Consider the following 55,647-nt stretch of genomic DNA (forward strand, 5'->3'; position numbering starts at 1 on the left):
CTCGATCACGGTGCCGCTCTGGCCGCGCAGGGCCAACCGGGTCGCTGTCGTCTCGACCGGCTGGACCAGCGTGGTTCCGTGTTGACGGAGTGATTTCGCCGCCACCGCCGGTGGGGTGCCGGCATCGATGACGTCGCGTTCGAACTTCTCCGGATTCTCCAGGAACAGTCGTGAATCGGACCGCATCAAACCGTCGGGACCGACCACGAACGTCTCGCCGGTCGCACCCATCCCGGCGGTTTCCCATTGTTTGTCGGCCGTCATGAGCCGGTTGATCTTGGAGATCGGGAACTGCAGGGCGAGTACGCCCTCAACCCGGCCGGGTGGGCCGACTGGCGCCATCATCCAGGCCGTGGGCTCATCGGCCGGTTGATAGTCACCGAAGTCGGTGATCCCGACATAGTCGACCGCGTTCGACGCCAGGGTCTTCTCATACGCGTCCGACAGCAGGCTCTGGCGGTACGGCCCGGTGACGACGTTGGTGCCGAGGTCGATGCCTTTGTACGCGGTGTAGACGACGTTGCCTGCGGTGTCGAGCAGGAGGGCATCCTCGAACTGGAATCGTTCGACGATCTCCCGGAAGTAGTCGTTGAACCGGGCGTTCGCGGCCGACCATGCGCTGCCGTCACGGGCGTCGTCGACCCTGATCGCCTTCTCCGGGTCGGCTACCGGCGCCGTGTAGTACGCCTGCAGGTACTTCTGCGCGTTGGTCGTGGGCAGCAGCCGGGACACGTCCACGGCGTCGCCGGTCTGCTTCTGTTCCTCCGGCTCGAACTCGGTGTTGTAGTAGTTGACGATCGACTGCCACTGCTGCGGGTTGATCGTCGAGTTGTTGAGCTGACCGAACGCACCGGAGAACGCCTCGACGGCCTCGATGGTCGTCGTCCCCCGGGTGTAGACGATCAGGGAATCCTCGAGGTCGGCGAACTTCGATTCCAACTGCCGGGTCTGCGATTCCCGAACTTCGGTCAGCCGGTCGAAGACCGACTGACGAAGCGACGACCTGCCGGACTGGTATCCGATCGCGCCGACGATGGCCGCCGACAGAATGCTGGTCATCAACAGCATCACCAGCAGCTTCGACTGAATGCTGATCCGCGACAGGACGCGCCGACGCGGACTTCTGGTACGAGCGACGTGCTCGACGTCGGCAGTTGTAGTCATTGAATCCCGAAGATTAGCTTGTCGCGATGTATTGCGTGAGGTTGCGCGACAAACTTGAGGTATGAGCGACCCATTCGACTTGCAGAGGTTCGTCGATGCCCAGGCCGGCGTCTACGCCGACGTTTGCGGCGAGTTGCGGGACGGGCGCAAGCGCGGTCACTGGATCTGGTTCGTCTTCCCGCAGTTGCGGGGGCTCGGCCGTAGCCCGACCGCGGCCCACTACGGCATCGCCTCAGCCCAGGAGGCGCGGGCCTACCTGGCCCACCCGACGCTGGGGCCGAGGCTGCGGGAATGCGCCCGGCTGGTTGCGCAGATCGACGGGCGGACAGCCGAGCAGATCTTCGGCTGGCCGGACTGGCTGAAGGTGCGCTCCAGCATGACGCTGTTCGCCGAGGCCGCCGCGAACCCGGCCGAGCGAGCCGACTTTCAGGTCGTGCTGGACAAGTTCTATGACGGGCTCGAAGATCGGATGACGCTCGAAAAGCTCAGTGCGGCTGGATGATCAGCCATCCGTGCGGAGGAACCTCCGTTTGGCCGATGTCCTCCTGCGGTGGTGCGCCCGAACCTGCGATCACCCGTCCCGATCCCACCGCGAGATCGGACAGCGACAGCCGCAGTGGTGCGTCATCGATGTTGAGTGCCACGATCAGGGATTCGGAACCCGCGCTGGTCCGGTAGACATACCCGGTGTTGGTCAGCAGCAACGGCGACGTCGTCGCGGTGTGCAGCCACGGATGCCTGCGGCGCAGCCCGATCAGATATTGGTGCAGCCTCATGGCATCGGAATCATCTGGGGGAGTGGAGAATTCCGGCCGTACGGCATCGTCGCCGCCACGGCGTTCCTCCTTGACGCCCCGGTAGGCCGACTCGTCGCCTGAGTAGATGCTCGGTGTCCCGCCGGTGGTCAGTAACAGCACCAGCGCGTGCTCGAGGTGCGCGGAATTCTGCAACTGGCTGGCGATCCGGGTCACGTCATGGTTACCCACGAAGGTCAGCGGTACGAACGTGGCGAGGAAGTCGTTGTGCCGCTTCAGTGCCCAGTCCAGCTCGTGGAAGTTGCCGTCGTTGAGGCTGCTCCAGATGGCCTTCCACAGCTCGTACTGGGTCACAGAGTCGAAGGTGGCGGCGCGGACGGTCGCGGAGTAGTCGCCGTGGATGACCTCGCCGACGAACCAGGCGTCGGGGAAATCGCGACGCACCGACGGCAACACCTGGGCCCAGAACCGGTCGGGCACCGCATACGCGGCATCGAGGCGCCATCCGTCGGCGCCCCGGTTCAACCAGTGTCGTAGCACCGTGGCGGTATGGTCGACCACCGCGGGCTCGTCGTGGTTGAGCGCGATCAGCTCGCCGTGACCTTCGAACGTGTCGAATCGAGATGCGTTGCCGCCGCGCCGAAACCAGCTCGATGCGGGATGATCGGGTCCGCCGTCGAGTGCCTCCCGATACCGGGCGAAGTCGGTGCCCACGTGGTTGAACACGCCGTCGAGCAGGACCCGGAGTCCGCGCCGCCGGGCTTCGGTCACCAGGTGATCGAAGTCGTCCTCGTCACCCAGACGCGGGTCGACGCGGAAGTGGTCGGTCGTGTCGTAACCGTGGGTTCGTGATGCGAAGATCGGGCCGAGCGCGACGCCGGACGCGCCCAGCCGCACGGCGTGATCGAACCAGTCAACGATGCGCCGCAACCGGTGTTCGTCGGCCGACGGCGGCCGGTCGGCGGGAAACGCGCCGACGAAACCCAGTGGATAGATCTGCCACCAGATGGCGTGCGCGACCCAGGCGGGCTCAGCCACGGAACTTCGCCGCGTACAGATCCTTCATGGTCTCGGCCAGTTCCCGCGCCGGGCCGTCCACCTCGATGTCGGGGGCCACGGCGGTGATCGGCAGCGGTGCCACCGGACCGCCCGGAGCACCCCAATCGGACAGCCAGTCGCTCAGCTGTGCCGAGGAGGTGGCGTAGACGATCCGGCCGAGGCCGACCCAGGCGTGCGCGGCAGAGCACATCGGGCAGTGTTCGCCTGAGGTGTACACGGTGGCGCGGGCCCGGTCTTCGGGGCTCAGGTGCTCGACGGCCCAGCGGGCGATGGCGAATTCGGGATGCTGGGTGGCGTCCCCGTCCTTGACCCTGTTGCGGTCGGCGAACACCGTCGTCCCGGTGTGGTCGACCAGTATCGATCCGAAGGGTTCGTCACCGTCGTCGAGTGCTTCGCGGGCCAACTCGACACATTTGCGCAGCTGACCGAGGTCGTTCTCGCTGATGGCCACGGAGGCGAGTTTACGCCCGCGCCGAAGCAGGAACCCTCACTCGCCGCCGCAACACGGGTCCGCCACCTCGAGGCGGCAGGCGCACGACGCGTTGACCGCGACGTCCGCGCGGGCCCGCGCCAACTCGAGTTGCTGCCCGATGATGACGGCCTCGGCGTCGCGGCCCAGCCGGCGAAGGCATTCGTGGTAGCCGTGCAGGCTCCATACGTTGTTCGGATGGTGGCTGGACCGGCTCAGTGTGGGGTCCAGGCCCAGGTCGGCGGCGTAGACGCGGGCGGCCTCCTCGACATGTCCCTGTTCGAGCAGCAGCGCGCCGTAGGCATGCCGGGTGGGCTGCATCCATCCCCAGGGCTCGTCGTAGGGCAGGGCGTCGTCGAGCTCGATGGCCCGGCGCAGGTACGTGAAGGCCGTATCGTAATCGCCTTCCCGATAGGCGATTTCACCGTTGAGCATCTGCTCGGCGATGGCCAGGATGTCCAGACTGGTGTTGTTGAACAGGTAGCGCGTGTCGGGTATGCGCCGGTACGCGGCGAGGAACCTGTCGCACTCGGAACGGGCCTGCTCCACCCGGCCGGTGGCCGCGTAGGCGACGCCGCGGCCGTAGTGGATGGTCGCGGTCGTGGTGCAGTAGAGCTCGGGATCGGCGGGTAGCGGTTCGGCGATCAGCTCGTCCCAGCGGCCGAACCGCACCAGCACGTGCACCCGCAGGGGAACGAAGGCCTCCAGCCAGTCGGCCATCGGCGGTGAGGCGACCGAGAGCACCTCGGGGGTGAGCTGCGCGGCCAGCTCCTCGGCGGCGTCAAGAGCGATCTGCGAACTGCCCTCGAACATGGCCGAATACACCACGAAATGAAGGTCGTGCGCCCGGTACAGCGAATAGAAGTTCAGCGCCCCCTCGCGGGCGACGAATTCTCTGTCCGCTTGTACCGCAGCGAGATTGGCCGTCACCGAGTTGCGGTAGTCCCCGCACAGCACGTCGATGTGGCTGGCCATGTGTTGCAGATGACCGGCGTCGGGCACCAGCCCGCGCAACAGATCGGCGGCGGGCAGCGCCGCCTGGGGCGTCGTCGACATCTCCATCGCGTGGATGTACAGATGCAGGACCCCGGGGTGTTGCCGTCCCGCGGCGGTGGCCAGCGCCACGTCGAGAATCCGTTTCGCCTCCACCACACGAGATCCCGGGGCGGGCTCACCGGTGCGGCCGTCCCACAACGCCCACGCGGTCACATTGAGCAGGGCGTCGGCGGCCAGCGTCTGCACGTCGATGTCCTCGGGATGGGCGGCGGCCAGCGCCGTCATCGCATCGGCGTAGTCGGCGTGCCCCGCCGTGAGGGCCTCGGCGTCCTCGGGGTCGGCGGTCGGAAATCGCTTGTGCAGAGCGGTGATCAGGTCGCGTTCCAGTGCCGAGGCGCGGCCGGTGGCGGCGCGCTCGAGTTCGGTACGGGCCCGGGCCAGCGATGCGGTCAGGTCGACCGGGTCGAACGCGTCCCAGGCCTTGTTGTAGTTGGGGCCGACCGCGTAGGCGATACCCCAGCGGGCGAGTGCGAAATCCGGGTCGAGCCGCAGTGCCCGCTCGAAGCACCGGATCGCCTCCTCGTGGTTGAAGGCGTACGACCAGACCATGCCGCGGTCGAACCACACCTGTGCCGGTTGCGAGGGGGTGTCCGTCGGCCGGTGATAGGTACCGAGCCGGTAGTACGGTTCGGTCTGGGCGGGATCCGTCACGACGCTGAGGTTAGTTCAGCAACCATGCCGCTGCGTACCGTTGGACGAACCACTGAGTCGAATGCGGCTGGCTCGACACCGGCGCGCCGCACATGTTCTAGTTCACCAATGCCGGGTTACACCCATGTCGAGGGTCTCAGTTCCGCGGATGTTCAGCGTCTGCGGTCGGTGTGGGCGCCGCTGGCCGATTCGGTGCGCGCACTGATCGACGCCAGTATCCGTTCGCAGGTCGACGCCGGCGAGGTCGCCGCCGTGCGGGCCCAGATCGACGACGCGACCGCGCGGTTGCGGGCCGAGCAGATCGACGGGCCGTTCGGTGTCCAGTTCACGTCGGACGGGGACCGGATGCCGTGGGGCAACCCGGCGATCGGGATCCGCAATCCGATCGCCCCGCCACTGGTGATGGTGAAGGACCCCGACGGTGGCGTCCACACCGATTTCCATCTCGGGGCCCCCTACGAAGGGCCGCCGGGCCACGTGCACGGTGGCATGGTGGCCATGGTCCTCGACCACGTGCTGGGGGAGGTGGCTGCCAGCGACTCGGATCGCCCGCGGTTCACCGGCACCCTGACCATCCGCTATCTGCGGGCGACTCCGCTGGGCGAACTCCATGCCGAGGGACGGATCACCCGCACCGACGGGATCAAAGCCTTTGCCTCCGGACATGTTTCAGATGCCGAGGGGATCACCGCCGAGGCCGAGGGGGTTTTCATCCTGCCGAAATGGGCGCGCGGGTGAGCTAGCGCGAGTCTCCTGCGGGCTCGACGCGATCGATCGCGATGTCCTCCAGGCTGCGGGTGATCGTGGTCAGTTCGCCGATCAGTATGCGGGCCGCGCCGTTGTCGGCGGACAGTGTCGAGGCCACGTTGTGCACGCGCCGCAGTGCGGTCGACAGCTCGGCGGTATCCAGGCTCCATGGCACGGCGGGGCTCGGTGGTGCGCCGCGCAGCGCCTCCACGTAATCGTCCACCGCGGCGACGAACTCGCTGTGCAGGGCTGAGGACGGATGCGTCGGCAGGCTGTTCTCCAGCGTGGTGCAGGCACTGGTCACCGAATTCAGCGCGGTGCGGTAGGACCGCAGCCACCGGCGCAGGATCGGCGGCTCGAGGCTGGTGGCGCCCCATGCGGCCTCGAATGCGGCCCGCGCCCGGAACGCCCGCTGCCAGGCTGCCGACAGGATCTCGGCAGGATGGTCGACCTCATGGACGAACGCCTTGATCACCAGTGCGGCGTAATCGATCTCGGTCATCAGCAGTTCTCCGGCCCGCTGGCGCAACCGGATCAACGCATGGTCGGGCAGCGCCACGTGGGCCATCACCGCCAGGGCGCCGCCGATCAATACGGCGACCAATCGGTCGGCATTGCCCGACCAGGGTGCGGACGCGCTCACCCCGACGGCGAACATCACGATCGCCCCCACGGCCGCGCCGACCGCGAGATAGCCGAACTGTGCGACACCGTAGGCCAGTCCGACGAACAGCAGCGCGCACACCGCCGAGCCGATCGGTCCGGGTTGCCAGACGAACGTGAGGATCGATGCGGCGATGATGCCGACGCAGAGGCCGGCGATGCGCCCGGCGCACCGGGTGTAGGTGTGTGCCGTTTCCGGCCGAAGCACCACCACGACGGTCAACGGCATCCAGTAGCCGTGCTCGAGCCCGCCGTAGCGGGCGGCGGCCACCGCGAGCGCTGTCGTCACCGCCAGCCGGATGGCGTGGCGCAGGATGGGTGAGGTCCAGGTCAGGTGTGAGCGGACCACGGCGGGTGCCGAGGCCAGCGAGCCGATCAGGTCGGGCCGGTGCAACTGGCCGAACCGCAGGACTGCGGCCTCGCGCAGCTGTTCGCAGAAGCGTTGGGCCAGCGCCGTTTCGGGACCTGTCACGGCGGCCCCGGCAGTCTGGACGCGCACCAGGGCATGCTCGGCGTCCCGTCGTGCGGTGTGCCCGTGATCGGCGATCGCGTCGAGGAGCACCGCCGCGGCGGTCAACAGTTGCGGTAGCCCGGTGTCCGCCACGGACTCGTCGTCGCCATTGGTGTCACGGTCGGCGGTGGAACGCAGCGAGGCCAAGGTGCCGGCGAGGCGTTCCGGCAGCCGGTATCCGCCGTGGTAGGCCCTCGGCCGCTGGCTCACCTGGCTGTCGGCGAACACCTCACGCAGCCAGGTGAGCGGCGCGTCGTCGACGGCGGCTGCGCTGTTCGCCGCGACGTTGCGGGAATCGCTGGCCAGTGACCGGTAGGCGCGGGTGAGACCGTCGCGCTGGGCTCGCCAGCGCCGCGGCGGCCAGACCGCGATGAGTACGGCCTGCACCACACCGGCGACCACCACCAGGGTGGGCGCGAGCAGGGACTGGCCCAGTGTCGGTGCGACCGGTGGTGCCAACACCAGCAGTGCGCTCGCCGCCGAGGCCACCAGGCCGGCGTTGGCCCCGAGGGACCATTGCATACCCGCGGCGAAACACCACAGCACCACCGCTGCGATGAACACCGGGCTGTGCCCGCCGGTGAGGGTGCCGAGCAGCACCGCGATGGCCAGTTCCAAGGAGCCGGTGACGACCAGGGGAACCCGGCCGCCGGGGCTGCGTTGCAGGGCGATCGCACCGGCGATCACGCCGCCGCTCAGCGTCCACATCGCCGTCGCGCCGGAACCCAACGCGAGGGCGGCCGCAGTCACCGCCAGGACGCCGATCAGGCTTCGGGCCACCGCACCGGCGTCGGGGGTACTCAGCCGGAGTGCGTCGGCTGCCTGTCCACCCGTGTGCACCCCACCATTCTCACTCGCCGTGGCCCGCCGGTGGCACAACTGCCCACGCGTGGCGCGGATCGGTGCGCCGGTAGGTTCTCCCTCTGTGGAGAAAGTCATCGTTTTGTTGCGCGCCGCACATTCGGATGAGCAGTGGTGCCAGGGACTGCGCACCCGCGTGGCCGACGAACTGCTGGCGCTCGGGTTGCCGGGCCTGACGATCAATGTCCGTGACGACGCCGTGCGGGATTCGTTGATGACGTTGACGACCTTGGATCCGCCGGTGGTCGCGGTGGTCAGCCTGTGGGTCCGGCAGTACTACGGTGAACTGACCGGCAGGGCATTGGAAATACTTGCCGCCGAATGTGATTCGCTCGCGGCGTATCTGGTGACCGAATCGGTCCCGATGCCGGCGCCGCCGACCGCCGCGGGTGAGCGGACCGACGGCCTGGCCAACATCGCGCTGCTGCGCCGGCCTTCGGACCTGGATCGCGCCACCTGGCTGCACCGCTGGCACATCGACCACACCTCGGTGGCCATCGAAACCCAGGACACTTTCGGCTACACGCAGAACACCGTGGTCCGTGCCCTGACGGAGGATGCCCCGGCGATCGACGGCATCGTGGAGGAACTGTTCCGCCAGGCGGCGGTATCGGATCTGCACGCGTTCTTCGGCGCTGCCGACGACGACGATCTGGCCGATCGCATGGGCAAGATGGTGGCCAGCACGGATGCCTTCGGAGCCAGCAGCAACATCGACACCGTTCCGACCAGTCGATATGTCTACTCCAGCCCTTTCGCCGCCGGGGTTCCCGCACCCGGCCGGCAATAGTGAAACGTGTTCTAGTTAGGCTGCAGCGGTCACGGCGCGAACGCGAGGAGTGAGAGATGACCCTGCTGATCGAGGACAACAATCGGGTTCGCACCCTGACCCTCAACCGTCCGGACGCGCTCAACGCGTTCAACGAGGCGCTGTATGACGAGACGACGGTTGCCCTGCGCGACGCGGCCGAGGATCCCGACGTGGCGGTGGTGCTGCTGACCGGGGCCGGCCGGGCGTTCAGCGCGGGCAACGATCTCGTCGAGATGCAGACCCGCATCACCAACCCGGAATTCACCCCGGGCGAGCACGGGTTCTACGGGCTGATCGAGGTGATCGCCGATTTCCCGAAGCCGTTGATCTGTGCGGTCAACGGGGTAGGCGTGGGTATCGGCGCCACCATTCTCGGGTTCGCCGACCTCGCGTTCATGTCGTCCTCGGCGCGGTTGAAGTGTCCGTTCACCAGCCTGGGGGTGGCGCCCGAGGCGGCCTCCTCGTATCTGATGCCGCGACTGGTGGGCAGGCAGAACGCTGCCTGGCTGCTGATGTCCTCGGAGTGGGTGGATGCGACCGAGGCCCGTGAGATGGGTCTGGTGTGGAAGGTGTGTGAGCCCGATGATCTGTTGCCCGAGGCCCGTCGGTACGCCGAAACCCTGGCAGCCAAGCCGATTTCGAGTCTGATTGCCGTCAAACAGGCCATGGTGGCGCCGATCCGCGATGCGATCTCGGCCGCCGTCGAGCGGGAGAAGGCGTTGTTCGTCGAACTGGTGGGTGCCGCGGCCAACGTCGACGCGCTGGCTCAGTTCGCCGATCGCAAGCGTTAGCGGGTGGCCCGCGACGGGCAACCGTTGAACGCCTGCGGGCTCCCGTCGGCCGCCAGATGGGCGGCGATGATGGCGCGGATCGTGCGCCGGCATCGTCCGCAATCGGCGCCGGCGCCGCAGGCCTCGGCCACCTCTTTGGATGTGGTGGCCCCGGACTCCACGATCTCGTTGACGACCTGACTGGTCGCCCCGGTACAGAGGCAGACGAACATCAGTCGTCCTGCTCGTCGACGCTCATGATGTATGCCAACTTGCCGACGAACAGGCTCGGGTACGCACCGAATCCGGCGGTGGTCATCCACTCGGCGGCCGCGTCGGGGTGGTCGATCCACTGCCGGGCGGCGATCTCGTCGGAGACCTCCTGCAGGATCATCACTTCCTGGCCGTCGTCGAGCGCCTGGTAGACCCAGATCTTGCGGATGCCGCCCTGTTCGAAGCGGTCGAGACCGTCGTGCACCTTCCGCATCAGGGTGGAAACGTCGTCGACGGTGGCCACCGCTCCCACGATCACCCCGGCCACGTGCCCCTCGGGGGACGGTTCGGTCAGATCGATTTTCTCCACCACTTCGCCGCCGAATATCGGCGGGATATCTTCGACGCCGGAAATATCGAACCACTCGAAAATCGCCGGTGAACGCAACACGTCGCGAATGGACCGCGCGTGCCGAATTCCGATAGTCACCAATACGCGGCCGGGCTCCCAAATCGATTTATAGAGCACCACATGATGGGCGCCGATCGACAAAAGGCCGGAACGGTGTTTCTCCATCCATTTCCACATTTGTTCGACGTCGTCGACGCGGAAATCGCAAGACAGAATGAGCGAGTGCAAATCGTACTCACTCATTCCGTTACCGGCCTTTCTTTCGCGGTGTGACAAGAGATTAGCGCAGTCTAACCTTAGTTAGGACAGCCAGTCCACTCCTCGTGGCCACGCCTCGGTCCGGGTGGTCCGAAGGGTCCGACAATGTCGCACGAACACGCCGAATTGGGCGTTAATCATTGCGCCTCACCACGCTTTCTGCACTAGATTGGAAGTGCACGACACGCGGCAACACTTGACCAGCCCTCAAGGTGCTTAGGAGTCACGATGCAAGGCGATCCAGATGTTCTGAAATTGCTCAACGAGCAATTGACGAGCGAACTCACCGCAATTAACCAATATTTCTTGCACTCGAAGATGCAGGACAATTGGGGATTCACCGAACTGGCGGAACACACCCGCTCCGAGTCTTTCGAAGAGATGCGGCACGCGGAGACCATCACCGACCGAATCCTGCTCTTGGACGGTCTGCCCAACTATCAGCGGTTGTTTTCGCTGCGGGTCGGACAGACGCTTCGCGAGCAGTTCGAGGCCGATCTGGCGATCGAGTACGAGGTGGTTGCGCGCCTCAAGCCCGGGATAATCATGTGCCGCGAGAAAGAGGACGCGACGTCGGCACGCATCCTGGAGACGATCCTGGCCGACGAGGAAGGCCACATCGACTACCTGGAAACCCAACTCGAGCTCATGGAGAAGTTGGGCGACGCGCTCTACGCAGCGCAGTGCGTCTCCCGCCCGCCGCAGTAGCGCCAGGAGTTTCGGCTCAAGCCGCCCTGGGTAGCCCGGTGACCGCCGGTTGCCCGGGGCGGCTTTGTTCGCGCTGTAACTTTCATAGCTTGTCTAACGATATCGTGGTTGAACTGGCAGGCAGGTGAAAGGAAGTCATGTCGAGCCCATCAACCACCGCCGAGCAGACCTCTGGCGCGGCACTGCTGAGCGTGCGCAGACGCAACCTCGTGTTCGTCGCTGTTCTGCTCGGCATGCTGCTGGCCTCGCTCAACCAGACCATTGTCGCCACGGCCCTGCCGACCGTGGTGGCCGATCTCGGCGGCGCCGGCCATCAGGCGTGGGTGGTGACCAGCTACCTGCTCGCGTCCACGGTCGTCACCGCTGTCGTCGGGAAAGTCGGCGACATCTTCGGCCGCAAAGTCGTGTACCAGGTGGCGGTCCTGTGTTTTCTCGTCGGATCGGTCCTCAGCGGTCTGTCCGGGTCGATGGCCATGCTGGTGGCCGCCCGCGCGCTACAGGGGATCGGTGGCGGCGCGATCATGGTGACCTCCTCGGCCCTGATCGCCGAGGTCATCCCGTTGCGCGACCGAGGCCGATATCAGGGTGCGCTCGGGGCGGTATTCGGCGTCACGACCGTGGCGGGCCCGCTGCTCGGCGGCTTCGTCACCGATCACCTCGGCTGGCGCTGGGCGTTCTGGCTCAGCATCCCGGTCGGCCTGGTGGTGCTCGTGGTCGCCGCCGCCACGATCCCGGCGCTGACGTCCCGCCCCGCGCGTCCGGTGATCGACTACGCCGGGATCGTCTGGGTCGGGATCGGGGCCTCCGGTCTCACTCTGGCCACCAGTCTCGGTGGCGAGCTGGCCTGGACGTCACCGACCATCATCGGTCTGGTGGTCGGGTCGATCCTGGCCCTGGCGATGTTCGTGCGGGCGGAAACCAGGGCAGCAGAGCCGATTCTGCCGATGCGCTTGTTCCGGAACCCGGTCTTCACGATGTGTTGCGTGCTGTCGCTGGTGGTCGGCTTCGCGATGCTCGGAGCGCTGACCTTCATGCCCACCTTCATGCAGTTCGTCGACGGGGTATCGCCATCCGAATCGGGATTGCGGACGATGCCGATGGTCATTGGCCTGCTGATCACATCGACCGTCAGCGGCAGTCTGGTGGGCCGTACGGGTCGCTACAAGATCTACCCGGTCGCAGGTACGGCGATCATGCTCGTCGGCTTCGTGCTGCTGTCGCGGATGAATGCCGCGACACCGATCCCGCTGCAGTCGCTGTACCTGTTGATCCTGGGCGCCGGTATCGGCATGTGCATGCAGGTGCTCGTCCTCATCGTGCAGAACACGTCGGACTTCGCCGATCTGGGCGTTGCGACGTCCGGGGTGACGTTCTTCCGGACCATCGGGAGCTCGTTCGGTGCCGCCATTTTCGGTTCGCTGTTCGCCGGATTCCTCTCGGACCGGCTTCCGAGCGCACTCGCGGCCAGCGGTGCCCCCGCCGTCGCGGGTGCCTCGCCCAAGGCCTTGCACGAGCTGCCGCCCGAGGTCGCCGCCCCGATCGTGAACGCCTACGCCGATGCGCTGGATCTGGTGTTCCTCTGCGCCGCGCCGGTGGCACTTGTCGGCTTGATCGTCGCGCTGTTCCTCAAAGAGGTGCCCCTGCTCGAGGCGGAGGCCACGTTGGCGGCCGACCTCGGCGAGGGTTTCGGCATGCCGAGTTCCGAATCTGCCGACCAGGTGCTGGAGAACGTGGTCAGCCGGCTGATGCGCAGTTCACCGGAGATCCGGCTGCGCAACGTGGCCGGCGGGCCGGGGTGCGAGCTCGACGTGGCCGGACTGTGGGCGCTGCTCAAGATCTACCGGCACAGCCAGATATTCGGCTCGGCTCGCCTGACCGAGATCGCCGACCGCCTCGTCGTGCCCTTCGAAGTGCTCGAGCCGACATTCAACCGCCTGGTGCAGGACGGTTATGTGTTGCGCACGGGGGACAGCCTGTGGTTGACGCAGAGCGGGGTGCGGCAGGTCGACGGGGTATCCGCCGCGCTGGTCGGGCGGATCGTCGACAAGCTGGACGAATCCCCGTCCTTCGAGGGCCGCCCAGACCGCGCGCAGGTAGAGGCCGCGCTCGAGCGCATCGCCCACCGGGTCGTGGTGCAACGGGACTGGGGTGAAGACCGAACCCCCGAGCTGACCGGCCCGGGAGCAAAAAACTAGAACTTGTTCCAGAATTGCCGAGTCGCGCGTACGATTCGGCCATGAGCCGTATCGGAGAATTTCCCGACGACGACGTGGCCGGCTGGATCCTGAGGTCCCCCGAGATCGGCACCGCCATGGCCAACTACACCAATGCGGTGTACACCAAGGGGCGGTTGCCGCTGCGGGTGCGGGAACTGGCCCGCATGGTGATCGCGCTCGACAACGAATGCGTGGTGTGCCAGAACACCCGTGACTCCGATGGGGTCGCGGCAGGCGTGGACGAGGATCTCTACGATCACGCCGCCGAGTGGCAGACCTGGCCCGGCTACAGCGCGCAGGAGCGGGTCGCCGCCGAGTTCGCCCAGCGTTTCGCCAGTGATCACACCGGGCTGCGTGACGACGAGGACTTCTGGGAGCGCGCCGCTGAGCAGTTCGACGCCGAACTGCTCACCGACCTGGCGCTGTCGTGTGCGATGTGGCTGGGAATGGGCCGGATGCTGCGGACCCTCGACATCGGGCAAACCTGCAAGATCACTCTTTAGGCCGTGCCGACCCGGCGCACAATGTGGTTGTGACAGCTGGATCAGCTGGACTGTCCCGGCCGGCGCAACCGCTGGCCGCGGCGGCGATCGCCCAGCTGGAAGCCGATGGCGTCGCGACGCTGATCGGCACGGTGGTCAGCCCGGCCGGGTTGACGCACGCGAAAACCGTTCCGCTGCGCCGGATGGGGATCTTCGCGGATCCCGGTCTCGGCGCCAGCCCGGTGTTTCACGCGTTCACCATCGACCAGACGGGTATCGCGATGAGCGAGGCCATCGGGGTGGTGGGGGATCAGCGGATCCGGATCGATCTCAGCGCGTTGCGCATCCTCGGTGACGGATTGGCTTGGGCGCCTGCCGCTTTCTACAACCAGGATGGTTCACCCGATCCGTACTGCGGCCGAGGGGTTCTGCAGCGCGTCGAGGACCGTCTGGCGGCGGCCGATCTGACCGCGCTGGTCGGGCACGAGGTGGAATTCGTACTCGTCGGGCCGGACGGCAGTCGGTTGCCGTCGCTGCTGTGGGCGCAGTACGGGTTGGCCGGGGTGCTCGAGTTCGAAGGATTCGTACGCGATGTCACCGATGCGGCCAACCGGTCCGGGGTGGCCATCGAGCAGTTCCATCCCGAATACGGGTCCAATCAGTTCGAGATATCCCTGGCCCCGTTGCCGCCGGTGGCGGCCGCGGATCAGCTCGTGCTCATGCGGATCATCGCCGCACGGGTGGCCCGGCGACACGGCCTGCGGGTGAGCCTCTCACCGTTGCCGTTCGCCACCGGGGTGGGCACGGGTGCCCACCAACACTTTTCGTTGAGCCTGGATGACGCACCGGTGTTCTCGGGTGGAAGCGGAGTCCGGGGGATGACGCCTCAGGGCGAATCCGCCCTCGCGGGCCTTCTCACCGGTCTGCCGGCCGCACAGGGTGTCCTGTGCGGGTCGGTGTTGTCGGGGCTGCGGATGAAGCCGGGCTACTGGTCGGGGGCCTACAACTGCTGGGGCACCGAGAACCGCGAAGCCGCGGTGCGATTTCTGATCGGCGGTCCGAGCAATCCGTACGGAGCCAATGTCGAGGTGAAGGTCATCGACCCGTCGGCCAACCCGTATCTGGCCACGGCGACGATTCTCGGTCTCGCCGAGCGCGGAATCGCCGAAGGGCTGGCGCTGAGTCCCGAAGTCCGGGTCGACCCGGCCTCGCTGAGCGATGCCCAGCGCGCAGGCGACGGCATCGCGCTGCTATCCAGCCGCCAGGCCGACAACCTCGCCGCGCTGGACTCCTCGGCACTGATCCGGCGAATACTCGGCGATCAGCCCGTGGACGCCGTGCTCGCGGTCCGCCGCTACGAGCAGGAGAACTTCGGCGATCTGGAGGCCGGGCAGCTCACCGAGCGGTTCCGGATGGCCTGGAGTATTTGAGTGTGCGTGAGCATTTGAGCGTTTGAGCGTTTGGGCATTGCCCGCGAAGGCAATACCGACGCGATGATCGGAAGACTTCGCTCCGTCGTGCTGGACTGCCGGGATCCCCGGGCCTTGGCCGAGTTCTACGCCGGGCTACTGGGCGGAGAGATCGCCGCCCAGGACGACACCTGGGTGGTGGTGACGGATCCGGCGGGCCGCCGGGTGGCGTGTCAGTACTCACCGGAACACGAGCCGCCGGATTTCCCGGATTCGCGGGGGTCCCAGCAGCTCCATCTGGACATCGAGGTCGACGATCCGGACGTGGCCCAGCGTCAGGTTCTGACGCTGGGTGCCACCCGGGTCACCGATGCCGTTGGCGAGGACAACTTTCGGGTGTTCCGCGATCCGGCCGGCCACCCGTTCTGCCTCGTATGGGGCATCGACTGATGGACCCCCGGGTCAGACCAGCCCGGTGGCGTCGAACACCCACGACATGTCGGCGGTGGCGAAGTTCTCCAGCCAGTCCGGCGGCGCGTGGTTGGCCAGGGCGCCCATGTCCCAGTAGTCCTTCCACAGTGTCACCTTGCCGTTCTCGACCCGATGCACCGTGACGAACTGGAGCACTGCGGATTCGCCTGTGACCCAGTGCCATTCCTCATGGTGTTCGTACATCGCGTCCGGACCGTTCTCGACAAGCAGGCCGGAGAAGTTCTGGTATGACGCCAGGGGCTCGAGACCGATCTTGAGGCGCTTGACAATGTCCTCGGGTCCTCTGGCGGCCGCGGCCGGCCCCACCGGCATGTCCAGGTAGATGCAGTCCTCGGAAAGATAGGTCTTCAGCAACTCCCAGTTGCGGTCGGACAGGGCTTTCCACATTTCGCGGACGGTCTGCTCGACGGAGCCAACGGTTTGCTCAACGGACACTGGACAATTCACCTTTCTCGACGGCCGGCGCGGGAGTATGGTGCGCGGCGCGCAGGAACTGGCCGGTGCGCCGGCGTCCCACCAGGTCGGTCAGCGCGCCGTCGGCGAACACAGTGCGCCCACCGACCAGCACCGCGGTGACGGTGTCGTCGTTGCGGTTCACCATGCGGGACAGCCCGCCGTAGTGGTCGACGGTCTCCTCGGCGTAGGCGTCGAGGGAGTCGTCGAGCCGCTCCGGGTCGATGACCACAACGTCGGCGCGATCCCCGATGCGCAGGTGGCCGGCGTCGATCCGGTACCAGTCGGCGAGCTCACCGGTGAGCCGGTGCACTGCCTGCTCGATCGACATGAAGGGCGTGCCCGCCCGCTCGGCGTCGCGGACATGCCGCAGCAGCCGCAGGCCCATGTTGTAGAACGCCATGTTCCGCAGGTGCGCACCGGCGTCCGAGAACCCGAGCTGGATACCCGGATCGCGGGCCAGCTTCTTGAGCACCTCGGGCCGGTGGTTGGAGATGGTGGTGCGCCACCGGAGCGCGGTGCCGTGCTCGAGCACCAGATCCAGGAAGGTGTCGACGGGGTGGAGCTCGCCCCGCTCCTGACCGACCTGGCCGAACGACTTGCCGACCACGGATTCATCAGGGCAGGCGACGATTTCGGCATCGAAGAAGTCCCGGTGCCACACCCGCACCCCGAACTTGTTGTCATAGTCCTTGCGGAACCTGCGCCGGTATTCCTCGTCGCGCAGCAGTTCATTGCGCTCGACCTCGTCGCGCAGGTGCAGAGCTGCTGCGCCGGAGCCGAACTCCTCGAACACCACCAGGTCGATGCCGTCGGCGTACACCTCGAACGGTACCGGCAGGTGTTGCCACCGGAAGTTCCCGCCGAGCGCGTTGGCCAACCGGGCCAACGGCCCCATCATCCAGATCGCGTACGGGTTGGCCTTGATGTCGGCGGCCGACAGCAGGCTGGTCTTCAGCGGGTTGCGCAGCAGCCCGAGCGACTGGGCCACCTGTGAGGCCAGGTTGAGCGGATTCTGGATGTCGGGGCCGGACTGCAGCACCCGGCCGGCGCGGCGCAGGATCGACTTGAGCCGGCGCAGCTCACGCGGTTTGGCATAGGTCGAGGGCAGGGTGCGGGACCGGCAGGTGTCGCCGTCGATCTTGTCGAAAAGCAGCTGCTGTGAAGACATCCCGACAAATCCGGCGTCCAAGGCCTCTATGAGCATCTGCTCCATGCGGGCCTGCTCGGCGGCGGTCGGCCGCTCGTCCTTGCGGGTGGCGCGGTCGAGTCCCATCACGGCGGTCCGCATGTCGGAATGCCCGATGAAGGCGGCCAGGTTGGGGCCAAGCGGCAGCGACTCCAGCGCGGCCACGTATCCGTCGCAGTCGGTCCAGGTCTTGTTGTCGTCCACTGCTGCGATGACCTGATCCCGCGGGATCGCCTCGACGCGGCCGAACAGATCGCCCGCGTCGACCCCGCCGACGTGCACGGTCGACAGCGAGCAGGAACCGAGCATCGCGGTGGTGACGCCATGACGCAGTGATTCCGACAGCGACGGGCCGTTGAGCACCTCGACGTCGTAGTGCGTGTGGATGTCCAGCATTCCGGGCAGAACCCACTTGCCGGTCGCGTCGACGACCTGTGGGCAGTCGGTCTCGTCGAGAGGCTCTGGGGAGATGGCAACCACATGCCCGTCGCGAATTCCGATGTTGCGGACCGCTGACGGGGCGCCGGTGCCGTCGAACCACCGGCCGTTGCGAATGATTGTGTCGAAGCTCACCCAGCCATAGAACAGGGCCGGTAACGCCAGTGTCAATGAAAATAGTGAACAGATTTGAAAAAATGTCTACTGGATGGGGCGGAGGCGCGGTCACCTGGGCTTATAGCGGGGCCCACGCGTCTGGCACCCGCCCGTCGAGGTCGCTGAACCCGTAGTGGCGGGCCAGGGCCGCCGAGCTGACAGACTGCTGGTTCCAGCGGGCCCGGTCCGGGTCGGCGGCCACCGCCGCGACGCCGCGCCCGACGAACCTGGGTGACTCGGATTCGGCGAAACCCGGCGGAGCGGCCGGGTAGCCGTCGGTGCGGGCCAGGTCGAGGGCGGACCGCCAGTTCGCCTCGCTGACGCCGTAGTTGTCGAGCATCATCTCCGAGCGCAACCAGCCCGGGGTGACCGCGACCGCGGTGGCGCCGAATGCGGCGAGCTCGTGCCCATGACTGAAGGCCAGCCGGTTCACCGCGGTCTTCACCAGGTCGTAGAACACCGACAGCCGGGGGTTCTCGGCATTGAATTCGGTTGTCCCATCGGTGATCTCGAACAACAGGCCGCCGGGCCGGTCGGCGAGCAGCGGCAGGATGCAGTGCGAGGTGATCAGGTGGGTATCGAGCCCCAGCCGGAGCATCCGCAACCCGTCGTCGAGATCGTGCTGCCACATCGGCCGGCCCCAGGTGTCGGGCGGTCCCTTGAGCACCTCGGCGCCCCAGATGTCGTTGACCAGGATGTCGATGTGTCCGTAGTCGGCCTTGAGCCGCCCGGCCAGCATGCGCACCTGCGTCACGTCGAGGTGGTCGACCTGTACGGCGATGCCGGAACCGCCCAGTTCCGTGACCAATTCGGCTGTTTCCTCGATGGTCTCGGGCCGGTCGTAGTCGGAGTCGCGGCTTCCGCATCGGCTGCTGCGCCCGGTGCACACCACGGTCGCACCGACCTCGCCCAACGCCGCGGCGATGCCCCGGCCCGCGCCACGGGTGGCCCCGGCGACCACCGCGACGTATCCCCGTAGCGCGTCCGGGTCCGGTGTCCAGCCCATCCGATGAGTATCCCGCCGTGCGCAGTTCTATAGCTGCGGTTCGGCATTTCAGCGCATACTGGCCGAGGTGACTCCACTGCAGCGCTACATCGCCGAGGAAATCGCGACCGATCACCTCGACGGGTTGTTGTCGCGCCGGGAGGCGCTGCGACGACTGGGACTGTTGGGAATCGGCGCCGCCGCGGCGACCGCGCTGATCGCCGCCTGCGGGGAAGCGAAGCAGTCCGACACCGCCGCAACACCTACGGCAACACCCAATGCGGCGCCAGGTACCGCCCCGGCACCGGCCCAGCCGCCGGGACTGCAGGGCGCGGTGCCCACCAGTCCGGTCAGTTGGGCGGGCCCCGATGGTGAGTTGCAGGGTGCCTGGGCCGCCGCGCCGGAACCCAAGGGCGCCGTTCTCGTGATCCATGAGAACAAGGGGCTCACCGACCACATCCGTTCGGTGGCGGGGCGGTTCGCCGGCATCGGGTATTCGGCTCTGGCGATCGACCTGCTCTCTGCGCAGGGCGGTACCGCCGCATTCGCCGACCCGGCCAACGCCACCGCCGCGTTGAGCAAGATCGAACCGCCGGAGTTCATCGCCAATCTGCGATCCGGCATCGAGGAGGTGCAACGGCGCGTTCCGGGGCGCAAGGTCGCCGCGGTCGGTTTCTGCATGGGCGGTGGGCTGGTCTGGCGGCTCCTGGCGGCGGGTACTCCCGCGCTGGCTGCCGCGGTGCCGTTCTACGGTCCGGCGCCTGATGATCCGGATTTCGGCGGTTCACGCGATGTCGCGGTGCTCGCCTTCTACGGCGCCCTGGACCAGCGGGTCAACGCAACCGAACCGGTGGTGCGCGCGGCGCTGGAGAAGGCCGCGATGGTGCACGAGTTGATCACCGAACCCGATGCCAACCATGCGTTCTTCAACGACACCGGCGATCGCTACGACCCGGTGGCCGCAGCCGATGCCTGGCGCCGCATCCAGAGTTGGTTCGCCACGCATCTCGCCTGACCTGCGCGCGGGCTTGTTCAGCGGCTGTTCAGATCGCGGTTGCGGCCTCGTTGTTGACCGCACACGCGGCCCGGTTCTGATCATGGCATGCGGGTTGTCCAGGTCGCCAACTTCTACGGCCCGCGATCGGGAGGTCTCCGGACCGCTGTCGACCGCCTGGGCGCAGAGTATTGCGCACTTGGCCACGAGGTATATCTCATCGTCCCGGGTCCGCACCCGCAGCGCCATGTCCTCGCCGGCGGCGTCGTGCGGATATCTCTGCCTGCCAGGCTCATCCCGTTCACCGGCGGCTACCGGGCGGTGCTGCCCGGTCCGGTGACGGCGTTGCTGAAGCAGCTCGTTCCCGACGCAATCGAGGTGTCGGACCGGTTGACCCTGAGGTCGCTGGGCCCGTGGGGCCGTAAACACGGGGTGGCCACGGTGATGATCTCCCACGAACGACTGGACCGGTTGGTGGGACAGGTGCTGCCACGGCCGGCCGCGATCATGGTCGCGGACTTCGCCAACCGGCGCACCGCGGCCAACTACGACGCCGTGGTGTGCACGACGGGCTTCGCGCGTGAGGAATTCGACCGGATCGGCGCCGACAACGTCGCGACCGTGCCGCTCGGGGTGGACCTCGAGCAGTTCCACCCGCGGCGCCGGTGTGCCGAGATGCGCAGCCGATGGGCCGCGCCTCAGCAGACCCTCCTGGTGCACTGCGGCAGGCTGTCGGTCGAGAAACATGCCCACCGCAGCATCGATACCGTTGCCGCCCTGCGTGATTCAGGTGTGGATGCGCGGTTGGTGGTGGTCGGGGAGGGGCCGTTGCGGGCGCGGCTGGAACGGCAGGCCAACGGGCTGCCGGTGGCCTTCACCGGGTACATCGGCTGCCGGGACACCGTGGCGACCATCTTGGCCTCGGCCGATGTGGCACTGGCGCCGGGACCGCACGAGACCTTCGGCCTGGCCGCCCTGGAGGCGCTTGCCTGCGGAACTCCGGCGGTCGTGTCGCGGACCTCGGCACTGGCCGAGATCCTCACCTACGACAGCGGGGCGACTGCCGACAACGACGCGCACGCCATCGCGCGGGCCGTCACCTCGGTGATCGGCCGGCCCGAACCGCTGCGCCGCAGCAGCGCCCGGCAGCGTGCCGAGCAGTTCACCTGGCCGCGATCCGCAGCCGGCATGCTCCATGCCCTGGGAGCCCGGTAGACAAACCGACTTTTGCGCACGATGACGCCAGACCTGGTGTGCCGGTGCACCCCGGCCCTATGTTCCCCGGGTCATATTTACGCGCGCGCTGCCTGAAGGACGGTCGAGCATGTCCGAAACCACCACAGCCCCAGAATCGTTGGGCTACCCGCCGCCGGCCGGCCGGCAGCTGCGCGGCAACCTCGGGGTGGCCTCGATCGTTTTCATGGTGGTGGCCGCGGCCGCACCGCTGGGTGTGATCGGTGGTGTGGTGCCGTTGGGTATCGCGTCGGGCAACGGCGCCGGATTCCCTGCCACGTTCATCGCCGCCACGGCGGTGCTGCTGTTGTTCGCGGTCGGCTTCACCGCGATGACCCCGTATGTCGACGAGGCGGGCGCCTTCTTCTCCTATGTTCGTCAGGCGCTCGGCTTGCCCACCGGCATCGGTATTGCCTTTGTGGCACTCGTGAGCTACGTGGCGCTGGAGGCCGGCGTGTACGGACTGCTCGGCCCCGCCGGGGCCAGTGTCGTCGAGCTGGCAGGCGGGCCGGCTCTGCCCTGGTGGGTGTTCGCCGCGGTGGCCTTCGCTGTCACCACCTACCTCGGTTACCGCAACATCGAGCTGTCCAGCCGTGTGTTGGGCGTGCTGCTCACCGCCGAGATCGCGATCGTGCTGGTGCTCGACCTGGTGATCGTGGCCAACGGAGGCGATCACGGATTGTCCTCGGGCATCGTCAACCCGACTGCGATCTTCTCCGGATCACTGGGCATCGGGCTGCTCTTCGCGATCATCAGCTACGTCGGATTCGAGGCCACCGCGATCTTCCGCGACGAGGCCCGCACTCCCGAGCGGACGATTCCGCGGGCCACCTACCTGGCGCTGATCCTGATCGGGGTGTTCTACGCGGTCACCAGCTGGGCGTTGATCTCGGGTTGGGGCGACGAGCAGGCCATCGCCCGCGCCACCGACTCGGGCTCCACCTTCCTCGGCGACACCGCGCACCGGTACATCGGCGCGGCCGGCGCCGACATCATCACGGTGCTGTATTTCACCAGCCTGTTCGCCTGCATCCTGGCCTTCCACAACGTCGCGTCGCGGTACGTGTTCGCGCTCTCGCAGCGCGACGTGCTTCCCGCGCGGCTGAGCCAACCGCACGACCGGCACGGCTCACCCCATCAGGCCTCGCTGTGGATTTCCGGTGTCGTAGCGGCAGGTATCCTGCTGGCGGTGGTGTTCGGGCTGGACCCGGCCGCCCAGTTCTACACCTGGTTCGCCGGGGCGACGACGGTCGGTGTGGTGCTGCTGATGATCGCCACCAGTGTCGCGGTTCTGGTCTACTTCGCTCGCGACCGGCACGGCCATTCACTGTGGCGGGTGCGCATCGCCCCAGGGCTCGGTCTGGCGGGTCTGCTGGGTGCGCTGGTGCTGATCCTGGCCAACCTCAACGATCTGGTCGGCGGTTCCAGCGTGCTGGCCTGGGTGATCGTCGGCGTGCTCGTCGCCGCCTTCGCGGCCGGTGTGGTCGTGGGCCGTCGGGTCGGGAGCACCTCATGACGGTCAACGGTGCGGTGAGCGCGCCGGCACGGACCGCCGAGGACGATGCGGTGTACGGCATCCAGGACGGTTCGATCACCGAGGTCGAGGTCGGCTGGAGTGATCCCCTCGGTCACGCGCAGGGCAAGCGGATCCCGGCCGCCGGCTTCCTCGACCGGGCCCGCGGCAGCGGATTCGCCTTCTGCGAAGCATCTTTGGGGTGGAACACCGATGCCACGGTGATCGACGGGTTGCGGCTGACCAATTGGGACGGCGGTTATCCGGACGTCCACGCGGTGCCGGACCTGTCGACGTTCCGGCCGCTGCCGTGGCGTCCCGGTACCGGGCATGTGCTCTCCGACATCGTCACCCATGACCGCAGTCCGTCACAGCTGGATCCCCGTGCGGTACTGCGGCGGGTACTCGCACAGCTGGCCGAGCTCGGCTACACCGCCAAGGTCGGCGTCGAGTTGGAGTTCTACCTGCTCGACCCGGACGGGTCGGCATTCCAGCCCGACATCCATGCCTACTCACTGGAGAACGCGAACGCCCTCGATCCGCTGCTCACCGATCTGCAGCAGACTCTTGCCGCCTTCACCCGGCTGGAGGGGATCGAAACCGAGTACGGCCCGGGGCAGGTCGAGGCGAACCTGATCTACGCCGATGCCCTGGAGGCCGCCGACGATGCCGCCCGGCTCAAGTACGCGGCCAAAGAGGTGGCCCGCAGACACGGCAAGATCGCCAGCTTCATGCCCAAACCGTTCACCGAACACTCGGGAAGCTCGGCGCACCTGCACATCTCGCTGTGGCGGGACGGCGACCCGGCCTTCGCCCCGCAGGGCGGCCAGGAGAACCAGCTGGCGCTGTGGTCGATCGCCGGGCTGCTCGAGCATCTGCCGTCGATCACCCTGTTCGGTGCGCACTCGGTCAACGCATACCGGCGGTTCGTACCGGATTCGTTCGCACCGGCCACAGTGACCTGGAGCCGGGACAACCGGAGCGCGGCGGTGCGATCCCTGGTGGATGCCGACCCCTCGGCTACCCGCATCGAATTGCGCAGTGGTGCTTCGGATTCCAACCCGTACTGGTTGGTGGCCTCGGCGCTGGCCGCCGTGGTCGCAGGCATCCGGGCCCAGCGCACGCCACCGGTCGCCGAGGGCGGCAACCTCTATTCCAAGGGGACGGCGCTGCCGGAGTCTCTCGGCGTGGCGATCGCGCTGGCCACCCAGGACGACACCGTGGCCGAAATTCTGGGGCACGACTCCGTGCACGATTTCGCTGCGATCGCACACAGCGAATGGCTGGAATACAGCCGCCACGTCAGCGACTGGGAACGTCGACGTTATCTGGCCACCTCATGACCGCGACAGTGGACGGACGCGAGACCAGACGCGAACAGCCGCTTGGTGGTTCGGTGGCCGACCGGCTGGGCAGGCTTCCGGATATCGTCGACGAACTTCGGCGCGGTGATGTGGCCGCCGAGCGGGACCGGGTGCTGCAGTACGACGCGGTGCGCCGCCTCCGGGCCGCCGGGCTACTCGCATTGCGGGTGCCCGCCCGGTACGGCGGACCCGGCGGCAGCGTCCGTGACGTGACCGGCGCCGTGATCGAGATCGCGCGCGCCAGTTCCAATGTCGCCCAGGCGCTGCGGGCTCACTTCGGATACGCCGAGCGCTTGTTGAGCAACCGTGCCACCGAGGATGAGCGCGTGCGCTGGTTCGCCCGGATCAACGACGGGCTGGTGTTCGGCAACGCGATCACCGACGGGGCCGGCCGGTCACCGTCGAGTGCGGACACCACGGTGCTGGCGGACGACGACGGTGTACTGCGTCTGAACGGCTACAAGTTCTATTCGACCGGATCGTTGTTCGCCGACGTCATCGCGGTGTCGGCGGTGGACGTCGAGAGGCGTGACCTGCAGGCGATCGTTCCGACGGATCGCGCCGGGGTCGAACTCTTCGACGACTGGGACGGGTTCGGCCAACGGCTGACGGCCAGCGGCGGTACCCGGTTCACCGATGTGGTGGTGCACCCTGACGAGGTCACCACGGTGTCCGACGGGGATCACCTGGGCCACAGCACCACATTCCTGCAGCTGTACCTGGCCGCGGTGGCCGCGGGCATCGCATACGGCGTCCTCGACGACGCCGTGCGGTATGTGCGGACCAAGGCCCGGCCCGCGGCGCACTCCCTGTCCGACAGTGCCTCAACCGACCCGTTCGTCCTGCAGGCCGTGGGCGATATCGCGGCCGACGCGGAGGCGGCGGGCACGCTGGTGCTCACCGCTGCCGCGGCGATCGACGCGGTGGTGGACAGCGGCCGCCAGCATGATGGGCAGGCACTGGCCGACGCGGCGATCACGGTCGCCCGCGCACAGTTGGTGGCCGAACGGCTGACGCTCTCGGCGGCCCAGCGGTTGTTCGACACCGGCGGCGCGTCCGCCACGTCCCGGGCGCTCAACCTGGACCGGCACTGGCGCAATGCCCGCACGGTGGCGAGCCATAACCCGCTGGCCTACAAGGCATATGCGGCGGGCGATTTCGCGGTCAACGGGGTCTGGCCGCCGGCCAACGGATACTTCTGAGACACCGGATCGGCAGATTCGGGCACATCGCGCCCTGACGGGGCCGATAATTGCCTGAGTCAGGACGAATCTCAGGGGGTCCGGATGCTTCGACTTGCAGTGTTGGTCGTGTCGGTGTTCTTGCTCGGCGGGACGACTGTTGCGTGCGGGCAAGCGGATTCGCCTACCGGCCACGGCCGGCATTCGGAGACGGTCACCGCCAGCCCGGGCACGTCGGTCCCGACGGGCCCCGTCATCGCGATCGAGGGCATGGGGTTCAGCGCCCTCGGGCCCGTCGCGCCGGGGACCGAGATCACGATCATCAACAACGACGAGGTCGAGCATTCGGTGACGTCGCGGACCAAGGGACTGTTCGACGTCCACGTCGAGGGCAAGGGGCGGGCGACGCTCACGGCTCCCCAGGATGCGGGGGAGTACGCCTTCTACTGTCTCTATCACCCGGCGATGCTGGGCACCCTGACGGTCAAGTAGACCCTCAGCGGGTAGACCAAGCCACCGGCATGCGCTTGATGCCGTGGATGAACTGCGACTGCAGTCGGTCGGGTTCCTCGGTCACGACGATGTCGGGCAACTGGCGGTGCAACTCCTCGAACGCCACGGTGATCTCCCGACGTGCCAGGTTTGCTCCGAGGCAGAAATGTGCACCGCCGCCGCCGAATCCGAGATGGGGATTGGGATGGCGGGTGATGTCGAACATCCACGGATCGGCAAACTTCGACTCGTCCCGATTCGCCGATCCGTACCACAGCGTCACCTTCGCGCCCGCCGGCAGCGGTGTCCCGCCGAGCACCGTGTCCTGGGTGACCGTGCGGCGCATGTAGCTCACCGGCGAGGCCCAGCGCACGATCTCCTCCACCGCGGTCGGGGCCAGTTCCTCGTACCGCGACCACCATTTCTCGCGCTCTTCGGGGAACCGGGTGAGCGCGAGCACGCCGTGGCTGATGGCGTTGCGGGTGGTCTCGTTGCCCGCGACCACCAGCAGGATGAAGAACGAGGCCACCTCCGCGGAGGTCAGCCGTTCGCCGTCGACCTCCGCCTGGACCAGGCTCGTCGTGAGGTCCTCGGTGGGCACCGCCCGGCGCTCGTCGGCCAGCGCCGTCGCATACGCGCCGATGTCCATCGCCACCTGCAGGAACTCGTCGAAGTCGGTGGTCAGATCAGGGTCGCCGAACCCCAGGATCACGTTGGTCCAGTGGAAGATCCGTTGATGGTCCGGTTCGGGGATGCCCATCATGTCGCAGATGATCTGCAGCGGTAGCGGGCCTGCGAGTTCGGTGACGAGTTCGGCGTTGCCGTCGGGATTTCTGGCCACCATGTCGGCGACCAGTCGCCGGGCCCGGTCACGGACGGAATCCTCGATCAGGGCCACCACCCGCGGGGTGAAAGCGCTGCGCACGATGTTGCGCAGGCGGGTGTGGCGGGGATCGTCCATCACGATCATCGAGCCGAAATACTCGGCCAATTCCGCAGTTTGGTCACCGATGGTGATCCCGGACGCGGAGCTGAAGATCTCCGGGTGGCGGCTGGCCTGGAAGACGTCGTCGTACCTGGTCACCGCCCAGTGCCCGGGGCTTTCGGGAAAACCCTCGAGGACGCACGCCGGGTGATACGAGATCGGGTCGTCGCGGCGCAGCGCCGCGAACGCTCCGTCGCGAATGTCGTCGTCCTCGCGCCAGAACTGCCACGATCCGAGTTCGATCTCCGAGCGCGGCACGTCGGGAGGAGGCGCCCCATTGACCCGCGGTGCGATACCCACACCGCCAGGTTAGGGCCGGAGCCGACCGCAGAAGGCGTAACGCTCGGATCCGTCGCGGCGATACCCCACCGGGGTGCACGTTTTCGCCGCTCGGTCCAGCGGCGAGTTGCAAGGCGTTGCGGCGCCGGGCCATTGGGGGATGGCCGGCGCCGGGGTCACGACTGTAGGAGGTCCAGGTATGAAACTGACCAAGTTCGTGGCGGCTGCGTTGACGGTCGGTGCGTTCGGAATAGGCGCTGCGGGGATGGGGGCTCCTGCGGCGTCGGCATCGCCCGCCGTGCCCGTCCCGCTCAAGCCGGGGCACGGTAACGACGACTGCTTCCCGTTCTGCAACGGCGGGCCGCCCGGCCATGACCGTGATTTCGACGATCGTGGGCGCGATTTCGGCAATCGTGGCCCGGATTTCGACCACCGTGATCACTGGGACGACAAGGGCCCCTGGTGGGCGAACAACCGGCACGACTGGTGGGACGACCGCAGGGGCCCGCCGCCGTGGGGTTGGGGCCCGCCACCACCGATGCACTGGAACGGCGGACCGCTGCCGCCGCGGGTCAACTACTGGGGCTATGACTTGAACCCGGTGTGGGACAACGGGTTCCGGCAGTGGGGTGTCTGGCTGTTCGGCGTCTGGATCCCGATCATCGGGGTCGGCGTCGGCTGATGCCCTGCCGGTAGGTACCAACGGCCGCGTCGTATGCCGGTTCAGCCGCTCTCACGGGTGGGGACGTCGTCGCCGTCTTGATCGGAGTCATCCTGATCGTGACGGACGACGCGGACCCGTCCGTGCGGCAGGCATGCGGCGTAGCCGTGGTACTTCCCGTACAGCTCCCACGAGGTCTGGCGGTCGTCGGGCCGCACATCGATCCGGTGGCCGTCGGAAAAACCGAGGTGGAGGCTGCCGTCGTTCTCCCAGTCGGCATGCGTGCAGCGTTGGCCGGCGAAATCGAACAGCGGGCGGACCTCGTTGCGCAGGGCGCGCGGGTCGAGCGACACCACTTCGGAATCGTCGGTACCGATCGCCGGAAGCGTCAGTTCCAGCGGAACCGAGATGACCAGTTCGTTGTAGTCGTCGAGGTTGAGCACCAGGCCATCACGAAACGTGATCCGCTGGACCAAGCACCCTTGAATCCATTGTTCGCTCATTGTCTTACTCTGAACCGCCGAACGATCGGGCACAAGAGGCGCATCTCCGGTGTTGGGTCGAATATGAATGGCATGGGACATCCGGAGATGAAGGTTCGCTTCGGCGTGGGACTCGGCGCTGAAACCACCCCGGACGAGCTGGACGGCGTCATCGATCACCTGGAGAGTTCCGGGGTCGATTCGGTGTGGTTCTCCGAACTGGTCTACACCCCGGCGGTGGATCCGTTCGTCGGCATGGCCTACGCGCTGGCCCGCACCCGGCGGTTGAAGGTCGGGACCTCGGTAGCGATCCTGCCGGGACGCCATCCGGTTTTGGTGGCCAAACAATTGGCATCTCTGGCGGCGCTGGCGCCCAAACGGGTGCTGCCCGCGTTCGGGCTCCATTCGGCGCTGCCACCCGAGCGGGACATCTTCGTGGTTCCCGACGGCCGGCGGGCCGCGGTCTTCGACGAATCCCTTGACCTGCTGCGAGCCGCCCTGCGCGGTGGCGATGTGTCATTCCAGGGCGAGTACTTCACCGTCCGCTCCGCGCAGGTACAACCGGTACCGGCGACCCCGATCGACATCTGGCTGGGTGGGTCGGCACCGGCGGCCCTGACCCGGATCGGCAAATTCGGCGACGGGTGGCTGGGCAGCTTTCTCACCCCCGACGAGGCGGCCGCGGCGCGCCGGCGCATCGAGACCGAGGCGGTTGCGGCGGGCCGCACCATCGAGCCCGACCACTTCGGGATCAGCCTCGCCGTCGGGGACGGCGCACTGCCGGCCGATCTGCTCGCCGCGGTCCGTCGCCGCAGGCCCGACGTCGACCCCGAGGACCTGATCGCGGCCGACTGGCCCGACCTGCACCGCCAACTCGATCGCTACCTGGCCGCCGGCCTGACCAAGTTCGTGATCAGGGCGGCGGGTCCGGCCGACCGCACCGCCTTCCTGGACCGGTTCACCGCCGAGCTGTTGCCCCGGCAGAACTGACCGCTGCACCAATCTCCCGGTCGTTTGAACTTCCGCGTGTCGACCGCCGTGTTAGGGGGTATGCGCAGGCCACGCGTGTGCTGCGACTTGACCGAAGGAGACTGTCATGAGGATGCGAGGCCTGTTTTGCGCGGTCGCGATGATGTTCGCACTGGTCGCAGCGCCGACCGCGGCCGCTGACGATCGAATGCAGTTCACCGGGACCACCTTGTCGGGTGCCCCGTTCAACGGGTCGAGCCTGGCCGGGCGGCCCGCGGTGCTGTGGTTCTGGACGCCGTGGTGCCCGTTCTGCAACGCCGAGGCACCGTCGGTCAGTCAGGTTGCCGCGGCCAATCCGCAGGTCAGCTTCGTCGGCGTGGCGGCCCATTCCGACGTGGGGGCCATGCAGGGGTTCGTCGACAAGTACCACCTCAATTTCCCCAACCTCAATGATGCCGACGGGTCGATCTGGGCGCGGTACAACGTGCCGTGGCAACCCGCCTACGTCTTCTACCGCGCCGACGGGTCATCGACATTCGTCAACAACCCGACGTCGGCCATGCCGCAGCAAGAGCTGGCCGATCGGGTCGCGGCCCTGAAGAGCTAGTCATCCGGCGTGCCAGACAACCTGGTGGGGTTGGCGTTCGGGGCCGGACTCGTCGCGGCGCTCAACCCCTGCGGGTTCGCCCTGCTGCCCGGGTACCTCGCACTGGTCGTGCGGGGCACCTCGCCGCGCGGACCGCTTCCCGCCTTGGGGCGGGCGCTGGCCGCCACGGTGGTGATGACCGCCGGATTCGTGGCGGTGTTCGGCACATTCGGGCTGCTCACGGTGGCGGCAGCGAACACCGTCCAGCGCTACCTGCCGTACGTCACGTTGCTCATCGGTGTCCTCCTGGTCGTCCTCGGCTGCTGGCTGCTGGCCGGGCGCAGGCTGGGGCTGTTGCTGCCGGACGCGGTAGCGGGCCGGACCGGTTGGGCTCCGACCGCACGACTGGGTTCGATGGCCGGCTACGGCGTCGGGTACGCACTCGCGTCGCTGTCGTGCACCGTGGGGCCGTTCCTGGCGGTCACCGGGGCGACTCTGGAATCGAACACCGCGGTGCACCGTGTGGCGGTGTTCGCCGCGTACGCCGCGGGCTTCACCCTCGTCGTCGGGGTGCTGGCCGTCGCTACCGCGCTGACCAGCACGGTGGTGATCGACCGGCTGCGGCGCGTGGTTCCCTATATCAGCCGGATCAGCGGAGCGCTGCTGATCGCCGTCGGCGCATATGTCGCGTACTACGGCTGGTATGAGATCCAATTATTCAGTGCCGCAGGAAATCCCGACGATCCGGTGATCGCCGCTGCCGGACGCGTCCAGGGCGCGATCGCCGGTTGGGTGCACCGGCACGGGGCCTGGCCGTGGGTGCTCGCCCTGCTGGTATTGGTGGCCCTGGGTCTATGGCGGTTCAGAATCGCCGCGAGAACTCGCCACGCACATCCGGCCACGGTGGACGACGCACCATAGCGACCGTGGCCAATGTCGCCGCCACCAGACCGATCAGCTCGCCCATCAACGCGATCCGCGTGGTGTCCACGGCAGGCACCCAGGCGGGTTTGCCGTCCTTGACGACGAAAATCCCCAGTGGTCTGGAGTCGGATCGCCCGCTGCCGGGCCGGTGCCGGACCAAGCTGGCCGGAATCACCGTCGCCCCGTCGGGTGTCACATACGGGTCACCGAAGACCCGTGAAGTCGTCGCGGTATCAGCGGCGATGCTGTCGAACGCATCGGGCAAACGCATGCCGGGCATCCTTCCTGTCAGCGGTCGAAGTCGGACTCGTCGTCCAGTGGCACCACGATGGCCTGATCGATCAGGTCCGCCTCGGTGGCGTCGGCGTCCGTCGAGATCCGCACCCGCCGCAGATCCGACATCGCGTCGTCCTCATCGTCGACACCGACCGGTATCAGTTGTTCGACGACATCGGCCTCCGGGGCGTCGTCGTCGAAACCGTCATCATCGAATCCGCCACCGTTGGCGTGCGTCATGATTGCCCCCTCACCGACCGGCATCGCCGTGCATACCGATTGTGCTACCCGGGAAGTGGTGTTTCAACGCACACTTCGGGCCGCTCATCGTGCGGGCGGCCCTGCCGGGGTCTGGGTGGCGTCGCGACGCCTGGCGGCCATCCCCGACAATGCCTCGAACACCACCCGGTGGGCGGCGTTCACCGTGAGTTCGGCGTGGTCGTAGGCCGGCGCCACCTCGACCACATCGACCCCGGCGACGTCGTGGGTGCGGCACAACTCACGGACCATCCGCAGCAGGTCCGCGCTGGTGATACCGCCCGGCTCGGGGGTGCCGGTGCCCGGCGCATGAGCGGGGTCAAGGACATCGATATCGACTGAGACATAGAGCTTTTCGGCCTTGTCCAAGGCCTCGGCAACCGCGTCCGCCATCACCTCTTTGAAGCCGCGGTCCCAGATCTCCTGCATGGTGTGCCAGGTCATGCCCTGCTCCAGCATCCATTCGAAGGTGTCCTGCGGCGGCCAGTAACCCCGCAGCCCGACCTGGACGAAATGGGTGCCGGGCACCGCACCGGATTCGATGAGCCGACGCATCGGGGTGCCGTGACTGGCCAGGTTGCCCTCGATGTTGTCGGCGGTGTCGGCGTGCGCATCGAAATGCACGACGCCGACGTTGCCGTAGCCGTGCACATCGGCCACCGCCGTCGCCGACGGCCAGGTGATCGAATGGTCGCCGCCGAGCACCACGGGAACGATGCCGCGCGAGGCCACCGCGTGGACCCGCTCGCGGATGTTGGCGTGGGATACCTCGGTCTGCCCGTGCGGGCAGTACGCGTCACCGAAATCGACCACTTCGAGCCAGTCGAAGATCTCGAGACCGAGGTCGAGGTGGTAGGTGCCCGGTTCATAGGCCGTGGCCCGGATCGCCCGGGGACCGAACCGGGCGCCTGGGCGGTTGGTCGTCGAGATGTCGAACGGCGCACCGACGATCGCCACATCGGGCTGCCAGGCGTCGAGTTGGGCGGTCTCGGTCAGGAACGGCCGGTGCCCGAATGAGACCATGCCCGAGTGCGGCAGGTCCAGTTGCTCGGCCATGCCGGGCGGCAACTCTCGCTGGGGTCGGTGATCGTGTTGATCGCCCATGAGCAGACATTACCGCCGCAGCCGCGGCGGCACGGTCGGGTCGGAAGATTCATTGGCCGGCAACGGAACTCAGTGCGGTGCGAATGTCTTCGGGAACGGGCCGCTTGGTCCAGTCATCGGTTGAGACGACGACGTAGACATTGCTCCCGCACACCCGGGGCCGCTCCTCGCCGGAGGCGTCGGTGCTCAGCACCGTGAAACCGAGGGTGAAGCTGGTGGTGCCGATGCGCTCGCACCGCACGGCGACGCGCACCGACTCCCGCCACCGGACCGGCGCCCGGAAATCGATCTCGGTGTGCACCACCTGCATGTCGATGCCATCGGCGATCAGGTCGGCGTAGCTCACCCGCAGGTGGTCGAACAGCCCGGTACATGCCTCGTCGAACCAGGTGAGGTAGTGACCGTTGAACACCACGCCCTGCTGATCGATCTCGGCGTAGCGCGGAACGATGCCGAAGCTGTACTGGGTCACGTGAGCACTCCAAGGCCGGGGGTCTGCCGCTCCACGGTAACGGACCCGCCGCGGCCCGGGCTTTCGCCGGTCCGGTCCGCAGGAGAGACTTGTGCCGTGAAGCTGGTGACCCTCGACGACATCGACGCCGCGGCCCGGCGGATCGCCCCCGACATCGTGCGAACCCCGCTGTTGGCGGCCGGATGGGGAGATCCCGGTCGGCCGTTGTGGCTCAAGCCGGAGAATCTGCAGCCGATCGGGGCCTTCAAGATCCGCGGTGCGTTCAACGCGCTGGGCCGGCTCGATCCCGGCGTACGGGCCAGGGGAGTGGTGGCCTATTCCAGCGGCAATCATGCGCAGGCGGTGGCGTACGCGGCCGCGGCCTATGGCGTCGCCGCCCACATCGTGATGCCCGAGGAGACGCCGGCCGTGAAGGTACGGGCCACCCGGGATCACGGGGCGCAGGTGGTGCTGTGCGCTGCCGGGGAACGGGAAACTGTTGCCGCCGAGCTGGTCGAGCGCACCGGCGGCGTGCTGGTACCACCTTTCGATCACCCTGACGTGATCGCAGGCCAGGGCACCATCGGATTGGAGATCGCGCAGGACCTGCCCGACGTCGCATCCGTCTTCATCCCGATCAGCGGCGGCGGACTGGCCTCGGGTGTGGGTACCGCGATCCGTGCGATGTGCCCGCAGGCCAAGATCTTCGGCGTCGAGCCGGAACTCGCCGCGGACACCGCCGAAAGCCTGGCCACCGGCCACCGGGTGGACTGGCCGGTGGCGCAACGTAACCGGACCATCGCCGACGGACTGCGCTCGACACCGTCGGCGTTGACGTTCGCCCATCTGCAACGTGTGCTCGACGATGTCATCACCGTGTCCGAGGATGAGATCCGTTCAGAGGTAAGAGAACTCGCTCACCGGGCACACCTGGTCGCCGAACCCAGCGGTGCGGTGGCACTGGCCGGCTACCGCAAGGTGACGGCGCCGCCCGGGCCGGCGGTGGTGATCGTCTCGGGCGGCAACATCGAGCCACCGCTGCTGGCCGAGATCCTGTCCCGGAGTCAGTGAACCCCCTCCATGAGCCTGCTGATACGCGGTGACATCAGCAGGACCACGACACCGACGAGGATGGCCACCGCTCCGAGTGTGCCGAAGTAGGCGAACTCGTGGGCGGGATCGTAGCGCTGCGCGAGCACGCCCGACATGGCCGTACCCAGTCCGACGGAGAAGAAGAACAGCGCCATCATCTGGGCCCGGAATGCCTCTGGTGCAAGCTTTGTCGTCACCGAGAGGCCGATCGGTGACAGCAGGAGCTCGGACACCGCGAACACCATCATGATGCCGGCCACCAACAGCGCCGGTACCACCCTGCCGGTGGTCGGCGCCATCGGCAGGAACAGCAGGAACGCCGCACCCATGCCGATCACGCCGTAGGCGAACTTGCGCGGAGTGGTCGGTGCCCGGTTGCCCAGCCGGGTCCACATGAGCGCGAACAACGGCGAGAGCAGGATGATCCAGACCGGTTCGATCGACCCGATCCAGCTCGACGGTGCGGTCCAGCCGAAGACCGACCAGTTCACGCGTTCGTCGGAGTAGACCGCCAGCACCGTGAACGTCTGCTGGAACAGCGACCAGAACACCGCGTTGGCGATGAACAGCGGGATGAATGCGCGAACCCGGATGCGTTCGGTCTCGGACACTTTGGTGCTGGTCAGCATCACCGCGAAATACATCACCGAGGCCACGACGATCACGCCGGTGGTGAACTGCGACAGGTTGGCCAGCTCGACCAGGTGCATCATGAACAGCACCGCCACGGCCCCGGCCAGTGCGGCGACGACGCCGATGACCTTCCCGATTGCCCGGGGCGGCAACGGGTTTGCCACGACACGTCCGTGGGTCCCGAGATTGCGCCGGTACACCACATACTGCGTGAGCCCCAACGCCATCCCGACGGCCGCCGCGCCGAACCCGTAATGGAAGCCGACGCGCGTCTGCAGCAGTCCCGTCGCCAGCGGTCCGACGAAGGCGCCCAGATTGACCCCGAGGTAGAACAAGGTGAAGCCGCCGTCGGCACGAGGGTCGTTCTTGTCGTAGAGCGTGCCCAGCAGCGAGGACGCGTTGGCCTTCAGTGCGCCGGATCCCAGGGCGACAAGGACGAGACCGACGCCGACGCCGGCCAGGCCCGGAACGACGGCGAGCGCGATGTGGCCGGCCATCACGACCACCCCGCCGTAGAACACCGTGCGCTCCATGCCCAGCAGCCGATCGGCGACCCACGCGCCCAGGACGGTGGACAGGTACACCAGGCCCCCGTAGGCGCCGACGATGCCGGTGGCGGTGCTCTTCGGTAGCCCCAGGCCTCCATCGGCGGCGGTGTAGTACAGGTAGTAGCCCAGGATGGTAAGCATCCCGTAGAACGAGAAGCGCTCCCACAATTCCACCCCGAACAGATTGGCCAGCCCGATGGGATGGCCGAAGAACGTGCGGTGACGCGGGGAGTCCTGCACTTGCTGCATGGGCCATTACCTTGCCACGGGCGCGGCCCGGTCGGCCGGAATTGACGGCCAGGGCGGCAAACTAGAACTCTGTTGTGTACAGGCGCTTCTGTGGCACAGCACATTTCGGTGCAGGTCGAACGCGGGCAACGAAGGTGCAGGGGATGGCTATGATGCTGCCACCCGGTAATGTCACCGTGAAACGTTTGGACGACGGCCACGCTTTTCGGGGGTGCATGTGGAGGCGGTGCTCGGTGTTTCGTTGACACCGTCCACCGTCGGTCTGGTCCTGGTCGAGGGCAGCGAGGCTGACGGGGCGACCGTCGACCATGACGCCTTCGACATTCGTGGCTATACGCCATCACGAACCGGCGAGATCTGTGCCGATGTGGTGTCTGCCGTTCGTCGCGCCGAAAAGGTTGCGGCAGAACACGATCGGCAGCTGACAACGATCGGTGTCACGTGGAGTTCGGGCGCCGCAGCCGAGGCCGCGGTGCTGCGCAAGAAGCTGGCCGAGGCCGGGTACGCCTCAGTGGTTTCGGTTCGGCTGCCGCAGGCCACGGATGCGCTGGCGCGTCGCGTCGCAGGCATCGTCGGATTCGGCACGACCGCCGTATGCGTCCTGGAACCCGATGTGGTGCAAGCGATGACGGTCAGCGACGGTACTCCCGTACAGACGACGGTCAGCCGGGGTATCGAGACCGTGGCGGGCCTGACGACCTGGCTGTCCGACATGTTCGACGCGGCCGATCCACGTCCCGACGCGCTCGTGGTCGTGGGATCCGCCGTCGACCTGGACTCGGTGCTGCCGAAGTTGGAGCAGGCCCTTCAGGTGCCGGTGTTCACACCGGCCGAACCCGGATTGCCGCTGGCCAGGGGTGCCGCGCTCGCTGCGGTGCGGCGGGGCCGCCGGGCATCCGACGAGAGTGTGGCCCCGACCGGTTGGCGCTGGCCCGCCACGCAATTGACGCCGCTGGCGATATTACTCGGTGGAGTCCTGGTCTTCGGGGTTTCGCTGGCGCTGGCCATCGGTCAGCAGCTGTTGCCCGGTTCGGAGCCGACTCCACACCGGAGTACCCGTCCGGTGGTGAGCACATCGGGCGACTCGGCCGCTGTCCAGCAGCCGCCCGCGGCTCCCGCACCGCCCGCACCGCCACCTGAGCCCCCGCCTGTCCTCGAGTCGGTGGTGCAGGACGTGGGGCCGGAATACCCCGCCGACCCAAGCGTCACAGCGCCAACCGAGCCCGGCGCCATACCGGGCGAGCAGCTCGCGCCTCCCGGGTCCGAGCTGGGGCCGGTGCCACCGGAGCAGTCACCGCAGGTGCCCGAGCACCCCGGTGCGCCTGCGCCCGAGACGGGCCAGGGGCCCTTGCCCGCGGGCGAGGCGCCGCCGGCCGAGACCGTGGTGTCACCGGCACCGGCGCCGTCCCCGGCTTCGGAAACACCTCCGCCTCCACCGCCGCCGGCCGCTGAGGTCGCACCGCCTCCACCGCCTCCGCCGCCTCCACCGAGTCCAGCGCCGGAGGCGGCACCGGTACAGCAGACGGCCGCACAGGCTCCGGCGGCCGAAACGGCACCACCCGCACCGGAAGCAGCGCCTCCCGCACCTGAGGCCGTCCCGGCCGCGCCCGAATCGCAGGCATCGGTACCCGCCGCGCCTTGATCCCTGTGACGTTGCTGGGACCGGCGCGCGACCGCCGATCCTGCGGTGAAACGTTCTGACATCTCGCATCGATGTGTTCACCATGGGCAACCCATCGCGCTACCGCCAACACCGATCTGCCACCGTCACGCTGCGCCTGAAGGGGGCAGTTCCGGCGAGCACCTACACTGGTGGAATGCTGAGCGCCCCCTCGTCGTCATTCGGAACCGTTCGAGCGTCGGTACTGAAAGTGTTTGCGGCGATTGGTGTCGCCACCTTGGCCGCGGCGAGCACGGTCAATGTCGCATCCGCCGCGGTGCGCACGCCCGAGCCGGGCGCGACCATCGAACCGGCCGCGGGTTCCGTGGTCGGTGTCGCCATGCCGTTGACGGTGACCTTCGACAAGCCGGTGGCCGATCGCGACGCGGCGCAGAGCAGCCTGCAGATCAGCTCACCGCACACGCCCACAGGCACATTCAGCTGGCTCAGCGACGACGTGATGCAGTGGAAGCCCGATCAGCTGTGGCCGGCGCACTCGAAGATCTCCGTATCAGCCGGCGGCGCCAAGACCAGCTTCGAAACCGGAGCACAGGTGCTGGGCGTGGCCGACATCGATGCCCACACCTTCACCGTGAGCATCGACGGCGCGGTGGCCCGCACGATGCCGGCCTCGATGGGCAAGCCCAAGCACCCGACCCCGGTCGGTACCTTCACCGCACTGGCCAAAGAGCCTGTCGTGGTGATGGATTCGCGCACCATCGGTATTCCGCTGAGTGACCCGGAGGGCTACAAGCTCACCGTTTACGATGCGGTCCGCGTGACCTGGGGTGGCGTCTACGTGCACGGGGCGCCCTGGTCGGTGGGATCCCAGGGCTATGCCAACGTCAGCCACGGCTGCATCAACCTGAGCCCCGACAACGCCGATTGGTACTTCAACACGGTGCACGTGGGCGACCCTATTGTTGTGCAGTCGTAGCCGCGTGCAGGTTCTTCGACGTCGGTGAGGTGGACACCGTCGCCGGGTCGGGATACGTCCCCAACACCCGGTCGGCGGTTCCGGCGGTGGTGACCGTGAACCAGTAGTGCTCGTTCTTGTAGTGGTGCTGCCGATGGTTGCGCCAAACTGCGCGGTAGGCACGGGTTTTCGGCTTGTAGTCGCTGTGGATCAAGTAGTGGCACCACTCGTAGGCCAGGCCGATCACGGTCAGCAGGGACAGGAACGTCAGCCCCAGGCCGGGACGAGGGAATGCCAGCAGGGCGACGGCCACGGCGGCGGGCAGGATCCACAGCAGGGCCCGCCACGGTATGAAGATCAGCGGGATGTCGCGCGGGTCGACGTGGTGTAGCCGGTGATCGCGAGCCAGCAGCGAATCCAGTGTGATCGGGCCGAACCGCCTTGGCCGCCAGTGCAGTACGAAGACGTGGACGATCCATTCGAAGAACGGGAACGTCACGAGCATCACCACGGGCAAGAGCACGTCGGTGAGTTGCCAGTCCCCGACGGCGCACCGCGCTGCGACGCTGACGACCAGCGCCATGCCGATCATCCAGGGGGAGGGGTGCCTGACGAATTCCCGCACCGCGTCACCCAAACTGAAAGCGTTGCGCGTCATCGGGTTTCCTCCAAGGCCTCCAGCGCGCCCATGAGGGCGATGGTGGCCGGCTCGAGCAGGTCCTGAGCCGCGCGGCGGGCGGTCGCCGGGTCATGGGCTTCGATGGCCTCGACGATCCGCCGGTACGCGTCGGGACGGCCGACCTCGGCGGCCATCATGGTGGCCAGCGCCGGGAGTGCGGGCTCGTAGGTCTGCCGAAGGGTGTTGTACATCAACCGGAATGCGATCGAGTCCGCGCCGTCGACGATCAGATCCCAGAACGCGAGCGCCTGGCGCTGTCGCTCCACCGGATCCGGTTCGGCCGCCAGGGCGTCGACGGTGCGGCCGAGTTGGGCGACGAGGTCGGCCGTGGCCCGCCGGGCGGCCAGTTCGGCAACCTTCGGCCCGTTGTGCAGGCGGGTTTCCAGGATGCTGCGGACCACGCTGACATCGAGTTCGCCTGCGCGCAGGAGCAGTCTGGGCAACAGGTCGAGGCCGGCATGCTTGCGGAAGTCTCGCACGGTGGTGGAGTCGCCCTGTCGAACCTCGACCAGCCCGGCCTCGGTGAGCCGCTTGATCGCCTCACGTACGGCCGGGCGGGACACCCCGAGCACCTCGGCCAGCCGCCGCTCACTGGGCAGCGGTTCGCCGGGCTGCATCTGGCCGCTGAGCACCTCGGCGACGATCTGCTCGAAGACGTCCTCGGGCACGGATCTGCGGTTGACCGGTTGTAACGCCATAGGGCCATGCTGCCCCTCAGGCGGTCAGAGGTCAAGTGGTCATACCAGTCGATTATCGCGGGATGCCGGTGTACTCCGGGTTGGGCGGAACCGACAGGGCGATGCCGATTCGGTTGGTCGCGCCGATGAAAGCCGCGATCGAGATGCCCTCGAGGATCTGATGATCGTCGAGTCCCAGGGCGCGCAACGCGTCGAACTGGGCGTCGTCGATCTCCTGCGGATGGTTGTTGACGAGGACGGCGAGGTCGCCCAGGGCGCGCTCCCGCTCGGTGAGCTCGGCCACCTGCCGATGATCGATGGCGACCCGCTGCCCGAACGACCAGTCGCCGGCGACTTTTCCCAGCTTGTTGGCATGGTTGGTGTGGCAGTACGCGCAGCGGTTCTCCCCGGATACCACCGTGGCGATCACCTCACGCTCGCGCGCGCTCAATCCGCCCCGCCCGTCGGCACCCAGCAACGGCAGCAGGTAGCCGTTGAGCCGTTCGAGATCACCCTCGTTGAGGGCCAGCGCACGAAACCAGTTGGAGGTCAGCCCTTCCTCGCGCTGCTGCCGGTTGAAGAAGCCGCGCACACCCGCGGTGCTCAGCTCATCCAGTTCGGGCACCCGTAACCGTGAGATGCGCGATGGGGACAGGGACTGGGGAGCGTCAGCGGTGGCGGTCATACCCGGAGCCTGAGGCAGGCGGCCTTGTTGGACAAGGATTTCGACACCGCCGAGGCGAACCCTTGCGCGGCAGCGTTCAGCGGAGTGCGGCGGCGGTCTCGGCATCCGCGGGCAGGAATGCCTCGATGCTGAGTTCCGCCGCAGTCAGGTCCAGCGCGGTGCCGAATGTCGTGACGGTGCTGAGAAAGGTCAACACGGTGCCGTCGGGTGCGGTCAGCTCCAGGGGGACGACGACTCCGCCGAGATCGCGGACGGGTTCCATTCCTCCCGGGTAGGACTCGATCTCGGAGAGAAGATCGGCGAGTTCGGCCGATCCGCTCACAGTGACCTCGCGGCGTAGCCGGCTGATCAGGTGGTGGCGCCATTCCGCCAGGTTCCGGATGCGCGGGGCCATGCCCTCGGGATGCAGGGTGATTCGCAACGCATTGGGCCGGTCCAGCAGATACGGAGCGACACCTTCCAGCATCACTGCGGTGCCTGCGTTGGCCTGCAACAGGTTCCAGGTGCGGTCGACGACGACACAGGGAAATGGGTTGTAGGCGTCCAATACTCGGGTCACCCCGTCGCGCACCGCGGTCATCTCGGGATCCTCCAGCGTCCGTTCGGCGTAGACCGGTGCCAGCCCGGCGGCGAGCAGTAGTTGGTTCTGGTCTCGCAGCGGGACCTCGAGGGCCTCGGCCAGCCGGAGCACCATCGCCCGACTCGGCACGGAGCGGCCGGTCTCGATGAAGCTGAGGTGACGCGCCGACACGTCGGCCTCGATGGCCAGGTCCAGTTGGCTGATCCGGCGGCGTAATCGCCAGTCGCGCATCAGTGAGCCGATCGGTGTCTGGGTTGCCGCACTCGTCACCACCCGAGTCTCACTCACGCAGCGCGAGATAACCACTACCTGACGGGTAATTGCGGTGATTACCCGATCCGCGTCACTGTGGAGTTCGTCCGACAATGGAGGCAAGGATGCGCAATTCACCGCAGTGGCCCCAGTCGATTCCACGGTGGCTGCACTTCGTGATGGCGGCCGACCGGGCCGGGTCGGCCGCGTATATCGGCACGGGATTCTTCTTCGCACCGGTGCTCGCCCTTGCGTCGCCGTGGCCGGTGCTGACTACGGTGCTCTGGATTGCGATCGCGCTGGCCGGCCTGTGGCTCGGGTTACTCGGCATTGCGATGGCAACCGGTCTGGCGATCGTGCTGCGGTCGAACACCGAGATCCCGGAGGACTACTGGCGATCCATCATCGACTATCCGAGCCCTACTGCGGCACAGGAGGTTTCGCGTCAGCGCCGCCGCGGTAGTCGACCTGCCAATGTTTGATGCCGTTCAGCCAGCCGGATCGGAGCCGTTCGGGCGCCGCCAGCGGCGTCAGATCGGGCATTCCGTCGGCGATCGCGTTGAAGATCAGGTCGATCGTCATCCTGGCGAGGTTGGCACCGATGCAGTAATGCGCGCCTGTGCCACCGAATCCCACGTGCGGGTTGGGATCCCGCAGGATGTTGAAGGTGTACGGGTCGTCGAACACTTCCTCGTCGAAGTTCGCCGAGCGGTAGAACATCACCACCCGTTGCCCCTTCTTGATCTGTACACCGGCCAGTTCGGTGTCTTCCAGCGCGGTCCGCTGGAATGACGTCACCGGGGTGGCCCACCGAACGATCTCGTCGGCTGCGGTGCCCGGGCGCTCCCGCTTGAACAACTCCCACTGGTCTGGGTGATCGGCGAACGCCATCATTCCCTGGGTGATCGAGTTCCGGGTCGTCTCGTTGCCTGCCACCGCGAGCAGGATGACGAAGAAGCCGAACTCGTCGTCGGAGAGTTTGTGCCCCTCCACGTCGGCCTGCAGAAGCTTGGAGACCAGATCGTCGCCGGGGTTCTTGGACCGCTCGGCCGCCATCTGCATCCCGTACATGATCAGCTCGACCGAGGCGCTGATCGCATCGTTGGTGGCGAACTCCGGGTCCTGATCGCCGACCATCTGATTGGACCAGTCGAACAGCTTCTTGCGGTCCTCCTGCGGTACGCCCATCAACCCCGCGATCGCCTGGAGCGGAAGCTCGCAGGACACCTGCTCGACGAAGTCTCCCGAGCCTTCGGCGGCCGCCGTCTCCACGATCATGCGGGCCCGCTCGGCGAGATCCGCACGCAGGAGTTCGACCGCGCGGGGAGTGAAGGCCCGCGAGATGATCTTGCGCAGATGTGTGTGATGGGGGGCGTCCATGTTGAGCAACACGAACTTGCCCTGGTCGATCTGTTGCTGGACGGTGCCTTCTCGATATCGCGGCAGGGCGGTTTTCGCCTGGCTGGAGAACACGTCACTGCGCAGCGACACCTCTTTGACGTCTTTGTGCTTGGTGACGACCCAGAATCCGCCGTCATCGAAGCCGCCTCGGCCCACTGGTTGTTCGTTCCACCAGATCGGCGCCAGTTTGCGCATCTCGGCGAGTTCCTCGACGGGCAGCCGTTCCGCATAGATGTCGGGATCGGTGAAATCGAAGTCGGCGGGCAGGTTCAAAGTCGGCATGGCGGTGGGCGCTCCTCGTGACGACGTTGTGTAGTGGCGTAAGCCATTGCTACACCACAGGTGGGGCCCTATGGAGCGGGTTTCGGAAACTCCGACATTGTTCGTATTGGAACGTGTTCCGATTTTTGCGTTGTAACGGTTGGACGAGCGCAACGATGCAGTCAGCGTTACCATCTGTCCCTGGAGCAACAGCAGGAGGCCATCGAGAATGCGAGTCGACATCCGTAGGTTCGGGATCGTCGTGACGGGCTGTGTGTCGGGTCCTGTCGTGGCGTTGGCCATGGCCGCCGCGGCGGCCGCGGAGCCGCCCAATCCGGTGGTGCCGCCCGCCCCTGCGCCGGCGCCGGCACCCGGTCCCGCACCTGCCGTTCAGGCCGCGGCCGGAGATCCGGGGGCACCGCCCGCCGCGGACCCCGCAGGGATACCTCATCTGGCGAGCCCCGACGCCCTGCCGCCGGGAGCGACGATGGATCCCACCGGCCAGGGAACCGAAACCCCGAACTTGAGCTATCTGAAGGATCTGTGGCATGCCGTGCAGAACCAGGAGATCAGCGGCAAGGAAGCACTGGTACTCGGGCTCGCGCAGCGCGGCATGAACACGCCCGTGCCGGGTCAGGTACCCGGTCCGAACGTTCCGACCGCGCCACAGGCGCCGGGGGCGGCACCGGCGGCCGCCGGACCGGGTGGTCCGGTTCCGTCGGCCGTGCCGGGTGGTGGCCCCGGCGCTCCGATCGGCCCTGTTGGTCCGGTTCCGGCAGCCGGCCCTGTTGGTTCGGCCCCCGCCCCGGCCGCGCCGCTGCCCTGACGGGCCCGAGGCGGGTCAGGCCGGCACGCTGGCGACCGGAATCCGGTCGACCCGGGCAGGCACGTGCTTGTGCCACGGTGTTCCCGCGTACTCGTCGCGCCACTGTGACGACGTGAGTTCGTTGGGTGCCACCCCGGGCACGACGGCACGCCCGTCGCCGTCGGTGTGATCCAGGCCGAACCCGTTGGGTAGCGATATGTGCCCGGGCAGCATCGCGTCGCTGATCTCCACGGTGGCCTCCGCGCTGCCCGCCGCCGTCGTGATCCTGGCCCGGTCACCGTCACGCAGTCCGATGGCTTCGGCGTCGTCGACGCTGATCCGCAAGGCGCCGTTGGTGTCGCGCTTGCGCCAGCCCGGGTCGCGGATGATGTCGTTGGCGGTGTAGGCGCGCCGCTCACCGGCGGACAGCACCATGGGGAACTCATCGGTGGTCAGTGCCGACGGCATGGTCGGCAGGGACCGGACCGCGTCGAGCATCTCGGGCATGTCCAGCGCGATCTTCTTGTCCGGGTGGCCGATCAGGGCGAAGTCGTCCTGGTATTCGTGGACGGTGAACGTGAGCCCGGACCTGCCGGCCAGGATGGCCTCGAACAAGGCGTTACCGTCGGCGTGCCCGGCGCGGCGTACCGCCTCGGGGTAGGTCATCGCGGTCTTCTGGGCCAGGCCCCACAGCGCCGCGGCACCGGCCAGACCTTCGGGCAATACCGGTCCGAGCGTCTCGTACAGCACGTAGGGCAGCACCCGGCCGAGCCCGGGATTGGCACCGACCGCGCCGAGGAACGCGGCGGCGTAGGCATCCAGCCCCTCCCGGGCGGCACGCCGCAGCGGGTCCAGCTCGGCGTCGTCGACCGCGCCGATGGCCCGGACCAGGCGTGCCCAGATCTCCGGTTCGGGCAGGGTGCCGGGCAGCGGCTCGAACAACCGGTGACGCAGATGGAAGTTGTTGTGCGGGAATTCGAGATTGAAGAACGTCGCCTCGGGCTTCTCGAACTGATTGGCGGCGGGCAGCACATAGTGGGCCAGGCGTGCCGTCTCGGTCATCGCGACGTCGATGACCACCAGGAGCTCGAGCGACTCGAGAGCGGTCCGCACCGCCGCCGAATCGGCGACCGAATGTGCGGGGTTGCTGCTCTCGACGATCATGGCGCGGAACCGGTCGGGGTGATCGGTGAGAATCTCCTGGGGCACCGCATTCGACGGCACCAGACCGGCGATCACCGGGGCGCCGGTGACCGGGCTACGGCCGACCCCACCCGAGCCGAACAGCGGAGCGAACGACGAATGCAGATGCTGCCCACCGGGTTTGGCGAAGTTCCCGGTGAGGATCCACAGCATCTTGTTGAGGTAGGAACACAGTGTGCTGTTGGGAGCCTGCTGGATGCCGAGATCCTCGAACACCGCCACGCTGCCGGCTGCGGCGATCCGGCGCACCGCCTGGCGTAACAGCGACTCATCGACACCGCACCGCTGTGCGTAGTCGCCGATCGGCACCTGTCCGAGCACGTCCCGGACCGGCTCGACACCGTTGACGTGTGCGGCCAGGAACTCTTCGTCGCACAGGTCTTCCTGTATCAGCACCGCGGCCATCGCCGCCAGACACCAGGCATCGGTGCCCGGTCGTACCCGCAGATGGAAGTCGGCGAGCTTGGCGGTGTCGGTGATCACCGGGTCGATGACGATCATCGAGCGGTCCGGATCCTTGGCGATCTCGTTGAGCACCACCCGGGCCCGTGGGAAACTCTGCGACATCCAGGGGTTCTTGCCGACGAACACCGAGACCTCGGCGTGCTCGAACTCACCGCGGGTATGCCCGCCGTAGAGGTGGGCGTCGACCCACGCTTCACCGGTCTTCTCCTGGGCCAGGGCATTCGACCGGTACCGTGACCCGATCGCCTTGAGGAAGGCCCCGCTGTACGCGCCGCCGAGGTGATTGCCCTGCCCGCCGCCGCCGTAGTAGAAGATCTTGTCCCCGCCGTGATGGTCCCTGATGGCGAGGAACCCGGCAGCGATCTCGGAAATCGCTGTGTCCCAGTCGATCTCCTCATAGCTGCCGTCAGGACGACGTCGCAGCGGTGAGGTCAGCCGGTTGGCGTTGCTCTGGTAGTGGTCGAGTCGCAGCGCCTTGTTGCACGTGTAACCCTGCGACGCCGGATGGTCCTTGTCGCCGCGGATCTTGGTGATGGCGCGGTCCTCGGTCTGCACCACGATGCCGCAGTTGCATTCGCAGAGGATGCAGGCGGTGGGCTGCCATTGGTCGACCGTCATGACGGAATCCTTTCGATGGACTGTCGGGTCCGGAAGGGTCAGGGGATTTCTGTCGCCAGTTGCGCACGCAGCTGGCGGTGGATCAGGTCGAGCGGTTTGACGTCACGGGTGGCCCGCGCCACCACCACCGCACCTTCGATCGCCGTCATGATCAGCATCGCCAGTTCCTCGGCGCGCTCGGCGGAGACGCCATCTTCCTTCAGCCGCCGCGCGATCTGACCGGTCCAGCGGAGGAAGGCCGCCCCGGCGCGGTCGAGCGCGGCGGTTTCCTCGGCGCCGGGCTCGCCGGCCTCGACGGCAACCGCGACCACCGGGCAACCGGCGCGGAAGTCGCTGGCGGACAGTTGTTTCCGAAATCCGGCGATCATGGCGTCGAGCAACACCCCGGCGCTATCGGCCTTGTCGATGCGGGCGGCCACCTGATCGCTGGCGTAATCGATTGCCTCGCACAGGAGTTGGTTGCGGCCGCCGGGGAAGTAGTGATAGGCCGAGCCGCGTGGGGCGCCGCTGTGGGCCAGTACGTCCGCGATCGCGGTCGGGTGCGCACCGCGCTCCCGGATCAGCAATGCGGCCGAGGCCACCATGCGTTCACGAGGACCAGCCATCCGACGCCCTTTCACCGGCTATGTATGTAACCATACATAGCCGGTGGGCATGGGTCTATGGCCGCAGCGCTCCGCCCACCACATGCGACTTACGCGGCGGATTGCTGCCTGATAGTGACTGCAATCCGCCGCGTTGATGACCTAAGCGGCGGTCGGGAACCACAGCGCGAGGAACGCCGACATGCTCGTCAGGCACAGCAGATGGTCGCGGCAGACGGAGCGCGCCAGCCGGGACTGTTCGATGACGGTGCCACTGCGATGGCCCAGTTTCACGGCCCGGGGGACCGTGTGCAGCAGGGCCAGTAGCACGGGGCCGCCGGCGAGTACCGCGAGTACGGCTGTCAGCCAACCCGGGCCGGTGCCGTCGACCGCGTGAAGAGCCAACGCCGCCAGGAGAATCACCATGACGGCGGCGATCAGCAGGCTCATCGGGCGCGATGTGGTGGTGGCCCGGTGGTAGTAACCGGCGATGGACGCCAGCACGGGTTCCGGCAAGTCGGCCGACCTGCGATGGGCCAGGACCTGGACATCGAAGATCAGGTCCATCCACAGGACGGCGATCAGGAACCCGCTGCCGGCGGCCTCGATCACACGCCGGCGGCCTCATTGAGGGCATTGAGGTTGCCCGTCGCCTCCAGGTACTCCTGCACCCAGCGTTCGATCACCGCGGAGGTCTTCTCGACCTTCTTGAACTGGCCGACCACCTGGCCCACCGGGTTGAACGCGACGTCGACACTCTCGTTGGGGTACTTGTGCGTGGCGGCCACGGCCATGCCGGACACCATGTACTGCAGCGGCATGCCGAGCGGCTTCGGGTTGTCCGGGTTCTCCCAGGCCTCGGTCCAGTCGTTGCGGAGCATGCGGGCCGGCTTGCCGGTGAACGACCGGCTGCGCACGGTGTCCTTGCTGGTGGCCTTGGCGTACGCGGCGTGCTGCTGCTCGGTGTGCTCGGACTCCTCGACCATCACCCACTGGGAGCCGGTCCAGGCGCCCTGGGCGCCGAGTGCCAGCGCCGCGGCGATCTGCTGGCCGCTGCCGATACCGCCGGCGGCCAGAACCGGAACCGGGGCGACCTCCTTGACCACCTGGGGCCACAGCACGATCGAACCGATCTCGCCGCTGTGGCCGCCGGCCTCGCCGCCTTGGGCGATGATGATGTCGACGCCGGCGTCGGCATGCTTGCGGGCCTGTGACGGCGAACCGCACAGCGCCGCGACCTTGCGCCCCTCGGCGTGGATGCGGTCGATCATGTCTTTCGGCGGGGTGCCCAGCGCGTTGGCGATCAGCGTCATCTTGGGGTGCTTCAGTGCGATCTCGACCTGAGGGGTTGCGGTGGTCTCGGTCCAGCCCAGCAGCTGCAGGGCGTCGTCGTCGCTGTGGTCGACCGGCACGCCATGGTCGGCGAGGATCTTCTTGGCGAAGTCCAGGTGCTCCTGGGGCACCAGCGACTGCAGCATGCCCTTGAGGTCGTCGGCGGACATGTTGGCGTCCATGCCCTCGTACTTGTTCGGGATGACGATGTCCACGCCGTACGGGTGATCGCCGATGTGCTCGTCGATCCAGTTCAGTTCGATCTCGAGCTGCTCGGGGGTGAATCCGACGGCGCCCAGCACGCCGAAACCACCGGCCTTGCTGACGGCGACCACAACGTCACGACAGTGGGTGAACGCGAAGATCGGGACGTCGATCCCGAGTTCGTCGCAGAGTGCGGTGTGCATCTGAGCTCCTTCGGTGGAGGTGCGGTTTGGGAAGTCCTCGGCCGCTGCGGCCCGGAAAGAAATGAAACGTGTTCTAGTTTAGTACCACCTTTGATCGTTTTGGGTCGCGACCCGGCAGATTCACCCGAGCTCGGCTACGAACGACACTTCATTTCCGTCTGGATCCGCGACATCGATGACGGCGACCATATCGGCGATGACCTGCGGTTCTGTGACGGTGACGCCATCGTCTCGCAGCGCTGCGGAGATGGTGTCCAGATCGTCGACCCCGAATCGCACGGCCGATCGCCCTGCGCCGGCGGGATCGGTGACGACCTGTAGCCACGCGGTCGCCGTCAGCTGCCATTCCGCGACACCTGGAACCGGTTCCAGGTCGGGTTCCCTGCCGAGGAGCCGCGTGTACCAGGCTTTCGCCTCCTCGAATCGTCCGGTGGCGACGACGGCCGCGACGTCCTTGATCCCGATGGAGTGCATTGGTGCCGACATCCCTCTGTTCTAGTCCTGATCTGGTCTCGACTGGCCGAGTGTCGTTGCGGCTTGGTTTAGTAGCCCCATGGGCCGCACGTTGTCGCCACCTGAGTCGCTAGAGGAAATCGGAGCGGGTCCGGGCGGTGCGCAGGTTGGAGCCTTCTTCGACCTCGACGGCACGCTGGTGGACGGATTCACCGCGACCGCGCACGCCGGTCACCGCATCCGGCGACGGCAGGCCGCTGCCGGCGAGATCCTCGGAATCGTCGAAGCCTCCGTGCGCTACCGGATCGGCCGGATGCCGTTCGAGCGGCTCCTGGTGCGGGCGGCCGGGTATCTGCGCGGCGAATCCCTGCTCGAACTCGACGAGCTGGGGGAGTACCTCTTCGAGAACCGGATCGCGCAGCGGGTCTATCCCCACATGCGGGAGGTGGTGCGTCGGCACCAGGACCGCGGCCACACCGTCGTGTTGAGCTCCTCGGCTCTGACCATCCACGCCGAGCCGGTCGCACGGCACCTCGGCATCGACCACGTGCTGTGCAACCACTTCACGACCGACGGCGAGGGCCGGCTGACCGGCGGGATCGTCGAGCCCATCATCTGGGGCGCCCGCAAAGCCGCAGCAGTGCAGGACTTCTGCGGGGCCGAGCGGATCGACCTCGCGCACAGCTATTTCTATGCCGACGGTGACGAGGACGGTGCACTGATGCGATTGGTGGGCCATCCGCGGCCGGTGAACCCGCGGCCCGGGCTGGCCTCGGCCGCCACCGACCACGATTGGCCGGTGCTCATCGTGCCCCGCCCGGGTGGCCGGCGTCGGGGCGATCGCCGGCTGCGGCCCGGGGCTTAGCCGAGCTTGCAGAGGCCCTTGCCGGTGACCAGCGGCAGGTCCAGCGTGGTACGGATACCGGGCCGCGCGGCCACCACATCGGGGATGGCGTTGACGATGCGCCCGGCCGCCGCCACGATCGCGGCGTGGTTGTGGTCACCTCGATCGCTGGTCGGGCAGATGTCCACGACATACGACGGCTCGCCGGTGATCTCGACGCGGTAGGAGCCGCCGGGCTGGGCCGGTTGCGCCCAGTCCGGTCGCAGGTCCGCCCGCACCCGGGTGACGTGTTCGACGACGATCACCGGCTTACCGCCGACCATGCCGTTGATCTGGAAGCGCATCGCCGCCACCGTGCCCTTGGCGATGACGCCGGTCGCGACCTCGATGTCCTCGGGCGCGGGCTCCAACTCGTAGTGCTCGGTGATGTCCTCGACTTCGACGCCTAGTCCGGCGGCGAGCATCCGGATCGCGGTTCCCCAAGCGGCGCTGAGGATTCCGGGGAGAAACAACATTCCGGGCTGGTCGATCGGATTGCCGAATCCCATGACGATCGACATCACCTCGGTGCCGTCATAGGTGGCGTAGTCGGCGATCTCCATGGTCTTGATCTGATCGATGCGCTGACACGTACCGGCGATCGCGAACGGCACCAGGTCGGTGGCGAAGCCGGGGTCGACACCGGTGATGAACACGCTTGAATTACCCGACTGAGCAGCTTCTTCGACCCGTGCGATGGCCTTCTCCGGCATGGCGCCCCAGGGGAATTGCAGGCCGCCCGGGGCCGAGCCGACCACGTTGATCCCGGCGGCCAGTGCGGCCATCACATCGCGGGTGGCTTCCACGGGGCGGGTGTCACCCATCGCGCAGTACACCAGGCAGTCCGGTTTGGCGGCGATCGCGGCATCGATGCCCAGCGTGGCGGTGACCCCGGTGACGCCGCCCAGCCCGGCCAGTTCGCCGGCGTCCAGGCCGACCTTCGCCTCGGTCGAGGTGCCCACCGCGACGAGTTCGAACCTGGGGTCGTCGATGAGCTGGATCAGGGCCAACCGGCCGCAGTTTCCGGTGCCGACGATCGCCACGCGAATGGCCATACAGGTCTCCTCAAGGTGTGCGGTCTAGTCGCAGTATGCCGATCCGGTGCCAAAATTGGAACAGGTTCTAATTTCGCGCTGCAGGCGGTAGCCTCACCCGTCATGGGACGGGTAGACGGAAAAGTGGCACTCATCAGCGGCGGCGCGCGGGGTATGGGCGCGGAGCACGCCCGCGCGCTGGTCGCCGAAGGCGCCAAGGTGGTGATCGGGGACATCCTCGACGACGAGGGCAAGGCGCTGGCAGCCGAACTCGGAGATTCGGTCCGCTATGTACATCTCGATGTCACCGAGGAAGACCAGTGGAACGCCGCGGTGGAAACCGCCACCTCGGAGTTCGGCCTGCTCAATGTGCTGGTGAACAACGCCGGGATCGTCGCGCTCGGCCAGATCGGCAAGTTCGATATGGCCCAGTGGCAGAAGGTGATCGACGTCAACCTGACCGGCACTTTCCTGGGCATGCAGGCCAGCGTCAAGGCGATGAAAGCCGCGGGCGGCGGTTCGATCATCAACGTCTCGTCCATCGAGGGACTGCGCGGTGCGGCCATGGTGCACCCGTACGTGGCCTCCAAGTGGGCCGTGCGCGGTCTGACCAAGTCGGCGGCGCTGGAGTTGGGTTCCAAGCAGATCCGGGTCAACTCGATCCACCCGGGATTCATCCGGACCCCGATGACCGAGCACTTCCCCGAGGACATGCTCACAATTCCGCTGGGCCGGCCCGGACAGCCCGACGAGGTCTCCAGCTTCGTGGTGTTCCTGGCCAGCGATGAATCCCGCTACGCCACCGGCGCCGAGTTCGTCATGGACGGTGGCCTCGTCAACGACGTCCCGCACAAGCTCTGAGGGCGCACCGGCCGCACGCGGCGGTACCGACCACGGCAGAATGACCCGCCAGGGCATCGACTCATGGACGCGGTGCCGCACCGGTCTGTGAGGAGCTGCCCATTTCCGCCCGGAATCGCCGCGCCGGCCTGAGCCTTCGGGCCAGAATGGTGGGCTTCGTCCTCGCCGCAGTGCTGCTGTTCTCGCTGTGCGCGGCCGATTTCCCGCCGTTCGCCAAGCCGGAGCCGCCATCCGGGCGGATAGAACTGGCGCAGGGCTGGCAACTGGCGTCGGCGCGCACCACGACCGCCGACGGCGCCGCGATGTCCACACCCGGCGAGGTGGATGCCGATTGGCACCCGGTCAAACAGATGCCGTCCACCGTGCTGGGGGCGCTGCAGGAGGACGGCACCTATCCGGACCTGTACGTGGGGGACAACCTGGCCGATGTGCCGGACGACCTGTTCCGGCAGGACTGGTGGTACCGCACGACCTTCACCGCGCCGCAGGGCAGTTCCAGCTACCGGCTCGATTTCCCCGGCATCAACTACCGCGCCGAGGTGTGGCTCAACGGCACGATGATCGCGGGCAGTTCACTGCTGGTGGGCATGCACACGATCCACGAGATCGACGCGACCCAGTGGATCAACCCCGGGGGCCTCAACACGCTGGCGGTCAGGGTGACGCCCGAACAGGCGTTACAGGACATCGACGGCGTCGAGCTCGCCGACAGCTGGTGGGACTGGCTCAACTGGAACCGCATCGGCTACCAGGGCCCGGACAAGAACCCGCTGCGGGGCAATTCCTATGTGGCCGACCGCAATGCCGGCATCTTCAAACCCGTCTACCTGAGCTACTCGGGACAGGTCGTGCTCAGTGACCCACTGGTCACCACCGAGCTACCGCTACCCGCCACCGACTCTGCCCGGCTCACCGTCTACTCCGACATCCGCAACACCGCCGACGTACCGATGCGCGGTGTGGTCCGGGCCCGCATCACCCGGCCCGGCAAACCGGCCATCTCGGTCGATCAACCGGTCAGCCTGGCGCCGGGGGAGAGCCGTGAAATCCGGTTCGACCCCGATACTTTCGCTGCCCTGCGGGTCAACAACCCCGACCTGTGGTGGCCCTACACCATGGGCAGGCCCGATCTGTATGACCTGCGGCTGGAGTTCCTGCGGTACGGCCGGCCCACCGACACCGTGGACTCCCGGTTCGGTATCCGCACCGTGGCCCAGCATCGCGACAACGACGAGCAGTTCCCCGACCTGGGCCGCGGCGGCAGCTTCTACCTGACGGTCAACGGGCGCGACTTCCTGGTGCGGGGGGCGGCTTATACGCCCGACCTGTTGTTCCAGTACGACCCGCAGCGTGAGGACGCCATCCTCGGATACGTCCGGGACCTGGGTTTGAACATGCTGCGGCTGGAGGGGAAGTTCCCGGGCGACAACATCATCGAGCGCGCCGATGAGCTCGGCATCCCGCTGATGTACGGCTGGATGTGCTGCAACCAGTGGGAGAAGTGGTGGCAGTGGGATGACGAGGATCGGCGCGTGGCCGACGAGAGTATGCGCTCGCAGATCCTGTCTCTGCGCGGGCACGCGTCGGCGTTCCTGTGGGCCAACGGCAGCGACGGCAAGCCCCCGGCACCGGTGCTCGAGGGGTATCACGGGATCCTTCGCGATCTGCACTGGCCCAACACCGTCGTCGACACGGTGTCGTCCCTGGCCCGCGATGCCAACGGGGAACCTGACTGGGACGGCATTCACATGGCGGGCCCGTACACGTGGCGCCCGCCGAGCTACTGGTTCAGCGGCCAGTATCAGGCCACCCGCGGCTCCAATGCCGAACAGGGCGACAACGAACACATCCCGCCGTTCGCCAGCCTGCAGAAGTTCATCCCGCCGGACAAACTCTGGCCGATCAACGAGGCGTGGTACTTCCACGCCGGGGCCAACCCGAGCAACGCCGCGCTGGAGAGTATCCGGACCGCGGTGGTCCAGCGCTACGGATCCTCGCGCGGCGCAGAGGAGTTCGCCCGCAAAGCGCAACTGGCCCACTACGAGTCGACGCGCGCGCAGTTCGAGGCGTTCGCGGCCGGCGGGTGGGACAACCACAAGATGACCATCTACTGGATGCTCAACAATCACTGGCCGTCGTTCTTCGGTCATCTCTTCGACTACTACCTGCGGCCCGGCGGCGCCTACTACGGGGCCAAGAAGGGTCTGCGTCCGCTGTCGGTGGTGTTCGACTCCTATGCCACCGGCGACCACGACACCGCCCATGTGTCGGTGGTCAATCAGTCCCCGCGGGAGCGGACGGGCCTTCGGGTACGGGTGCGGACCTACGACCTGACCGGACGGATGCGCGACGACCGGAGTTCGGATGTGCCGGCCGTGCCGTCGAACGGCGTCGTGCCCGGGTTGTCGCTGCCGCGGCTGGCAGCCGACTCCCCGGTGGTGTTCGTCCGCTGTGAACTGCTCGACGAGAACGGCGCCGTCGTGGCCGACAACACCTACTGGCAGTCGCAGCAACTCGACGATGTCGGCCCTCCGGTCAACGACCAGGCGTTCGACCTCGTACAGAGCAGCTGGGCCGACATGACCCCGCTCAACACCATGGCGCAGGCACCCCTGCAGGTGACCGCGCACCGGACCGAATCAGCCGACGGCAGTGCCAGCGTGCTGATCCAGCTGCACAACCCCGGCCGGCAGATCGCGTTCTTCGAACGCGCCGAGATCACCACCACCCGCGACGGTGACGAGATCCTGCCGATCGAGTACTCCGACAATTACGTCACCGTCTACCCGGGGGAGACGGTGGAGGTCACCGGCACGGTGCCCGGGTCGGAGCGTGGACCCAACTGGGTCCGGGTCGGCGGTTACAACAGTGCGCCGACGGTGGTGCCGATCGACCAGCGGGCACGGCGATAGGATCGGCTGATGACCACAACCGATGAGCGCCATGAGGTAGGACAGCTGGCCGAGAGCGGCGGATGGGTGCACCGTGACCTCGACCGCGTGGACGTCTACCAGCGCGGCGCGAACCGGATCAGGGTGGTGTGGCAGGGCCCGACCACGATCAGCGGGGCGACGCTGTACCAGGACGACATCATGACCACCTACACCCGCGAACTGGCGACCGTGAACGCGTGGCTCAAGCGCTGATTCGCTAGCCGCCGGATCGGGTCGGCCGAAATTCGGTCGCATTGTCCGGTGACGGTGTGGCACCGTCGGATTCCGTGATCGACAACGTGTCTTCCCCGGCAACAACTCTCACTCTGCACAGCGTCACCGACGCCGACTGGGCGGGCATGGCCCTGCTCGGCAACACCGCATTCGGTGAGGTCAACCATCCCGATTCGATGTCGGCGTGGCAGCAGATGGTGCCCGCCGACGGCGGCGTGGTGATGCGTGATGGTGGCGGCGACGGCGACATCGTCGGCCAGTCGATCTACATCGATCTCACCCTGACCGTTCCGGGTGGCGGGGTGCTGCCCGCGGCGGGTATCAGCTACGTGGCCGTCGCTCCCACTCATCGGCGGCGGGGGATCCTGCGGTCGATGTACACCGAGTTACACCAGCGGATCGCCGATGCGAAGTATCCGATCGCCGCGCTCACCGCGAGCGAAGGCGGGATCTACGGCCGGTTCGGCTACGGCCCGGCCACCACCGTGCACCTGATGACGATCGACCGCCGATTCGCCCAGTTCCATGCCTCCGTCCCCGACCCGGGCGGTGTTCGCCTGGTCAAACCCGCCGAGCACCGCGATGCCCTGGCCGGGATCTACGACCGCTGGCGACTGCGGACGCCGGGCGGTCTGGCGTGTCCGACGCCCCTGTGGGACGACCTCCTCGCCGATCGGGAGAACACCCGCGACGGCGGTTCCGAATTGTTCGCGTTCCTGCATCCCGACGGCTATGCGCTGTACCGGGTGCACGGCGAGGAGTCCCGGACGCTGCGAGTACGCGAGGTCACCGCAGTGACGCCCGACGCCCACATCGCACTCTGGCGGGCCCTGCTGGGGATGGACCTCATGGAGAAGGTGAGCATCTGGACTCATCCGGGCGAGGTCGTGCCCTATCTGCTGACCAACCCGCGACTGGCCCGGGTGACCTCGAGCAGCGACGATATGTGGGTCCGGATCATGGACGTCCCGGCTGCCCTTGAGGCCCGCCGGTACCAGGCCGACCTCGACACCGTGCTGGACGTCACCGACGGTTTCCGTGACGACGGCGGACGGTACGCCCTGAAGATCCGCGACGGCCGGGCCCGGTGTACGCGCACCGACGCTCCGGCCGACATCGAACTCGACCTGGACGTACTCGGCAGCCTCTATCTGGGCAGCCACCGCCCCGAGTCGTTTGTCGCCGCAAACCGGTTGCGCGGCAAGGACTCAGAGATGGTGCAGCGGCTCGGTGCGGCCTTCGCGAGCGATGTTCCGGCCGAACTGGGCTACAGCTTCTGAGCGGCGGCGAGAGCTTGCTGCGTAGTGTTCAACGGGTGAGCGCGCGTGCAGGCATCGTCGTTACCGGAACAGAAGTACTCACCGGAAGGGTTCAGGACCGCAACGGTCCGTGGCTCGCCGACCAGCTCCTCGAGCTCGGGGTCGAACTGGCCCACATCACCATCTGCGGTGACCGTCCCCGGGACATCGAGGCACAGTTGCGGTTCCTGGCCGCCGAGGGTGTGGACCTGATCGTGACGAGC

58 protein-coding genes (2 of these 58 only partly in view) are annotated in these 55,647 nt (G+C 67.3%); 30 read left to right on the forward strand and 28 right to left on the reverse strand.

Features of this window, described 5'->3' with window-relative positions; all coding sequences use genetic code 11:
* Window positions 1–1,164 carry the 5' portion of an adenylate/guanylate cyclase domain-containing protein gene (locus EH231_RS08175; protein WP_124712201.1) on the reverse strand. 990 nt of this gene lie to the left of the window's left edge, so 1,164 of the gene's 2,154 nt are visible here — the first part of the coding sequence; the start codon lies at window positions 1,162–1,164; the stop codon falls past the left edge of the window.
* A 61-nt stretch (window positions 1,165–1,225) separates the two neighbouring features.
* Here EH231_RS08175 and EH231_RS08180 point away from each other — a divergent pair, with 61 nt between their 5' ends.
* Window positions 1,226–1,666, forward strand: coding sequence for a DUF1810 domain-containing protein (locus EH231_RS08180; protein ID WP_124712202.1), 441 nt, complete (start codon window positions 1,226–1,228; stop codon window positions 1,664–1,666).
* Here EH231_RS08180 and EH231_RS08185 read toward each other — a convergent pair.
* Genes EH231_RS08185 through EH231_RS08195 form a run of 3 tightly spaced genes read right to left on the reverse strand, consistent with a single transcriptional unit; the run spans window position 1,650 to window position 5,070 of the window.
* Window positions 1,650–2,957, reverse strand: coding sequence for an alpha-amylase family protein (locus EH231_RS08185; RefSeq protein ID WP_124712203.1), 1,308 nt, complete (start codon window positions 2,955–2,957; stop codon window positions 1,650–1,652). The genes EH231_RS08180 and EH231_RS08185 overlap by 17 nt on opposite strands.
* Entirely contained in the window at window positions 2,950–3,429 is a 480-nt protein-coding gene (locus tag EH231_RS08190) for a nucleoside deaminase (protein WP_124712204.1), read from the reverse strand. The genes EH231_RS08185 and EH231_RS08190 overlap by 8 nt, the downstream gene beginning before the upstream one ends.
* A gap of 36 nt (window positions 3,430–3,465) precedes the next feature.
* Complete coding sequence (locus tag EH231_RS08195) at window positions 3,466–5,070, reverse strand: tetratricopeptide repeat protein (RefSeq protein WP_090433411.1); 1,605 nt, start codon at window positions 5,068–5,070, stop codon at window positions 3,466–3,468.
* Window positions 5,071–5,262: 192 nt separating this feature from the next.
* Here EH231_RS08195 and EH231_RS08200 point away from each other — a divergent pair, with 192 nt between their 5' ends.
* Window positions 5,263–5,892, forward strand: a complete 630-nt coding sequence (locus tag EH231_RS08200; RefSeq protein WP_090433256.1) for a PaaI family thioesterase — start codon at window positions 5,263–5,265, stop codon at window positions 5,890–5,892.
* 1 nt (window position 5,893) lies between these two features.
* On the opposite strand, the gene EH231_RS08205 is transcribed toward EH231_RS08200, so the two are convergent.
* On the reverse strand, window positions 5,894–7,915 hold the full coding sequence (locus EH231_RS08205) for an FUSC family protein (protein WP_124712205.1): 2,022 nt from the start codon (window positions 7,913–7,915) through the stop codon (window positions 5,894–5,896).
* An 85-nt stretch (window positions 7,916–8,000) separates the two neighbouring features.
* On the opposite strand from EH231_RS08205, the gene EH231_RS08210 reads away from it, so the two are divergent.
* Together EH231_RS08210 and EH231_RS08215 are read left to right on the forward strand one after the other, a co-directional pair.
* Window positions 8,001–8,726, forward strand: a complete 726-nt coding sequence (locus EH231_RS08210) for an EthD domain-containing protein (protein ID WP_090433260.1) — start codon at window positions 8,001–8,003, stop codon at window positions 8,724–8,726.
* 56 nt (window positions 8,727–8,782) lie between these two features.
* Window positions 8,783–9,538 (forward strand): enoyl-CoA hydratase/isomerase family protein, encoded by a 756-nt coding sequence (locus EH231_RS08215; protein ID WP_090433262.1) that lies wholly within the window; start codon window positions 8,783–8,785, stop codon window positions 9,536–9,538.
* Here the strand turns inward: EH231_RS08215 and EH231_RS08220 are convergent.
* A complete protein-coding gene (locus EH231_RS08220; RefSeq protein ID WP_090433264.1) occupies window positions 9,535–9,750 on the reverse strand; it encodes a (2Fe-2S)-binding protein in 216 nt (71 codons plus the stop codon). The genes EH231_RS08215 and EH231_RS08220 overlap by 4 nt on opposite strands.
* The gene (locus EH231_RS08225) at window positions 9,750–10,385 is read right to left on the reverse strand and encodes a fatty-acid--CoA ligase (protein WP_090433266.1); all 636 of its coding nucleotides are present in this window, start codon (window positions 10,383–10,385) and stop codon (window positions 9,750–9,752) included. Before EH231_RS08225 ends, EH231_RS08220 begins: the two co-directional genes overlap by 1 nt.
* Before the next feature lie 243 nt (window positions 10,386–10,628).
* Here EH231_RS08225 and bfr point away from each other — a divergent pair, with 243 nt between their 5' ends.
* The 5 genes from bfr (at window position 10,629) to EH231_RS08250 (ending at window position 15,665) form a co-directional block, all read left to right on the forward strand.
* Entirely contained in the window at window positions 10,629–11,108 is a 480-nt protein-coding gene (gene bfr, locus EH231_RS08230; protein ID WP_090433268.1) for a bacterioferritin, read from the forward strand.
* A gap of 137 nt (window positions 11,109–11,245) precedes the next feature.
* Window positions 11,246–13,303 carry an MDR family MFS transporter gene (locus tag EH231_RS08235; protein WP_090433270.1) on the forward strand — a complete coding sequence of 686 codons (2,058 nt, stop codon included), beginning with the start codon at window positions 11,246–11,248 and terminating at the stop codon, window positions 13,301–13,303.
* A 41-nt stretch (window positions 13,304–13,344) separates the two neighbouring features.
* Complete coding sequence (locus EH231_RS08240; RefSeq protein WP_090433273.1) at window positions 13,345–13,827, forward strand: carboxymuconolactone decarboxylase family protein; 483 nt, start codon at window positions 13,345–13,347, stop codon at window positions 13,825–13,827.
* A 29-nt stretch (window positions 13,828–13,856) separates the two neighbouring features.
* On the forward strand, window positions 13,857–15,236 hold the full coding sequence (locus EH231_RS08245; RefSeq protein ID WP_241177911.1) for a type I glutamate--ammonia ligase: 1,380 nt from the start codon (window positions 13,857–13,859) through the stop codon (window positions 15,234–15,236).
* A gap of 63 nt (window positions 15,237–15,299) precedes the next feature.
* Window positions 15,300–15,665, forward strand: coding sequence for a VOC family protein (locus EH231_RS08250; protein WP_090433275.1), 366 nt, complete (start codon window positions 15,300–15,302; stop codon window positions 15,663–15,665).
* 12 nt (window positions 15,666–15,677) lie between these two features.
* Here the strand turns inward: EH231_RS08250 and EH231_RS08255 are convergent, their stop codons facing one another.
* From EH231_RS08255 to EH231_RS08265, 3 genes are all read right to left on the reverse strand, one after another.
* Window positions 15,678–16,094 (reverse strand): nuclear transport factor 2 family protein, encoded by a 417-nt coding sequence (locus EH231_RS08255; RefSeq protein ID WP_090433417.1) that lies wholly within the window; start codon window positions 16,092–16,094, stop codon window positions 15,678–15,680.
* Between the two features lie 37 nt (window positions 16,095–16,131).
* Window positions 16,132–17,922: an N-acyl-D-amino-acid deacylase family protein gene (locus tag EH231_RS08260; RefSeq protein ID WP_164480809.1), complete on the reverse strand. Its 1,791-nt coding sequence runs from the start codon at window positions 17,920–17,922 to the stop codon at window positions 16,132–16,134.
* Window positions 17,923–18,022: 100 nt separating this feature from the next.
* Window positions 18,023–18,949 carry an SDR family oxidoreductase gene (locus tag EH231_RS08265; protein ID WP_090433277.1) on the reverse strand — a complete coding sequence of 309 codons (927 nt, stop codon included), beginning with the start codon at window positions 18,947–18,949 and terminating at the stop codon, window positions 18,023–18,025.
* A 67-nt stretch (window positions 18,950–19,016) separates the two neighbouring features.
* Between EH231_RS08265 and EH231_RS08270 the strand changes: the two genes are divergently transcribed.
* The 6 genes from EH231_RS08270 (at window position 19,017) to EH231_RS08295 (ending at window position 25,705) form a co-directional block, all read left to right on the forward strand.
* Window positions 19,017–19,943, forward strand: coding sequence for a dienelactone hydrolase family protein (locus tag EH231_RS08270; protein WP_090433279.1), 927 nt, complete (start codon window positions 19,017–19,019; stop codon window positions 19,941–19,943).
* Between the two features lie 87 nt (window positions 19,944–20,030).
* On the forward strand, window positions 20,031–21,137 hold the full coding sequence (locus EH231_RS08275) for a glycosyltransferase (RefSeq protein ID WP_090433281.1): 1,107 nt from the start codon (window positions 20,031–20,033) through the stop codon (window positions 21,135–21,137).
* Window positions 21,138–21,246: 109 nt separating this feature from the next.
* Complete coding sequence (locus EH231_RS08280) at window positions 21,247–22,671, forward strand: APC family permease (protein WP_090433284.1); 1,425 nt, start codon at window positions 21,247–21,249, stop codon at window positions 22,669–22,671.
* Window positions 22,668–24,011, forward strand: coding sequence for a glutamine synthetase family protein (locus tag EH231_RS08285; protein WP_090433286.1), 1,344 nt, complete (start codon window positions 22,668–22,670; stop codon window positions 24,009–24,011). The genes EH231_RS08280 and EH231_RS08285 overlap by 4 nt, the downstream gene beginning before the upstream one ends.
* Window positions 24,008–25,234, forward strand: coding sequence for an acyl-CoA dehydrogenase family protein (locus EH231_RS08290; protein ID WP_090433288.1), 1,227 nt, complete (start codon window positions 24,008–24,010; stop codon window positions 25,232–25,234). Before EH231_RS08285 ends, EH231_RS08290 begins: the two co-directional genes overlap by 4 nt.
* 84 nt (window positions 25,235–25,318) lie before the next feature.
* Window positions 25,319–25,705: a cupredoxin domain-containing protein gene (locus EH231_RS08295; protein WP_241177912.1), complete on the forward strand. Its 387-nt coding sequence runs from the start codon at window positions 25,319–25,321 to the stop codon at window positions 25,703–25,705.
* Window positions 25,706–25,709: 4 nt separating this feature from the next.
* On the opposite strand, the gene EH231_RS08300 is transcribed toward EH231_RS08295, so the two are convergent.
* A complete protein-coding gene (locus EH231_RS08300; RefSeq protein WP_090433290.1) occupies window positions 25,710–26,990 on the reverse strand; it encodes a cytochrome P450 in 1,281 nt (426 codons plus the stop codon).
* A gap of 178 nt (window positions 26,991–27,168) precedes the next feature.
* Here EH231_RS08300 and EH231_RS08305 point away from each other — a divergent pair, with 178 nt between their 5' ends.
* Complete coding sequence (locus EH231_RS08305; RefSeq protein WP_090433292.1) at window positions 27,169–27,651, forward strand: hypothetical protein; 483 nt, start codon at window positions 27,169–27,171, stop codon at window positions 27,649–27,651.
* Window positions 27,652–27,692: 41 nt separating this feature from the next.
* Here the strand turns inward: EH231_RS08305 and EH231_RS08310 are convergent, their stop codons facing one another.
* Window positions 27,693–28,133, reverse strand: coding sequence for a DUF6188 family protein (locus tag EH231_RS08310; protein ID WP_090433294.1), 441 nt, complete (start codon window positions 28,131–28,133; stop codon window positions 27,693–27,695).
* A gap of 87 nt (window positions 28,134–28,220) precedes the next feature.
* Here EH231_RS08310 and EH231_RS08315 point away from each other — a divergent pair, with 87 nt between their 5' ends.
* From EH231_RS08315 to EH231_RS08325, 3 genes are all read left to right on the forward strand, one after another.
* Window positions 28,221–29,102 carry a TIGR03854 family LLM class F420-dependent oxidoreductase gene (locus EH231_RS08315; protein ID WP_090433421.1) on the forward strand — a complete coding sequence of 294 codons (882 nt, stop codon included), beginning with the start codon at window positions 28,221–28,223 and terminating at the stop codon, window positions 29,100–29,102.
* Between the two features lie 106 nt (window positions 29,103–29,208).
* Window positions 29,209–29,688: a protein disulfide oxidoreductase gene (locus tag EH231_RS08320; protein WP_090433296.1), complete on the forward strand. Its 480-nt coding sequence runs from the start codon at window positions 29,209–29,211 to the stop codon at window positions 29,686–29,688.
* 9 nt (window positions 29,689–29,697) lie between these two features.
* Window positions 29,698–30,588, forward strand: a complete 891-nt coding sequence (locus EH231_RS08325; protein WP_090433298.1) for a cytochrome c biogenesis CcdA family protein — start codon at window positions 29,698–29,700, stop codon at window positions 30,586–30,588.
* Here EH231_RS08325 and EH231_RS08330 read toward each other — a convergent pair.
* The 4 genes from EH231_RS08330 to EH231_RS08345 form a co-directional block, all read right to left on the reverse strand.
* The gene (locus EH231_RS08330) at window positions 30,530–30,862 is read right to left on the reverse strand and encodes a hypothetical protein (protein ID WP_164480810.1); all 333 of its coding nucleotides are present in this window, start codon (window positions 30,860–30,862) and stop codon (window positions 30,530–30,532) included. The genes EH231_RS08325 and EH231_RS08330 overlap by 59 nt on opposite strands.
* Window positions 30,863–30,879: 17 nt before the next feature.
* Entirely contained in the window at window positions 30,880–31,107 is a 228-nt protein-coding gene (locus tag EH231_RS08335) for an Rv3202a family protein (protein ID WP_090433424.1), read from the reverse strand.
* A gap of 84 nt (window positions 31,108–31,191) precedes the next feature.
* Window positions 31,192–32,229 (reverse strand): agmatinase, encoded by a 1,038-nt coding sequence (gene speB, locus EH231_RS08340; RefSeq protein ID WP_090433302.1) that lies wholly within the window; start codon window positions 32,227–32,229, stop codon window positions 31,192–31,194.
* Window positions 32,230–32,278: 49 nt separating this feature from the next.
* Window positions 32,279–32,701, reverse strand: a complete 423-nt coding sequence (locus EH231_RS08345) for an acyl-CoA thioesterase (protein ID WP_090433304.1) — start codon at window positions 32,699–32,701, stop codon at window positions 32,279–32,281.
* Window positions 32,702–32,797: 96 nt separating this feature from the next.
* On the opposite strand from EH231_RS08345, the gene EH231_RS08350 reads away from it, so the two are divergent.
* A complete protein-coding gene (locus tag EH231_RS08350) occupies window positions 32,798–33,751 on the forward strand; it encodes a threonine ammonia-lyase (protein WP_090433306.1) in 954 nt (317 codons plus the stop codon).
* Here EH231_RS08350 and EH231_RS08355 read toward each other — a convergent pair.
* Complete coding sequence (locus EH231_RS08355) at window positions 33,745–35,202, reverse strand: peptide MFS transporter (protein WP_090433308.1); 1,458 nt, start codon at window positions 35,200–35,202, stop codon at window positions 33,745–33,747. The genes EH231_RS08350 and EH231_RS08355 overlap by 7 nt on opposite strands.
* A 211-nt stretch (window positions 35,203–35,413) precedes the next feature.
* On the opposite strand from EH231_RS08355, the gene EH231_RS08360 reads away from it, so the two are divergent.
* Together EH231_RS08360 and EH231_RS08365 are read left to right on the forward strand one after the other, a co-directional pair.
* On the forward strand, window positions 35,414–36,844 hold the full coding sequence (locus tag EH231_RS08360) for a DUF7159 family protein (protein WP_241178220.1): 1,431 nt from the start codon (window positions 35,414–35,416) through the stop codon (window positions 36,842–36,844).
* Window positions 36,845–37,019: 175 nt separating this feature from the next.
* Entirely contained in the window at window positions 37,020–37,799 is a 780-nt protein-coding gene (locus EH231_RS08365) for a L,D-transpeptidase (protein ID WP_090433425.1), read from the forward strand.
* Here EH231_RS08365 and EH231_RS08370 read toward each other — a convergent pair.
* The 4 genes from EH231_RS08370 to EH231_RS08385 all read right to left on the reverse strand — a co-directional run bounded on the left by EH231_RS08370 (window position 37,780) and on the right by EH231_RS08385 (window position 40,630).
* Window positions 37,780–38,436: a sterol desaturase family protein gene (locus EH231_RS08370; protein ID WP_090433312.1), complete on the reverse strand. Its 657-nt coding sequence runs from the start codon at window positions 38,434–38,436 to the stop codon at window positions 37,780–37,782. The genes EH231_RS08365 and EH231_RS08370 overlap by 20 nt on opposite strands.
* Window positions 38,433–39,155, reverse strand: coding sequence for a FadR/GntR family transcriptional regulator (locus EH231_RS08375; protein ID WP_090433314.1), 723 nt, complete (start codon window positions 39,153–39,155; stop codon window positions 38,433–38,435). Before EH231_RS08375 ends, EH231_RS08370 begins: the two co-directional genes overlap by 4 nt.
* Window positions 39,156–39,207: 52 nt before the next feature.
* On the reverse strand, window positions 39,208–39,819 hold the full coding sequence (locus EH231_RS08380; protein ID WP_090433316.1) for a peroxidase-related enzyme: 612 nt from the start codon (window positions 39,817–39,819) through the stop codon (window positions 39,208–39,210).
* A gap of 76 nt (window positions 39,820–39,895) precedes the next feature.
* Window positions 39,896–40,630, reverse strand: coding sequence for a helix-turn-helix domain-containing protein (locus EH231_RS08385; RefSeq protein ID WP_090433427.1), 735 nt, complete (start codon window positions 40,628–40,630; stop codon window positions 39,896–39,898).
* A 134-nt stretch (window positions 40,631–40,764) separates the two neighbouring features.
* On the opposite strand from EH231_RS08385, the gene EH231_RS08390 reads away from it, so the two are divergent.
* Window positions 40,765–41,133, forward strand: coding sequence for a hypothetical protein (locus EH231_RS08390; RefSeq protein ID WP_420891956.1), 369 nt, complete (start codon window positions 40,765–40,767; stop codon window positions 41,131–41,133).
* Here the strand turns inward: EH231_RS08390 and EH231_RS08395 are convergent.
* Complete coding sequence (locus EH231_RS08395) at window positions 41,072–42,334, reverse strand: cytochrome P450 (RefSeq protein ID WP_090433320.1); 1,263 nt, start codon at window positions 42,332–42,334, stop codon at window positions 41,072–41,074. The two genes, EH231_RS08390 and EH231_RS08395, sit on opposite strands and share 62 nt — an antisense overlap.
* A gap of 208 nt (window positions 42,335–42,542) precedes the next feature.
* Here EH231_RS08395 and EH231_RS08400 point away from each other — a divergent pair, with 208 nt between their 5' ends.
* Window positions 42,543–43,139, forward strand: a complete 597-nt coding sequence (locus EH231_RS08400; protein ID WP_234939932.1) for a hypothetical protein — start codon at window positions 42,543–42,545, stop codon at window positions 43,137–43,139.
* A 15-nt stretch (window positions 43,140–43,154) separates the two neighbouring features.
* Here the strand turns inward: EH231_RS08400 and EH231_RS08405 are convergent, their stop codons facing one another.
* The 5 genes from EH231_RS08405 to EH231_RS08425 all read right to left on the reverse strand — a co-directional run bounded on the left by EH231_RS08405 (window position 43,155) and on the right by EH231_RS08425 (window position 48,213).
* Window positions 43,155–45,404 carry a molybdopterin-dependent oxidoreductase gene (locus EH231_RS08405; RefSeq protein ID WP_124712206.1) on the reverse strand — a complete coding sequence of 750 codons (2,250 nt, stop codon included), beginning with the start codon at window positions 45,402–45,404 and terminating at the stop codon, window positions 43,155–43,157.
* Between the two features lie 38 nt (window positions 45,405–45,442).
* Window positions 45,443–46,009 (reverse strand): TetR/AcrR family transcriptional regulator, encoded by a 567-nt coding sequence (locus tag EH231_RS08410; protein WP_124712207.1) that lies wholly within the window; start codon window positions 46,007–46,009, stop codon window positions 45,443–45,445.
* A 141-nt stretch (window positions 46,010–46,150) separates the two neighbouring features.
* The gene (locus tag EH231_RS08415) at window positions 46,151–46,555 is read right to left on the reverse strand and encodes a hypothetical protein (RefSeq protein WP_124714216.1); all 405 of its coding nucleotides are present in this window, start codon (window positions 46,553–46,555) and stop codon (window positions 46,151–46,153) included.
* A 41-nt stretch (window positions 46,556–46,596) separates the two neighbouring features.
* On the reverse strand, window positions 46,597–47,727 hold the full coding sequence (locus tag EH231_RS08420; protein ID WP_124712208.1) for a nitronate monooxygenase: 1,131 nt from the start codon (window positions 47,725–47,727) through the stop codon (window positions 46,597–46,599).
* A 120-nt stretch (window positions 47,728–47,847) separates the two neighbouring features.
* Window positions 47,848–48,213 carry a VOC family protein gene (locus tag EH231_RS08425; protein ID WP_124712209.1) on the reverse strand — a complete coding sequence of 122 codons (366 nt, stop codon included), beginning with the start codon at window positions 48,211–48,213 and terminating at the stop codon, window positions 47,848–47,850.
* 67 nt (window positions 48,214–48,280) lie between these two features.
* Between EH231_RS08425 and EH231_RS08430 the strand changes: the two genes are divergently transcribed.
* On the forward strand, window positions 48,281–49,045 hold the full coding sequence (locus EH231_RS08430; protein WP_164480811.1) for an HAD family hydrolase: 765 nt from the start codon (window positions 48,281–48,283) through the stop codon (window positions 49,043–49,045).
* Here EH231_RS08430 and EH231_RS08435 read toward each other — a convergent pair.
* Entirely contained in the window at window positions 49,042–50,118 is a 1,077-nt protein-coding gene (locus tag EH231_RS08435; RefSeq protein WP_124712210.1) for an NAD(P)H-dependent amine dehydrogenase family protein, read from the reverse strand. The genes EH231_RS08430 and EH231_RS08435 overlap by 4 nt on opposite strands.
* A 102-nt stretch (window positions 50,119–50,220) precedes the next feature.
* On the opposite strand from EH231_RS08435, the gene EH231_RS08440 reads away from it, so the two are divergent.
* From EH231_RS08440 to EH231_RS08460, 5 genes are all read left to right on the forward strand, one after another.
* Entirely contained in the window at window positions 50,221–50,958 is a 738-nt protein-coding gene (locus EH231_RS08440) for a glucose 1-dehydrogenase (protein WP_090433334.1), read from the forward strand.
* Window positions 50,959–51,104: 146 nt separating this feature from the next.
* Entirely contained in the window at window positions 51,105–53,870 is a 2,766-nt protein-coding gene (locus EH231_RS08445; RefSeq protein ID WP_241177914.1) for a glycoside hydrolase family 2 protein, read from the forward strand.
* Between the two features lie 9 nt (window positions 53,871–53,879).
* Window positions 53,880–54,104 (forward strand): hypothetical protein, encoded by a 225-nt coding sequence (locus EH231_RS08450; protein ID WP_164480812.1) that lies wholly within the window; start codon window positions 53,880–53,882, stop codon window positions 54,102–54,104.
* Between the two features lie 146 nt (window positions 54,105–54,250).
* Window positions 54,251–55,405 (forward strand): enhanced intracellular survival protein Eis, encoded by a 1,155-nt coding sequence (locus tag EH231_RS08455; RefSeq protein WP_241178137.1) that lies wholly within the window; start codon window positions 54,251–54,253, stop codon window positions 55,403–55,405.
* 35 nt (window positions 55,406–55,440) lie between these two features.
* A protein-coding gene (locus tag EH231_RS08460) for a competence/damage-inducible protein A (protein WP_124712212.1) crosses the window boundary here: on the forward strand, window positions 55,441–55,647 show its beginning. 1,062 nt of this gene lie beyond the right edge of the window; the window shows 207 of its 1,269 coding nt (coding positions 1–207); the start codon lies at window positions 55,441–55,443; the stop codon falls past the right edge of the window.

The sequence above is a fragment of the Mycolicibacterium nivoides genome (assembly GCF_003855255.1).
GTDB lineage: Bacteria > Actinomycetota > Actinomycetes > Mycobacteriales > Mycobacteriaceae > Mycobacterium > Mycobacterium nivoides.

Bases quoted from the DNA above. Each gene is read 5' to 3' on its own strand.
- EH231_RS08180 (WP_124712202.1), top strand. From the start codon at position 1,226: ATGAGCGACCCATTCGACTTGCAGAGGTTCGTCGATGCCCAGGCCGGC.
- EH231_RS08200 (WP_090433256.1), top strand. From the start codon at position 5,263: ATGCCGGGTTACACCCATGTCGAGGGTCTCAGTTCCGCGGATGTTCAG.
- EH231_RS08215 (WP_090433262.1), top strand. From the start codon at position 8,783: ATGACCCTGCTGATCGAGGACAACAATCGGGTTCGCACCCTGACCCTC.
- EH231_RS08220 (WP_090433264.1), bottom strand. From the start codon at position 9,750: ATGTTCGTCTGCCTCTGTACCGGGGCGACCAGTCAGGTCGTCAACGAG.
- EH231_RS08225 (WP_090433266.1), bottom strand. From the start codon at position 10,385: ATGAGTGAGTACGATTTGCACTCGCTCATTCTGTCTTGCGATTTCCGC.
- bfr (WP_090433268.1), top strand. From the start codon at position 10,629: ATGCAAGGCGATCCAGATGTTCTGAAATTGCTCAACGAGCAATTGACG.
- EH231_RS08235 (WP_090433270.1), top strand. From the start codon at position 11,246: ATGTCGAGCCCATCAACCACCGCCGAGCAGACCTCTGGCGCGGCACTG.
- EH231_RS08240 (WP_090433273.1), top strand. From the start codon at position 13,345: ATGAGCCGTATCGGAGAATTTCCCGACGACGACGTGGCCGGCTGGATC.
- EH231_RS08250 (WP_090433275.1), top strand. From the start codon at position 15,300: ATGATCGGAAGACTTCGCTCCGTCGTGCTGGACTGCCGGGATCCCCGG.
- EH231_RS08255 (WP_090433417.1), bottom strand. From the start codon at position 16,094: ATGTGGAAAGCCCTGTCCGACCGCAACTGGGAGTTGCTGAAGACCTAT.
- EH231_RS08265 (WP_090433277.1), bottom strand. From the start codon at position 18,949: ATGGGCTGGACACCGGACCCGGACGCGCTACGGGGATACGTCGCGGTG.
- EH231_RS08275 (WP_090433281.1), top strand. From the start codon at position 20,031: ATGCGGGTTGTCCAGGTCGCCAACTTCTACGGCCCGCGATCGGGAGGT.
- EH231_RS08280 (WP_090433284.1), top strand. From the start codon at position 21,247: ATGTCCGAAACCACCACAGCCCCAGAATCGTTGGGCTACCCGCCGCCG.
- EH231_RS08285 (WP_090433286.1), top strand. From the start codon at position 22,668: ATGACGGTCAACGGTGCGGTGAGCGCGCCGGCACGGACCGCCGAGGAC.
- EH231_RS08290 (WP_090433288.1), top strand. From the start codon at position 24,008: ATGACCGCGACAGTGGACGGACGCGAGACCAGACGCGAACAGCCGCTT.
- EH231_RS08295 (WP_241177912.1), top strand. From the start codon at position 25,319: ATGCTTCGACTTGCAGTGTTGGTCGTGTCGGTGTTCTTGCTCGGCGGG.
- EH231_RS08305 (WP_090433292.1), top strand. From the start codon at position 27,169: ATGAAACTGACCAAGTTCGTGGCGGCTGCGTTGACGGTCGGTGCGTTC.
- EH231_RS08310 (WP_090433294.1), bottom strand. From the start codon at position 28,133: ATGAGCGAACAATGGATTCAAGGGTGCTTGGTCCAGCGGATCACGTTT.
- EH231_RS08315 (WP_090433421.1), top strand. From the start codon at position 28,221: ATGAAGGTTCGCTTCGGCGTGGGACTCGGCGCTGAAACCACCCCGGAC.
- EH231_RS08320 (WP_090433296.1), top strand. From the start codon at position 29,209: ATGAGGATGCGAGGCCTGTTTTGCGCGGTCGCGATGATGTTCGCACTG.
- EH231_RS08330 (WP_164480810.1), bottom strand. From the start codon at position 30,862: ATGCGTTTGCCCGATGCGTTCGACAGCATCGCCGCTGATACCGCGACG.
- EH231_RS08335 (WP_090433424.1), bottom strand. From the start codon at position 31,107: ATGACGCACGCCAACGGTGGCGGATTCGATGATGACGGTTTCGACGAC.
- speB (WP_090433302.1), bottom strand. From the start codon at position 32,229: ATGGGCGATCAACACGATCACCGACCCCAGCGAGAGTTGCCGCCCGGC.
- EH231_RS08355 (WP_090433308.1), bottom strand. From the start codon at position 35,202: ATGCAGCAAGTGCAGGACTCCCCGCGTCACCGCACGTTCTTCGGCCAT.
- EH231_RS08365 (WP_090433425.1), top strand. From the start codon at position 37,020: ATGCTGAGCGCCCCCTCGTCGTCATTCGGAACCGTTCGAGCGTCGGTA.
- EH231_RS08370 (WP_090433312.1), bottom strand. From the start codon at position 38,436: ATGACGCGCAACGCTTTCAGTTTGGGTGACGCGGTGCGGGAATTCGTC.
- EH231_RS08375 (WP_090433314.1), bottom strand. From the start codon at position 39,155: ATGGCGTTACAACCGGTCAACCGCAGATCCGTGCCCGAGGACGTCTTC.
- EH231_RS08380 (WP_090433316.1), bottom strand. From the start codon at position 39,819: ATGACCGCCACCGCTGACGCTCCCCAGTCCCTGTCCCCATCGCGCATC.
- EH231_RS08385 (WP_090433427.1), bottom strand. From the start codon at position 40,630: ATGCGCGACTGGCGATTACGCCGCCGGATCAGCCAACTGGACCTGGCC.
- EH231_RS08390 (WP_420891956.1), top strand. From the start codon at position 40,765: ATGGAGGCAAGGATGCGCAATTCACCGCAGTGGCCCCAGTCGATTCCA.
- EH231_RS08395 (WP_090433320.1), bottom strand. From the start codon at position 42,334: ATGCCGACTTTGAACCTGCCCGCCGACTTCGATTTCACCGATCCCGAC.
- EH231_RS08400 (WP_234939932.1), top strand. From the start codon at position 42,543: ATGCGAGTCGACATCCGTAGGTTCGGGATCGTCGTGACGGGCTGTGTG.
- EH231_RS08405 (WP_124712206.1), bottom strand. From the start codon at position 45,404: ATGACGGTCGACCAATGGCAGCCCACCGCCTGCATCCTCTGCGAATGC.
- EH231_RS08410 (WP_124712207.1), bottom strand. From the start codon at position 46,009: ATGGCTGGTCCTCGTGAACGCATGGTGGCCTCGGCCGCATTGCTGATC.
- EH231_RS08415 (WP_124714216.1), bottom strand. From the start codon at position 46,555: ATGGACCTGATCTTCGATGTCCAGGTCCTGGCCCATCGCAGGTCGGCC.
- EH231_RS08420 (WP_124712208.1), bottom strand. From the start codon at position 47,727: ATGCACACCGCACTCTGCGACGAACTCGGGATCGACGTCCCGATCTTC.
- EH231_RS08425 (WP_124712209.1), bottom strand. From the start codon at position 48,213: ATGTCGGCACCAATGCACTCCATCGGGATCAAGGACGTCGCGGCCGTC.
- EH231_RS08430 (WP_164480811.1), top strand. From the start codon at position 48,281: ATGGGCCGCACGTTGTCGCCACCTGAGTCGCTAGAGGAAATCGGAGCG.
- EH231_RS08435 (WP_124712210.1), bottom strand. From the start codon at position 50,118: ATGGCCATTCGCGTGGCGATCGTCGGCACCGGAAACTGCGGCCGGTTG.
- EH231_RS08440 (WP_090433334.1), top strand. From the start codon at position 50,221: ATGGGACGGGTAGACGGAAAAGTGGCACTCATCAGCGGCGGCGCGCGG.
- EH231_RS08445 (WP_241177914.1), top strand. From the start codon at position 51,105: ATGGTGGGCTTCGTCCTCGCCGCAGTGCTGCTGTTCTCGCTGTGCGCG.
- EH231_RS08450 (WP_164480812.1), top strand. From the start codon at position 53,880: ATGACCACAACCGATGAGCGCCATGAGGTAGGACAGCTGGCCGAGAGC.
- EH231_RS08455 (WP_241178137.1), top strand. From the start codon at position 54,251: ATGGCCCTGCTCGGCAACACCGCATTCGGTGAGGTCAACCATCCCGAT.